Origin of the sequence: Micromonospora ureilytica, from assembly GCF_015751765.1 — a bacterium.
GTDB lineage: Bacteria > Actinomycetota > Actinomycetes > Mycobacteriales > Micromonosporaceae > Micromonospora > Micromonospora ureilytica.
The window spans coordinates 4528537-4585243 of record NZ_JADOTX010000001.1; the positions used below are offsets into that span (position 1 = coordinate 4528537).

Genomic DNA, 56707 nt, shown 5'->3' on the forward strand with positions numbered 1-56707 from the left:
CGAAGAAGTTCGGGCCCCCGGAGGGGAGCTGCAACGGCACGTAGTTGGCGATCAACGTGACCGTGTCGCGTTTGTCGGGGCTGACGAACGCGTACAGGTCGGAGCTGTCGGCGACCGGATCCTTGGCTATTTCCGGGGCCTCGCGGTGGGAAGACATGGCGGACCAACCTCACTGGGCGGGGAACAGGACGGCGGGGCAGGGCGGGGGTGCCGGGGTCAGCGCCGGGCGGCGCGCCGCAGCCGGTCCGCCAGGCCGCGGTCGCGTACCTCGATCCGCCTCTCACCGACGAAGACGTCAATCGTTCCGGAGGCGGCGTCACGCAGGTGCACGACGATCGGTTCGTCGGCTCGTCCGGCCGTACCGGGGGCGTTCTGCGCGGCCGACAGGCCCGGCACTGTGAGCGCGGCGGCGCCAAGTGTGGCGCTGGCCGCAGCGGTCAACGTCTGCCGGCGGGTCAGTCGCGGCCACTGCCGCTTCCGCTGATCACTGGTCATGCCGCGTGGTACGGCCGGCGGCGGGGAAAGGTTCGACGTCAGGGCCGGACGTGACCGTACGCGGTCGTTCGCTTGCGCGCCGGACGACCGGCGGCCTTCGCGATGGCCCGCAACTGCTCCTCGGTACGCGCCGACCCGTTGTCGGAGCCGGCCATCCGGGAGATCGTCTCCTCCATCAGCGTGCCGCCGAGGTCGTTGCAGCCGCCCTGGAGCATCGCGACAGTGCCCTCGTCACCGAGCTTCACCCAGGAGCACTGGATGTTGTCGATCCGGCCGTGCAGCAGCAACCGGGACATGGCGTGCACCACCCGGTTCTCCCGCCAGGTCGGCCCCGGTCGGGCGATACCCGCCAGATAGATCGGAGCATTGGTGTGCACGAACGGCAGCGCCACGAACTCGGTGAACCCGCCGGTGCGGTCCTGCACCCCGGCCAGCACCCGGAAGTGCGCCAGCCACTGCCCGGGGTGGTCGACGTGGCCGTACATCATTGTGGAGCTGGACCGGATGCCCAGCTCGTGGGCGGTGCTGACCACCTCGACCCAGGCGGCGGCCGGGAGTTTGCCCTTGGTCAGCACCCAGCGCACGTCGTCGTCGAGGATCTCGGCGGCGGTGCCGGGGATGGTGTCCAACCCGGCCTCGCGCAGCTGGAGCAGCCACTCGCGCACCGGCACCCCGGCCTTCGCGGCGGCGGTGACGATCTCCATGGGCGAGAACGCGTGCACGTGCATGTCGGGCACCCGGGCCTTGATCGCACGCACGATGTCGGCGTACCCGGTGACCGGCATCTTCGGGTCGATGCCGCCCTGGAGGCAGACCTCGCTGGCGCCGGCCGCCCACGCCTGCTCGGCCCGGTCCGCGACCTGGTCGACGGAGAGCCGGTACGCGTCGGCGTCCCGCTCACGCTGCGCGAAGGCACAGAACCGGCAGCCCACGTAGCAGACGTTACTGAAGTTGATGTTGCGGTTGACCACGTAGGTGACGTCGTCGCCGACCGCCGCGCGACGCACGTCGTCGGCGAGGCGGCACAACTCGTCTAGCGCCGGCCCGTCCGCGCCGAACAGCGCCAGCGCGGCATCGGTGTGCCCGGGGTCGAGCAGCGCCGCCGGGTCGTCGGCGGCGAGCTTGAGCCCAGCCGCCAGGTCACGGTCCGCGCCACTCCCGGCCGGTGCCGGGGGTACGCCCGCCCGGCGCGCGGTCGCCTCGGGGGTGACCTTGCCGGCGACCTCGGCCCAGTCGCCGTAGACGCTGTCGAAGTCACCGCGCCGGTCGTCGGTGCGGCCGGTGGTGTCGATGGTGGCGTGCAGGTCGACCCGCCCGCCGAACACCTCCTCCGGCTCCTGCCAGGGTCGTCCCTGCGGCATCGCCGACTCGACAGCCATACCGGTGCTCGGGTCGGCCAACGCGTTCACGTGCGGCAGCAGCCGTGGGTCGAGCCACGGGTCGCCCGCACGCACGTACTCCGGGTAGATCGTCAACCGCTCCCGCAGCGTGAACCCGGCCAACTCGGTGTGCCGGGCCAACTCCTCGATCTGCGGCCAGGGGCGCTCCGGGTTGACGTGGTCGGGGGTGAGCGGGGAGACGCCACCCCAGTCGTCGATGCCGGCACGCAACAGCAGGTCGTACTCGCCGGAGATGAGATTCGGCGGGGCCTGGATCCGGGCCTTCGGGCCGAGCAGCAGCCGTGCCACCGCCACCGTGGCCGCCAGGTCGTGCAGCTCCGCGTCGGGCATGCCGCGCATCGCCGTGTCCGGCTTGGCGCGGAAGTTCTGCACGATCACCTCCTGGAGGTGCCCGTACTCCCGGTGGGCGCGGCGGATCGCGAAGAGCGCGTCCACCCGCTCCGCCGGAGTCTCCCCGATGCCGATCAGGATGCCGGTGGTGAACGGCACCCCGACCCGGCCCGCGTCCTCGAGCACCCGCAACCGGACCGCCGGCTCCTTGTCCGGTGAGCCGAAGTGCGGGCCACCCGGCTCGGACCAGAGCCGCGTCGCTGTCGTCTCCAGCATCATGCCCATGCTCGGCGCGACCGGCTTGAGCCGTTGCAGCTCCGACCAGGACAGCACCCCGGGGTTGAGGTGCGGCAGCAGGCCGGTCTCCTCCAGCACCGCCACCGCACAGGCGCGCAGGTAGTCCAGGGTCGAGTCGTAACCGCGTTCGTCCAACCAGGTCCGAGCGGCCGGCCAGCGTTCCTCCGGCCGGTCACCCAGGGTGAACAGCGCCTCCTTGCAACCCTGCGCGGCACCGGCCCGGGCGATCGCGAGGACCTCGTCGCGGTCCAGGAACGGCGCCGGCAGCCGGTGCGGCACTGTCGCGAAGGTGCAGTAGTGGCAACGGTCCCGGCAGAGCCGGGTCAGCGGGATGAAGACCTTCTTGGAGTACGTGACCACGCCCGGCCGCCCGGCGTCCCGCAGCCCGGCGTCGCGGATTCCCCCGGCCAGCCGGAGCAACTCGTCGAGTGCGGCACCACGAGCGGACAGCAGCGCGGTCGCCTCGTCGACGTCCAGCGCCCGCCCGTTCGCGGCCCGGCCCAGGGCCCGCCGCACGCTCGCGTCACTAGGGCCGGAGTGGGTGCGATCAACCATCCACTAACCCTATGCGCAGCGCGAGCCTGGCCCACCGCGCCCAGCCCGCACCGTGGGAAACGGCACCCGCCGCGCCCCCACCCCACCCCTCTCCACCGCCCTCCCGGTTGATCATGAAGTTATTGTCGCGACACGCCGTGTGATCGAGCAATAACTTCATGATCGACGAGGGTCCATGGGGGTCCGACGGGGTTGGCGGACTCAGCGGGGCTGGTCGGGGTGGTCGTTGGGCTTGATGTGCTGGGTGCGGTCGGTGTCCGGGTCGGCGGGGTGGGAGATGACCTCGGTCCGGTCCGCGGGGTGGGAGATGACCTCGGTCGGATCGGCGGACTGGCGCGGGATGGCCTGGGTGGGGTCGGCCGACGGCGGCTGCCCGAACGGCGGCGCGGCCGGGGACGGGGCGGCCGAGGACGGCGTGGCCGCAGACGGCGGCGCCGACTGGGGGGTGGGGTTCGCCGGCGGCGCGGACTGCGGGGCCTGGAACGGCGGCGCGGACTGCGGCGGCGCGGACTGCGGCGGCGCGGACTGCGGCGGGGCCGGGAACGGCGGGGCCGACTGGGGGTGCGGCGGCGCGGACTGCGGGAACGGCGGGGCCGACTGCGGGGGCTGGAACTGTGGCGACGGTTGGCCGTACTGGCCAGCCTGTGGGTAGCCGCCCGGCTGGCCGGCCTGCGGGTGCCCGCCGGCCGGCTGGCCGGCCTGTGGGTAGCCGCCCGGCTGGGCGGGAGCGGGCCAACCGCCCTGCGGCTGGCCACCGGGCTGACCCGGGGCCGGCCAACCGCCCGGCTGCTGCGGCCAGCCCGCCTGCGGCTGGCCGTAGACGCCCGGCTGGGGCTTGGGCCGCGGCACGTAGTAGTGGGCGCGCCAGATGGTGTAGACCACCCAGGCGGCGATCGCGAAGATCACCATCCAGGCGAACCGGGTGAGCACACCGAGCAGCGCGTCGAGCACCTCGGCCTCGGCCAGCCGGCCCACCGTCCAGATCAGCATGGTCAGCGTGCCGAACACGGCGCTGACCGCGTACTCGATGAGAGCTGCCTGCGTGATCAGCTTCGCCTTCGCCAGGACCGGCGAGATGTGCGTGGCCAGCAGCACCGCCAGCAGTGGGAGACCCACCGCCTCCACCCCGATGAACGCGTAGAAGGCGCTGCCCGCGCGGTCGGTGAAGGAGCTGTAGTCGTTCGGGGCGATGAACCGGAGCAGGCCCACGAAGAGGAACACGGCGTTGGCACCAAGCAGCGCGAGCGCGGCTAGCTCACGTAGTGGCTTGGTCAGCTGGCGGGCCTGCGTCGCGTCGGAGGACGCGGGCTCGGCGGGGCTGGTCACGAGCTCCCCCTCGGGGCATGAACGGACAGGGCGCACGTGAGCCTAGTCTCTCGGGCCACCCACGGATCGGAGGCGTCACGTGCGCGAGGATGGTCGACATGCGCATCGTGGTTCTGGCCGGCGGCATCGGCGGCGCCCGGTTCCTGCTCGGGGTCCGGGCGTACGCCCGTGACGTCGACGCGGAGGTGACCGCCGTGGTCAACGTCGGCGACGACCTGTGGTTACACGGGTTGAAGATCTGCCCCGACCTGGACAGCGTCATGTACACGCTCGGTGGGGGCGCCGACCCGGAACGGGGTTGGGGGCGGGTCGGCGAGAGCTGGACGGTCAAGCAGGAGCTGGCCGCGTACGGGGCACAGCCGACCTGGTTCGGCCTCGGCGACAAGGACATCGCCACCCACCTGGTCCGCAGCACCATGCTCAACGGCGGTTACCCGTTGAGCGCGGTCACCGAGGCGCTGTCCAGCCGCTGGGAGCCGGGCGTACGCCTGTTGCCGGCGACGGACGACCGCCTGGAGACCCATGCCGTGGTCGAGGACGACGAGGGTCAGCGGGCGATCCACTTCCAGGAGTGGTGGGTGCGGTACCGGGCCGACATTCCCACGCACCGTTTCGTGTTCGTCGGTGCGGAGACGGCCAAGCCGGCACCCGGGGTGCTGGACGCGATCGCCTCGGCCGACCTGGTGCTGATCGCCCCGAGCAACCCGGTGGTGAGCGTCGCGCCGGTGCTGGCCGTACCGGGGCTGCGTGCGGCCGTGGCGGACGGCCCGGCGCCGGTGGTGGGCGTCTCCCCGATCATCGGCGGCGCGCCGGTCCGGGGGATGGCCGACCGGTGTCTGGCCGTGCTCGGTGTGGAGTGCAGCGCGGCGGGGGTGGGTCGGCTCTACGGCGGCCGGGCGAGCGGTGGCCTGCTCGACGGTTGGCTGGTGGCCGAGGAGGACGCGGGCGCGGTGGTGCCCGAGGTGACGGTCCGCGCGGTGCCGCTGCGGATGACCGACGAGGCGGCGACGGCGGCCATGGTTCGCGCCGCGGTGGAGTTGACGTGAGGCTGGAGATTCTGCCGGTGCTCGGCATCGGTCACGTGACCGAGGGTGACGATCTGGCCGCGGTGATCGCGACCGCCGCGCCGTGGCTGCGCAATGGCGACGTGCTGGTGGTGACCAGCAAGATCGTTTCCAAGGCGGAGGGGCGGCTTGTCGACGTGCCGGCGGACGGGCCGGAACGGCTGGCCGCACGGGACGAGGTCCTGGCCGGCGAGACCGCCCGGGTGGTCGCCAGCCGGGGGGCGACCCGGATCGTGCAGACCCATCACGGCTTCGTGATGGCCTCGGCGGGGATCGACGCGTCGAACGTGGACAAGACCCAACTGGTGCTGCTGCCGGTCGACCCGGACGCTTCGGCGCGGGCTCTGCGCGACGCGCTGCGGGAGCGCTACGACCTGGACCTGGCCGTGATCATCAGCGACACGATGGGCCGGCCCTGGCGCAACGGGCTCACCGACGTGGCGCTCGGCGTGGCCGGGATGCCGGCCATTCGGGACCACCGGGGCGAGGTCGACCCGTACGGCAACGAGTTGCAGTTGACCCAGATGGCAGTGGTGGACGAGCTGGCGGGTGCCGGTGAGCTGATCAAGGGCAAGTGCGATCAGGTCCCCGTGGCGGTGGTGCGGGGTTACCTGCCCGCCACCAGCCCGGACGACGCCGGTGGCGCGCGGGCGCTGATCCGCGACGCGGCACAGGACCTGTTCTCGCTCGGTACCGCCGAGGCGCGCGCCGCCGGGCTGGCCGACGCCGCAACCCTGGCCGATGGTCCCGGTCCGACGCCGGCCGACCTGACCGTGGTACGCCGGGCGATCGACGCGGTCGCCGGGGTGGTCGCCCCCGGCACGGTCTTCACTCTTGTCGACGAGGCCGAGGTACGCGCCGGTCTGGTCGCCGAGATGCCCGGGTGGCCGGACGGGGCCGACCTGCTGCTCGGTTCGGCCCCGACGCCCGTCGAGCCGATGGGTCTGGTCCGTTTCGGCGCCGACCTGCACCGACTGCGCGCCGCCCTGGCCGCCGAGGGCGTCGGGTCGACTCTGTTGCCGCCACCGCCCGGCAGCCCGGCGAGCGCGGCGCTCGCGCTGTAGCCGGTGCGGAACGGCCGGGTCACGCGTCCAGCATGGCCCGGCCCAGCGGGGTCAGCGTGTGCAGCACGCTGTTGCGTTCGCGGTGGCTGACCAGCAGGCCAGCGTTGCGCAGCACTGTGGCGTGCTGGCTCGCCGCCGCCGCTGAGATGTTGAGCTGGCGGGCGACCTCGCCGGTGGTGCAGCCGTCGTCGCTGGCCTGCAACACCGCCGCCCTGGTGCGGCCCAGCAGCGCGGCGAGTGAGTCGCGGGCGGCACCGGACGCGGCAGCACTGCTGGCGTCGGCCGGCACCAGCCCGCCCAGCCGGTCCACCGGGTAGACGAGGACCGGTGGCAGCGCCGGGTCGAGTAGTGCGACAGGGGTGGCCGCGCAGAAGAACGACGGCACCAGCAGCAGCCCACGGCCGTCCAGGTGCAGCTCCCGGCTGTGCGGGTAGCTGCGGACCTCCAGGACCCCGCTCTCCCAGCGCATCGCCGGCCGGAGACTGGTGAGCAGGCCCTCGACACCACCGTCGAGCAGGGCCCGCGCCCGCCGCGCGCGGTCCGCCGCCACAGCGGCCTGGATCCGGCTCCAGTACGGGCTGATCGCCAGCGACCGGTACTGCTCCATCGACTCGGCCAGGTGGTGCAGCGCCGACACCTCCCCCCGGGCCAACGCGGACGCCGAGGAGGGCAGCTGATTCTCGGAGGCCAGCACGCTCAGGTCCCGGTGCAGCAGCTCGGCGGGGGTGCGGCGGAGCGCGTCCAGCCCGGCCTCGAAGCCTTCGACGCTGGCGTACGGGGTGAGGAAGTCGGGGAAGTAGCCACGCGGCGGGTTCAACGCGAAGAGCAGACGGAGCTGCTCGGAGGCTGAGTCCTGGCGCAGGTCCCGGGCCACGCTGCGCCGCCAGTTGGCCGTCAGCGGATCGCGGGTGCGGCCGCGCAGCACGTGCAGGCTGAGGACCAGCTCCCAGACCGGGTCCGCCGCCGGCGCCACCCGGGTTCGGAGGATGTCCTCCCCAGAAAAGTGGATCTTCAGCATGGAGCACTCCCGTGTCGCCAGCAGGGGGATGCCGGTTGACCGTTCGACTCTACCTGGACGGCACTAATCTCCATCTTTAAGCCTGGACTGAAAAACCTCGACGCCCCCGGGGCCGGTTCGGCATGCTTCCCATGCCCGAACACGGCGCCGCGCGTCCTCGACGCCCGTGCTGCCGGGGCACCGGGACCGGGGAGGCCCCGGTGATCGGACGGCACCACGAGGGTCTGCGGCCCTTGCTCCGCGGAGGTGCCGTCCGGTCATCCCACCCCGCGCCGGCTCAGCCGACCCAGAGCGCAACCCGATGGTCCTCGTCCGTGACGTAGAACGGTCGCCCGTCCAGCTCCGCCACGCCTTCGACGTGGTGAAACGGCGCCAGGTCCGCCACTGTCTCCCCGACGAGCCGGCGTTCGTCGCCCGACTCGCCATCGGGAAGCCGGAAGCGGACGTGCCGGGAGGTGACCTCGCCCCCACCCGGATGGTCGTCGAGCAGGACCGACCCCTTGCCCAACGCGTCGATCGAGCCGATCACGGCCGCGTACCCGCCGTCCACGGTCGGGGTTATCGCGCGGAAGCCGGTCAGCTGCCCCGGCGGCGTGACAGCTGTCAACACGTACGCGCCCAACGCCCGCGGCCACGCCGGCTCGGCCGTGAACATGCCTGGCACACCGGCCACCTCGACCAGGATCGGCTCACCGGCGTCGGTGACCGGGAAACGCAGCCCGAGCAGCACCGTCCCGGCCGGGGTGAAGGCCGCCGCCTCCACGTTCAGCGGCAGGTCGTCCGGGGCCAACCGGCTCACCCAGCTCTTCTCCCGGACGGTCCCCCGCGCCAGCGTCTCCACGATGAACCTTTCCCGCACCCGCTCCCCCGCCGGCAGGACTGTCAACGGCGACGCGGCGAGAGCGTCGTTCACCGCCCGATGGAGTCGGAACGAGTTGCGCACCACGTGCACCGGCACCGGCCCCGCCGCCGCGTCGTCCTCGCGGAACCGGGCCACGAAGGCGCGCCGAGGTCGCAGCGGGCCCGCCTTCGAGCCGAAGTGGGAGCCGAAGACGTACACCCAGCCGTCGTGGTGGGCGAGCGCCTCACCGTCCTCGGTCCGGCCGTTCTCCACACCGGCGTCCGCCCGCACGTGCCGGGCTGTCCACTCGCCGCCATCCCGCTCCAGCAGCAGCGCGAGGCAACGCTCCACCGGCCCCTCGTCCAGCACCGTCCAGAAGCCCCGCCGGGCACCGTACGCGCGCAGCAGCGCCGCCGACCGCACCGGCAACAGATCGCTGGCCTCGTTACCGGCCACCACGAATTCGACGAGTCGCAAGGTCACCGAGCCAGCGTACGGAGCACACGCTCGTACAGTGGCGGGGTGCCTGACACCGTGATCACCGGCCCGACCGCCCCCACGATCGACCCCGAGGGGTATGCGGCGCTGCACGCCGACGCCACCGCATTGCTGGAGGGCTGGCAGCCCACCAGTCCGGAGGCGGCCAGCGCGCGGGACCGGACCCTCGCCCTGCTCGCCGCCGGCCCGATCGCGATGAGCCGGCAGCACCGGCCGGGGCACATCACCGCGAGCGCGTTGGTGCTGGACTCCACCGGCTCCCGGGTGCTGCTCTGCCTGCACGTCAAGTTCGGCCGGTGGGTGCAGCTCGGTGGGCACTGCGAGCCGATCGACCAGACCCTGGTCGGCGCCGCGCTCCGCGAGGCCACCGAGGAGTCCGGGATCGCCGGCCTGCGCATCGACCCGGTGCCGATCGACGTGGACGTGCACCAGGTGCAGTGCCAGGGCGGCTCGGCGCACTACGACGTCCGGTTCGCGGTGCTCGCCCCGCCCTCGGCGGTGGAGCAGGTCAGCGACGAGGCCGAGGAGCTGGGCTGGTTCCCACCGGACCAGCTGCCCGAGCCGCTGGCCGGCGGGACCGTCCAACTGATCGCACCGGCCCTCGCCGCCCTCAGACGTAGCCCTCTTCGCCTCGCTCCTTGAGCTCGTCGACCAGGGCCTTGACGTCCTGCGCCCGGTCGCGCGGGCAGACCAGCACCGCGTCCGGGGTGTCCACCACGATCAGGTCGCGCAGACCGAGGACGGCCACCAGCCGACCCGACTGCGGCACGACCACGAGGTTGCTGCTGTCCCGTAGCAGCACGCCCGGCTTGGCCTCCGTGCCGAGCACCACGTTGCCGGCCTCGTCGGCCGGCAGCACGTCGCCCAGGGTGTGGAAGTCACCGACGTCGTTCCAGCCGAAGTCGCCCGGCACCGTCGCGACGCGACCCGCCGTGGCCGCGCCCTCCATCACCGCGTAGTCGACGGAGATCTTCGGCAGGGTCGGCCAGATCGCGCCCAGGACCTCGTCCTGCTCAGGGGTGCCCCAGGCGGCGGCGATCGCTGTGACGCCGGCGTGCAGCCCCGGCTGCTGGCGGGCCAGCTCGGCGAGGAAGACGTCCACCCGCCACACGAACATGCTCGCGTTCCACAGGTGCCGGCCCGAACGGACGTACGCCTCGGCGACCTCGGCGGCCGGCTTCTCCTTGAACTCGGCCACCGGCCGCCACGGCACACCCTCGGTCGGGTCGCCGGTCTCCAGGTAGCCGTAGCCGGTCTCCGCGCGGGTCGGGGTGATGCCGACGGTCATCAGCATGCCCTGCTCGGCGCCGCGTACCGCCTGCTGGACCGTGCCGACCCAGCTGTCCGGGTCACGGATCAGGTGGTCGGCCGCGAAGCTGCCCATCACCGCGTTCGGGTCGCGCGTCGCGATCACCGCGGCGGCCAACGCGATCGCCGCGCAGGAATCCCGGGGGGAGGGCTCGACCAGGATGTTGTCCTCCGGCAGCACGGTCAGCTGCCGTGCCACCGCCGCAACGTGCGCGGCACCGGTGACCACGAGGGTCCGGTCCGGTGTGGTCAGCGGCGCGAGCCGTTCAACTGTCGCCTGGAGCAGCGAGGCGCTGGTGCCGGTCAGCGGGTGGAGGAACTTGGGATGGCCAGCACGGGACAACGGCCACAACCTCGTGCCACTGCCACCTGCCGGAATGACCGCATAGAGCATCCGCACATCATGCCCGACGTTCCTGCCCAAAGTGGCACGGGTCACCGGCAGCGGCGCGGAGGGTCAGGAGCGGGCGCGACTCCACGCGGCGATGTGCACCTCGGCGCTGGACTCCCAGGTGAACTCCTTGGCCCGGTCGAACCCCGCCTTCGCCAGCGACAACCGCCGCTGCTCGTCGTCGAGCAGGGCGGCCAGGTCGGTGGCGATCTGCTCCGGGTCCTCGGAGGTGTACGCGACGGCGTCGCCGCCCACCTCGGGCAGTGAGAGCCGGGGCGTGGTCAGCACCGGGGCTGCGCACGCCATCGCCTCCAGGATCGGCAGCCCGAAGCCCTCGCCGTAGGACGGGTACGCGGCGACCAGGGCGCCACCGAGGAAACCCGGAAGGTCGGCGTAACGCAGGTAGCCGGGACGCAGCAGACGCAGGTGCGACGGAACCTCGGCCACCGCCCGGTCGATGTCTTCGTCGTGCCCCTGCCCACCGGCGATCACCAGGGCCGGCGGGTCGACCCGATCGGCCACCGCCCGCGCCCACCCACGGATCAGGTTGGGCACGTTCTTCCGGGGCTCCTTGGCGCCGAGGAAGGCGACGTAGCTGCTGTTGCCGAGCCCCAGACGGGCGCGTACGCGGGCCTTCTCCTCCTCGGTGGGAGCGTGGAAGGCAGCCTGGTCGACGCCGTGGTAGGCCACGTCGATGCGGGTCGGGTCGGCGTCGAGCAGCCGGATCAGCTCGTCGCGGGTGGCCTTGCTGGGCACGATCACCCGGTTGGCGCGGCGCATCGAGGTCTTGATGGCGCTGCGGAAGAACGTGCGGCGGGACTTGTCGTAATGCTCCGGCTCGGTGAAGAACGTCGCGTCGTGCACGGTGACCGTGACCGGACACCCGGCCCGCAGCGGGCAGGTGTAGAAGGGCGAGTGCAGCACCTCTGCGCCCACCTGTTGGGCGAGCAGCGGCAGGCCGGTCTGCTCCCAGGCGAGCCGGGCCGGGCGGTGCGCCACGGCGGCGGGGGCGGGGATGATTTCCGCGCCGGGCAGCATACGGGTGTAGCGCTCCAGATCGGTGCGGAGACTGACCACCGCCAGCTCCACCCCCGACCCGCACACCTTGCCGAGGGCACCGAGTAGACCGTCGACGTATCGACCGACACCACCACGGTCGGTGGGGACACTCGTGGCGTCGATGAGCACGCGGGGCGGGCGACCGGCGGTCACGGGGCGACTCCTTGTAATGGCGGGTCTGTGGGGAACAACACTCCGGGGCCCAAGCCTACGCCGGAGCGCGGGGCCGACGCTGACTGCGACCCGACGGTACGCCGACTTGTCATCGTCATCGAGTACGGCCCTCACTGGCGTATCGTTCGCGCCGATGGCCGACAACATTGCCCGGGTGTTCGCCGACGCGATCGCGACCGACCCGACCCGACCGCTGCTCACCTGGTACGACGACGCCACCGGCGACCGCACCGAACTCTCCGGCGCCACCCTGGCGAACTGGGTGGCGAAGACCGCCAACCTTCTCGTCGACGAGGTCGGCCTCGCGCCGGGCACCCCGGCCGGCGTGCTGCTACCGCCACACTGGCAGACCGCGGCGGTGCTGCTGGGCTGCTGGTCGGCCAAGCTGAGCGTCGTGGACACCCCGGGCGACGTGGGGGTGCTCTTCGCCGCCGTCGACCAGTTCGACGAGGCGCAGTCCTGGTCCGCCGACGAGCGGTACGCCCTCGGGCTGGCCCCGCTCGCCGCCCCACTACGGCAGGTGCCGCCCGGGTTCGCGGACTACGTCGTCGAGGTACGCGGACACGGTGACCACTTCACGGCACAATCCGGTCCGGGCCCCACCGACGCGCACCTGCTGAGCCGCGCCGAGACCCGCGCCACCGAGTTGGGCATCGAGCCCGGCGCGCGGATCCTCGTGGACGCCACCCGCTACCCCGACGCGGTCGACTGGCTGTTGGCCCCGCTGACCCGGGGCGCCACCGTGGTCCTCTGCGCCAACCAGGACCCGACTCGCCTGCCAGCCCGCCTGACCGCAGAAAAAGTCACCCACCCCCTGCCCTAACGCACCCCACCCCGTCGATCTTGCAGTTTCGGTTGTCGGGATGTGTGGAATGCCCCTTAGGTCGGGACAGAAAGTGCAAGATCGCGGGGGACGGGGGTCAGGCTGGGGTTCGGGACTTCGCCAGGGCGGCAAAGGCCGTCAGGGACTCGGGGTTGGCCAGGGCCCCCTTGGCCGCGGCCTGGTCGACCGGAGTGCCGGTGAGGATCTTCTTGACCGGCACCTCCAGCTTCTTCGCCGAGAGGGTACGCGGCACCGAACGCACCTGATGGATCTCGTCGGGCACGTGCCGGGGTGAGAGCGCCGAGCGCAGTTCACGACAGATCTTCGTGCGCATCGGGTCGTCCAACTCCAGACCCTCGGCCAGCACCACGAAGAGCAGCAGCTCCCCGGCACCACCCTCGTCGTCCTCCAGGTGCACGACCACCGAGTCGACCACCTCGTCGAGCCCTTCGACGACCGAGTAGAACTCGGCGGTGCCGAGCCGTACCCCACCGCGGTTGAGGGTGGCGTCGGAGCGTCCGGTGATCACGCAGCCACCCCGCTCGTTGATGGTGATCCAGTCACCGTGCCGCCAGACACCCGGGTAGACGTCGAAGTACGCCTCGAAGTAGCGGGTGCCGTCCCTGTCGTTCCAGAAGCCCACCGGCATGCTCGGCATCGGTTCGGTGATCACCAGCTCGCCCAGCTCGCCGATGACCGGCGTGCCGTCGGCGGAACGGGCCTCCACCTTCGCGCCCAGCGCCCGGCAGGCAATCTCACCGGCGTACACCGGCAGCAGCGGCACCCCGCCGACGAAGCCGGTGCACACGTCGGTGCCGCCGGAGAGCGACTGGAGTTGGAGGTGCTCGCCGACGGTCTCGTACACCCAGCGGAAGCCCTCGGCGGGCAGCGGCGCACCTGTGGAACCCACGCCGCGCAACGCCGACAGGTCGGCGACGTCCCGGGGGACCAGCCCGGCCTTGCGGCAGGCCAGCAGGTACGGCGCGGAGGTGCCGAAGTACGTGGTGCCGGTCTCCGCCGCCAGCCGCCACAGCCCGCCGAGGTCCGGCTCGGCCGGATGGCCGGGCTCCGCCCGGACCCCTGGGTTGCCGTCGAAGAGGACGATGGCCGCACCCACCGCCGGGCCGGAGACCAGGAAGTTCCACATCATCCAACCGGTGGTGGTGAACCAGAAGAACCTGTCGGTCGGGCCCAGGTCGTGGTGCAGGGCGAGCATCTTCAGGTGCTCCAGCAGGATGCCGCCGTGGCCGTGCACGATCGGCTTCGGCAGCCCGGTGGTGCCCGAGGAGTAGAGCACGTAGAGCGGGTGGTCGAACGGCACCGGCGTGAACGTCAACGGTTCGTCGGTGGGCGCGGCCAGCTCGGCCCAGCCCAGCGCGCCCTCGGGCGCGGGACTCGTCGGGTCGAGGTAGCCGATGCTGACGGTGTGGCGCACCGACGGCAGGGCGGCCCGGATCGCGGCGACCTCGGCACGCCGGTCCACCGGCTTGTCGCCGTACCGGTAGCCGTCCACGGCGACCAGCACTGTCGGTTCGATCTGCTGCCAGCGGTCGGTGACACTGCGGGTGCCGAACTCGGGCGCGCAGGATGAGAAGATCGCGCCCAGGCTGGCGGTGGCCAGCAGCAGGACGTACGTCTCAGCGATGTTCGGGGCGTACGCCGCCACCCGGTCACCGGCGGTGACGCCGAGCCGGCGCAGCCCGGCCGACACCCGGCGGACCTGTTCGCGCAGCTCACCGGCGGTCAGCGTGACCGGCGGGCGGGTCTGCCCGTGGGAGATCACCACCGGGTCGTCGTCGGCCCGCCCCGGCATCCGCAGCACGTTCTCCGCGTAGTTCAGCGTGGCGTCGGGGAACCACCGGGCGCCCGGCATTGCCCGCTGGGCCAGGGTGGCGGTCGGCGGGGTGTGCGCGATCACCTCGAAGTGATCCCAGATCGAGCGCCAGAACCCGTCCAGGTCGGTGGTGGACCAGCGCCACAGCGCGTCGTAGTCGGCGAAGTCCAACCCGCGGTGCTCCCGCAGCCAGCGCAGGTAGGCGCCGATCCGGGACCGCTCGCGTACGTCCGCCGGCGGCGCCCACAGCATGTCACCCACTGCTCCACCCTCCCCCTGGCCCGACACGACACTGTGACTGGGCCGTGGCGCCATCTTGCCCTACCTCGAAGCGCCATTCTGCGCACCGGGTGGGCCGACCGACGCGTGCCCGCCCCACACTCCAACCCGGCATCTCATGTGGGGTCAGCCAGCTCGGTGGGCCTGGATGGCGCGACGGCGGGCGAGACGGTGCGCACGGCGGATCTCCGCCTCCTTGTACCGGCGCTCGTCCTCCGCCGTCTCCGGCAGCACCGGGCGGACCGTCCGCGGCGCCCCGCCCACGTCCACGCCGACGAACACCAGGTACGCGGTGGCCACCCGGACCGGCGCGTCCTCGGCCGAGTCCCACCGCTCGGCGACCACCCGCACACCCACCTCCATCGAGGTCTGGCCGGTCCAGTTGACCTGGGCGTGCGCGTGCACCAGATCACCGACCCGGACCGCCTCCGAGAAGACGATCTCGTCGATCGCCGCGGTCACGGCGGTCCCGCCGCTGTGTCGCGCGGCAGCGGCCCCGGCCACATCGTCGACGAACTTCATCAGAACCCCGCCGTGCACGGTGCCGTAGAGGTTCACGTCCACCGCGGTCATGATCTTGCTGAGAGTGACGCGCGAGTACGACGTCGGCTTGCCGGTCGGAGCGGCGGAGAGGTGCTCAGTCATGTCGAAAACGGTACGGTGCGCGGATGCGACATCTCTGGAGCTTCCTCGCCGGGCTGGTGGTGGCGCCCATCACCTGGGTGCTGGTCACACTGGGGCAGGACGGGTCGAGCCGGACGGTCGACCGCTGGGTGGAGACCGGCACGTTCAACACCGCGAACCTGATCGAGCCGGCCGTTTATCTCGGCGTCGGCGGTGTCCTGCTGGGCCTGCTCGGCACGCTGCGCTTCTCGCCGCTGGGCCCGTTGGTGGCCGGGGCGCTGCTGGTCACCCCGTACATCGGGATGTTCGTGGCGCCCTTCTCGGTGCGGGACACGATCCCGCACGAGTGGAAGGTGTTCGGCGACCCGTTGCCGCTGCGACTGCCCGTGGAGAACGGCACGCTCTTCCTGATCGGCCTGCTGCTGATGGTGGCGACCTTCAGCCAACAGCGTTGGCGGCAGTGGCCGAGCCCGGCGACCGATCCGGCCACGGCACCCACCCCCGCGTCGGACGGAGGCCCCGGCAACGACAACTTCACGTTGACCGACTGGCCGACCCCCACGCCCGCCGAGCGGGACACCGCGCCCCTCACTCTGGGTTACCCAGCCGACTCGACACCTACCGAACCGCTGCCCCGCCGAGTGGGCGGCGAATCACCCTGGTCCGCCCCACCGCGCGGCCAGCCGCGCCCCGAGGACACCACCGAGATCCGCTGATCGTCGGGGCGGGCCGGTCGTCCGGCCCGCCCCTTTCGTCCCTTCCGCCCTAGTGCAGCGCGACCGCCAGGTCCCTGTCGACAGTGCCGAGGCTGGCGCGGGGAACGACGAAGAGCATGACGATCAGCGCGGCGGCCATGCCGCCCGCGATGACGATCGCCATCGGTACGCTCCCGGTGCCGAACAGACCGGCCAGTGGCGCCGACACCGCACCGATGCCGAACTGCACCGCGCCGAGCATCGCCGCGGCGGTGCCAGCGGCCTCGCTGTGCCGGCTCATGGCCAGTGCGGGCGCGTTCGGCAGGGCGAGGCCGGCGGCGGCCAGGACCAGCCACAGTGACGCGAGCAGGGTGCCCAGGCCACCGACGCCGGTCGCCGCGAACATGACCAGCAGCAGGCCAGCCGCCGTTCCGCCGATCAGGGCGCTGACCAGGATCTGCTGCGAGGTGTAGCGGCGCAGCAACCGCACGTTGAACTGGGTGGCCCCGATCAGGCCCACCGCGCCGGCCCCGAAGGCGATGCCGAACTGCTGCTCGTCGAGGCCGTACTCCTGCTGGAGCACGAACGACGAACCGGAGACGTACGCGAACAGAGCCGCCATCGCCAGCCCGGCGACCAGCACCAGGCCGACGAACGCCCGGTCGTTGACCAACCCCCGGTAGTCGCGCAGGGCGGCGCGCACCCCGCCGTGCCGCCGACGTGTCACCGGAAGGGTCTCCGGGAGCCGGAACGCGGCCACGATGATCAGCAGCGCGCCCAGCACCGCCAGCGCCGCGAAGACGCCCCGCCAGTCGGTCCAGCCCAGCAGGCCACTGCCCAGCGTCGGCGCGAGGATGGGCGCCAGGCCCATGACGAGCATCAGCCGGGAGAAGATCCGGGCGAAGGAGGCACCGCTGAACAGGTCGCGGACCACGGCCGTCGCGACCACCGTGGCGGCGGCGACGCCGAGCCCCTGGAGTACGCGCAGCCCGCCGAGCACCTCGATGTTGGGTGCGAAGACGCACAGCACGGAGGCCACGATGTGCGCGGCCAACCCGGTCAGCAGCGGCACCCGCCGCCCGACCACGTCGGAGAGCGGCCCGATCAACAACTGACCCAACGCGAGACCGATGAGCGTGCCGGTCAGCGTCAACTGCACGGCGGTCTCGGTGGTCTGCAGGCCCGCCGTGATGGCGGGCAGCGCGGGCAGGTACATGTCGATGGTCAACGGCCCGATCGCGATCAACGCGCCCAGCACGAGGACGAGCTGCGCCCGCTGCCGGTTGGTCATGAGGTCGCCGGGCAGCACCTCTTGCGCGACGGCGGAATCGCGTCCGGTCTTGTCCACCAACTGCTTCATCATCTCGATCTCTCTGCGGAAGCTGGTGCGTCGTCACGAGCGGCGGCGCTGGGCGGCACCGGGACCGCGCGGACGCGGCGGACGGTGTGGGGTGCCCGGCGGTGGGCGGCGTGGACGTGACGAGGCAGGGTCGTGGCGGGGGTGGCCAGGTGGGCGATGATCCGAGGGTGATTCCCTCGGTCGGCAACACCTCGGCGGCGGACGACGTTCCCGGTGTGTGGGGAGTCACGCTGCTCCGTCCGGCCGCACAAGCTGTGACCGGGGTCACAAGAGAATCGAAACCAGGGCCGGGGTACGCGTCGTCTTGCCTGTTGTGAGACGAAGTCTGGACGGGCTCGACGAGGGTGAGCTCCTGCGCCGCGTCGCTCGGGGCGACCGGCGCGCGTTCGACGCGCTGTACCGGCGTACCTCCCCGTGGTTGACCGCGCGACTGCGTCGGCGCTGCGCCGACGAGGACGTGGTGGCCGAGGTGCTGCAGGAGACGTACCTGGCGGTCTGGCGGTCGGCCGGCAGCCAGGCGCAGTCGTCCGCCTCCGGCAGCGCGCTGGGTTGGCTGTGGACGATCGCCGCGCACCGGCTGATCGACGCGTTCCGCCACCGGGCCCGACGGGAACGCGTCCCGGCGGTGCAGACCTTCGAGACCGTGGCCCCCGCGGCCGAGGACGAGGCGCTGGCCGGCGGGCTGGACGCCAACCTGGAGCGTGCCCTGCACGCGCTGCCGGCGGAACTCCGTCAGGTGCTGCGCTCGATGGTCCTCGACGGGTTGACCGCGCGGGAGACCGCCCTGCTGCTCGGCATGCCGGAGGGGACCGTGAAGACCCGTGCCCGCCGGGCCCGAATCGCCCTCCGGGAGGCGCTGTCATGACCACTCACCCGACACCCACCCTCATCTCCCAGTACGCCTCCGGTGGCGCCGACGTCGACGACACCACCATCTGGGCGGTCGAGGCGCACCTGGAGGGCTGTGCCGCCTGCCGCGCGGTGCTGACCGACGCCGCCGACCCCGGAACGCGGGACCTGCTGGACCGGGTGGCGGACGGCATCGCCAGCGGAATCGCCACCGGCCCGGGTCCGATACGCCGTCGCCGGCTGCTGCGCACCGGGGTCGCCGCACGGGTCCTGCCCTGGCTGGTCACCGCCACCGGGCTGATGCTGGCCGCGGCCCTGTTCGAATGGACGTTCGACAGCCTGCCGTCGCTGGTGCTGCTGATCGCGCCGGTGGCGCCGCTGCTGCCGGTGGCCGCGGTCTGGAGCCGGCGCCTCGACCCGGCCTGGGAACTGACGGCCACCATGCCCCGCACCGGTTTGCCGCTGCTGATGCGCCGCACGTTGGGGGTGCTGTCGGCGGTCATACCGGTGCTGGCAGTGGCTGGCTGGTTCACCGGGCACTCCCCCGGGCTCTGGTTGCTGCCCGTCCTGGGGTTCACCGCCGGCGCGTTGGCGCTGGGCACGGTCGTGGGGGTCGACCGCGCGGCACTCGCGCTGGCCGTCGCCTGGTCCGCCGGTGTGGTCGTGCCGAGCCTCGCCGACGGGCACCTCCCGGCGATCCTCACCGGCGGCAGCCTGCCCGGGTGGGCGCTCACCACCGTGGCGTTGACGGCCGTCGTGCTCGTCCAGGCGCGCCGACGGCCGCACGATCCGCACCAGAGCCTTCTGCACCGATGACGACGTCGAGCCACTGCCGAATGGAGAGATCATGATGCGTACGGTCAGCGTGGCGGAGACCGCGCCGTCCACCTATGCGTGGGCGGTGCACGCCGAGAAGTTGCAGGTCCGGGCCGGCCGACACCTCGCGGTCAACGAGCTCGACCTGAGGTTGGGCACCGGTGTGCACGGGCTGCTCGGCCCCAACGGCGCCGGCAAGACGACGTTGATGCGAGCCCTGGCCACGGTGTTGAAACCGGCCGGTGGGCGGCTGACCCTGCTCGGCGGCGAGGTCACCGGCAACGCCGACCTCCGCCAGGTACGCCGCGGCCTGGGCTACCTGCCGCAGCACTTCGGCTTCTACCCGCGCTTCACGGTCCGGGAGTTCGTCGAGTACGTCGCCTGGCTCAAGGAGATGCCGAAGGCGGTCATCCCGGGCGCCGTGCAGCGGGCCGTCGAACGGGTGGGTCTGGCGGACCGCGCCGACTCGCGAATGAAGACGCTGTCCGGCGGGATGCTGCGCCGCGCCGGCATCGCCCAGGCGATCGTCAACGACCCGGCGGTGCTGCTGCTCGACGAGCCGACCGTCGGCCTCGACCCGGAGCAGCGCCTCGACTTCCGCGAGCTGCTGCGGGAGATCGGCCTGGACAGCTGCGTACTCGTCTCCACCCACCTGGTCGAGGACGTCGCGGTGGCCTGCTCCGACGTGGTGCTCATCAGTGAGGGCCGGTTGGTGTGGCAGGGCACCACCGGGCAGCTCACCGAGCAGGGCGGGGCCGGCGACGCCGGCGACAGCGCCACCGAACGTGGCTACTCGTCGCTGCTGCGCGCCTACCGTGGGCGGGTGTCGGCATGACGGGACGCATTCTCCGCATCGAGCTGCGCCGCTCGGCGGCGCTGGGCATCGGCCTGTTGTTGCTGGTGACCGGCGCGGCGTTGCTGCTGTCGTCCACCGAGTTCTTCGCGGGGCGGTGGATGCAGCTGGCGGTGCTCGCCCGGTCGATGCTGATGGTGCTGCTGCCACTCGCGCTGGCCGGTGGGGCGTGGATGGGCCGGCGCGACGCGCGCCACCGGGTCAACGAGTTGTTCGCCAGCACCGTCCGGCCGCGGTGGCAGCGCGTCGTTCCGACCGCCAGCGCCCTCGCGGTCACGGTGGTGACCGCGTACATCCTGGTCTTTGTGATCGCGGCCGGATGGGTGGTGCCGACGTCGGCATACTTCCCGACCGCGACGATCGTCGTCACAGCGGTCGGCGTTCCGGCGCTGATCGCGGCGGGTTGGCTGGGGATGGCCGCCGGCCGGGCCGTGCCCCGGGTGATCACCGCGCCGATCCTCGCCGTGGTCGGGTTCGTCCTGGTGGGGTTGGTGCCGGAGTTGGCCACGGCACGCGACACGTCGGGTGCGGGGATCGCGCAGTTCCGGCCGGAACCGGCAGGGGTGCTGCTCCTACCGACCTTCACCGGCCTGGACGACTTCCAGACGATCGCGACGCGGGTCAGCCTGCTCCAGGCGCTGTGGCTGGTGTCCCTCGCCGCTACCGGCCTGCTGCTGCTCGGCGCGGTCCGTCGCCGCGCCATCGCGTTCGCCGTGCTCCCGGCGGTGCTCGGCGTCGCGGTCGCGCTACCGCTGCTGCCCGTCGGCGGAGCCCGCGGTGCGGCGGTCGTCGACCCGGTCGCCATCGAACTGGTCTGCGACAACGACGGCCCGCAGGTCTGCGTGACGCGGGCGCACGCCGGGCTGCTGCCCGCCGTCGTCGGCCCCGCCCGCCAGGCGCTCGCCACGATCGCGGCGAAGCTCCCCAACGCACCGGTCCGGGCGGTGGAGACCCAACAGGTCAGCTACTGGGCGCGGCTGGACCCGGACCAGGCACCGCCCCGGCACTCCGCCGACACGATCGTGTTCGACACCCCCACGATCGACCGGGGCGGGCGGGCCGACCTGTCCGGCGACTACTTCCTGCCGTCCCTGCTGAAGGCGACCTGGCAGCAGGAGTGCGGCGACCAGGCGGTTCGGGGCGACGTGTACCGGGCCCGGATGGTCGCCGCCGCCTGGCTGACCGGTCGACCACCGGCTCCGCAACAGGGGTGGGCACCCGAGGAGACGGCGGGGCTGGAGAGCGCGTACCAGGCGCTGGTGAGCCTGCCGGAGGTCGAGCAACGACGTCGGATGGCAGCGGCACGCGAGGGCGTACTGGCCTGCCGGGACGACGAGCTGGTGGCGATCCTGCCGGCGGACCAGCAGTGAGGTGGCTCCAGCTGCACCTGCGCTCCCGTCGGGTCCCCCTCGCCCTGGCCACCGTGACCGCCCTGATCGCGCTGGCGTGGGCGCTATCGCTGGCTTATACGGACTCGGTGACCATCAGCGCCCGGACGGCCAGCCTCGCCATCATGCTGGCGGCGGTCGCGGTCGGCACCACCCTCAACGGCGCCGACGACGCCCTCGACCACACCATGGCGGTCAACTGGCCGGTACGACGCGCCGGGCACCTGCTGCTCGCCGCCGCCGCGATCACCGCGCTGCTGTCCCTCAGCATGATCACCGACACGCGCTACGAGCCGTTCGCCCTCATACTGCGCAACACCGCGGGGCTACTCGGGCTCACCGCGCTCGGCGCCACAGTGCTGGGCGCCGCCCTGGCCTGGATCGCCCCGCTGACCTGGACCCTCATCGCGGTCCTACCGATGATGGGGCCCAGTCGCGACCTGAAGATGCAGGTCGCCGGCTGGCTGATCCAACCCGCCGGCACCACCGCCGCCACCGCCTGCGCCGTCATCCTGGCGGTGACCGGACTGCTCGCGTACGCCCTGCGGGGTTGCCCCGTGCGGCCGGTGAGCGAGACCGCCCCCGACCAGTGACGGACGCTCCGGTGCTCCGGACTCCCGGAGCACCGGACGTGCGGTCCAGCGACCTATGCCGGGTCCGTGGCCCGCAGTCGTGGCCACCGCTGCTCGGTCCAGGCCCGCAACAGCCACTCCATCGGCCCGTACCGGAAGCGGGCCATCCACGCTGCGCTCGCGGCGAGCTGCGCACAGTAGATCGCGACCGCGATGAGGACGACGACCGGGGGCGCGACGGCACCGGCGAGGCCCAGCCCGACGCCTGTGAAGACCAGCACGCAGAGCAGCGACTGACCCAGGTAGTTCGACAGGGACATCCGGCCGGCCGGCGCGAGTACGGCGACGACCCGCCGCCCCCGGTCGGTCTGGAAGAACTGGAGCAGTGTGGCGGCGTACGCGGCCGCGAGCAGCGGCGCGGTGAGCACGCCCGCCGTCAGCCCGGTCAGGTTGGCGGTGCCCCCGCCCGAGGCGAAGACCACCGCGCCGGCCAGGCCGATCGGATAGCCCAGCTGCTGCACCCGGCGCAGGAGCTGCCGGTTCCCGGCGACGTCGGTGAGCAGCCGGCGCCGCCCGGCCGCGTAACCGAAGAGGAAGGCCGAGAGGGCGAGCGGCCCCTGCACGAGGAGCGTGCCGAACATCGCCGGCAGCTGGCGTACGTGCTCGGTGATCAGTGTGCCGATCCCACCCTGTAGTGCCTCGGTGGACCGCTGTCCCGCCGCCAGCGCCGACGCCGGATCGGTGACCAGCTGGGTTCCGCTCGTGGCGGCGAGCGCGAGGACGAAGCCGATCACGCCGGTCAGCAGCACGGCGACGCGCAGCGCGGTCCCGACGCGGACTTTCCGCATGGCGAGCAGGACCAGACCGAGCAACGCGTACGTGGCCAGGATGTCGCCCTGGAACAGCAGCACCGCGTGCAGGATGCCGAGCACGAAGAGCCCGGCCAGCCGTCGCCGGAACCGTGGGGCGATGTCGACGCCGCGCCGCGCGGCGGAATCAAGCTGGAGCGTGAAGCTGTAGCCGAACAGGAAGGAGAAGAGCAGGTACGCCTTCATCGTGAAGAGCAGCTCGACCAGCCACAGGACCGCCTGGTCGCCCCACGAGTCGTGTGCGGGATCCGGAACCAGTTGGAAGGGATAGCCGGAGGCGAAGAAGGCGATGTTGACGACCAGGATGAAGAGCAGCGCCACGGCGCGTAACGCGTCGACGTCGACGATCCGGGACAGCGTCCCGGACGACGCTGGGCTCTCGACGGGCGGGTCCTTGATGGAATGGCTCACGGGACAACCTCCGGAACGGACAGGAAACCTGTTCGGTGACTGTCCTGTGACCCTATGAAGTTGCCTGCCCTGGCCGACAGCCGGTGAGCGGGAAGATGGCAGGTGGGGTATGCCCTACCCGCACCTGCCATGAGCTGCCAACGGACCCGGATCAGCCCTTCAGGAGCTCCCGCGCCATCACGATCCGCTGCACCTGGTTCGTGCCCTCGTAGATCTGGGTGATCTTGGCGTCCCGCATCATCCGCTCGACGGGGTAGTCCCGCGTGTAGCCGTAGCCACCGAGCAGCTGCACCGCGTCGGTGGTGATCTCCATGGCGGCGTCGGAGGCGAAGCACTTCGCCGCCGCGCCGAAGTAGGTGAGATCCGCGTCGCCGCGCTCCGACTTGCCGGCAGCCGCGTACGTGAGCTGCCGGGCCGCCTCGAGCTTCATGCCCATGTCGGCGAGCATGAACTGGATCCCCTGGAACTCGGCGACCGCCTTGCCGAACTGCCGACGCTCGGCCACGTACCCCTTCGCGTAGTCGAGCGCGCCCTGCGCGATCCCGACGGCCTGCGCGGCGATGGTGACCCGGGTGTGGTCCAGGGTCTTCATCGCGGTCGCGAAGCCGGTGCCCTCCGCGCCGATCATGCGGTCGGCGGGGATCCGCACGTTGTCGAGGTAGACCTCACGGGTGGGCGAGCCCTTGATGCCGAGCTTCTTCTCCGGGGCGCCGAAGCTCACCCCGGGATCGGACTTCTCGACGACAAAGGCCGAGATGCCCCGGGACCGGGCGGACGGTTCGGTAACGGCGAAAACTGTGTAGAACTCGGACACGCCGGCGTTCGTGATCCACCGCTTCACACCGTTGAGCACCCAGTGATCCCCGTCACGTACCGCCCTGGTGGTCATCGACGCCGCGTCGCTGCCAGCCTCCGGCTCGGAGAGACAGTACGAGAACATCGCGTCACCGGCCGCGACCGGCGTCAGGTACCGACTCTTGAGGTCGGCCGAACCGGACAACAACAGTGGCATCGTGCCAAGTTTGTTCACCGCCGGGATCAGCGAGGAGGATGCGCAGGCACGGGCCACCTCCTCGATCACGATGGCGGTGGCCAGCGCGTCCGCGCCCGCGCCGCCGTACTCCTCGGGGATGTGCGGGGCGTGGAAGTCGGCCGCCCGCAGCGCGTCGTAGGACGCCTTGGGGAACTCCCCGGTCTCGTCGGCCTCCGCGGCGTGCGGAGCCACCTTCGCGGCGCAGACCTCACGCACCGCTTCCCGGATCGCCTGGTGCTCATCAGGCAACCGGTAGACGTCGAACGACTCCCCTGCGGCCATCTCGGCCCTCCCCTTCACCGCTATCATGCGCAGTCTGTGACGACTCCTGACCGCCGACCGCGCAGACTGAAGAGTAGCGACTGCAGTTCAGGTGATGTTACCGGCGCGTAGGCATGGGCAAGATGGTGCACCTGACGCGCTCGACGATGATGAAGACCGAGACAGTGAGCGACCCTCCGGTGCCCCGCCCAGGTGCCGCAGCAGAATGCGACGCGACGACGCGACGCCAGCGCGAGCGGAGAAGACAGGCGTGACGATCCCCTACCCCACCATCCAGCCGACCCCCGTCATCGCCGCGGTGACTCCGCCCTCGGGCGCACCCCGGCCGCGGGTGACGTTCCTAGGGACTGGTTACCTCGGTGCGACGTACGCCATCTGCTACGCGGAGCTGGGGTACGAGGTCCTCGGGTTCGACGTCGACGCCGACAAGATCGCGATGCTGAACGCGGGCCAGGTGCCGATCCACGAGCCCGGCCTGGACGAGCTGCTCCGGCGCAACCTCGCCGCCGGCCGGCTCCGGTTCAGCACCGACATCGCCGAGACCGCCGAGTTCGGTGACGTGCACTTCATCTGCGTCGGCACCCCTCAGCGGGCCGGCGGCATGGGCGCCGACCTGTCGTACGTCGAGGCGTCGGTCACCAGCCTCGCCCAGCACCTGACCCGCAAGGCGCTGATCGTCGGCAAGTCCACCGTGCCGGTCGGCACCGCCGAGTGGGTCGAGCAGCTCGTCGGCAAGCACACCCCCCACGACCTGGACGTCGAGGTGGCGTGGAGCCCCGAGTTCCTCCAGGAGGGCTTCGCCGTCGACGACGTCCTGCGGCCCAACCGGATCGTGGTCGGCGTCAAGAGCGAGTGGGCCAACGGCATGCTCTACGCCGCGCACAAGGGTGTGTTCGACCTGGCCGCCACCGAGGACCGCGAGGTGCCCCTGGTGGTCACCGACTTCGCCACCGCCGAGCTGGTCAAGGTCGCCGCGAACGCCTTCCTCGCCACCAAGATCTCTTTCATCAACGCGATGGCCGAGGTCTGCGAGGCCTCCGGTGGCGACGTCACCCAACTGGCCCGCGCCATCGGCTACGACCCGCGGATCGGCAACCGGTTCCTCCAGGCCGGCCTCGGCTTCGGAGGCGCCTGCCTGCCCAAGGACATCCGGGCCTTCCAGGCCCGCGCCCAGGAGTTGGGCGCCGGCGAGGCGCTGCGCTTCCTGCACGAGGTCGACCTGATCAACCTGCGCCGGCGCACCCGGGTGCTCCAGCTCGCCGCGGACCTGCTCGGCCGCCGCTCCGGCCCGGCCGGCCCGGACTTCTCCGGTACCCGGATCGCCGTGCTCGGTGCCACCTTCAAGCCCAACACCGACGACGTCCGCGACGCCCCGGCGCTCGCCGTCGCCGCGCTGCTGCAGAAGGCCGGCGCCGACGTCCACGTGTACGACCCGCAGGGCACCGAGAACGCCCGCCGCGCGGTTCCCGAGTTGACGTACGAGACCAGCATCAACGAGGCGGTCAGCGACGCCGACCTGGTCTGCGTCCTCACCGAGTGGGCCGACTTCCGCAACGCCGATCCGGTCGCCCTCGGCGAGTTGGTCAAGGGCCGCAAGGTCGTCGACGGCCGCAACTGCCTCGACCCGGCACTGTGGACGCAGGCGGGCTGGGAGTACCGGGGCATGGGTCGCCCCTGACGAAACCGACGCCACCGGCCGGTCATCGAGCGTCTCGATGGCCGGCCGGTGTCGTTGTTTGCCCGGGACCCGCCGACAAGAGTCGAAATCCGCGCCAGCTTTGGGCATGCTGCGACAGTGGGAGTCCACAGTGCGGGTGGAGGGGTGTCGTGGCGACCTTTCAATGCTCCTCGTGCGGCCGGGAGATCAAGCCGGCCGTCCGATGCCCGCACTGTGGGGCAGATCAACCACAGTGGGTCGAGCACCTGGCCGATATTGAGCGTTCGATCGCGGAGATGAAGGCGCGCGACGCCGCCATCGCGCGCGAGCAGCGGCAGATCGCCGCCAAGATGCAGGCCGCGCTCTTCCAGCGGGATATCCTCGCCCACGCGGGCGAGGAGCGGATCAAGCAGGCCACCCGGCCACGCCGGGTGCTCCGCCGCCGCCCCGGCCGGCGGCCACCGACCGCCACCATGGGGGCGCCACCGCGGGTGCCCCGCCAGGGCACTTCGCCCGCCCCGGAGGATCCGCCGCCGCCCCCGCCCCGGGGCACCTGGTTGGACGTGGACGACCCGGAGCACCCACCGGAGGCATCCTCCCGCGAGGTGCAGAACATCCCCCTCGGGCTGGGCGCGCTGCTGCTCGGAGTGGCCGCGGTGGTCTTCGCCGCGGTGGCCACCAGTTCGATGGACGCGCTGGCCCGGCTGGGCATCCTGCTCCTGGCCACCGTGCTGATGCTGCTCGCCCCACCGGCACTGGCCCGACGCGGGCTCACCTCGACCGCCGAGACCATCGCCGCCGTCGGCCTGCTACTGGTGCCGCTCGCCGGCAACGCCCTCTGGGCGGTGGACCGGATCGGCGCCGGCGGCGGCTCCGCCACGGTCTTCGCCGGGGTGATCTTCGCGGTCACCGCAGCCGTCGCATTCGGGTACGCCGGTTGGACGGGTCTGCGCGCGCCCCGCTTCGCCACAGTGCTCGCCGCGCAGCCGGTGCTGCCTCTGCTGGCGTACGACCAGATCACCGGGCCGGGCGGCTGGGCGCTGGTGCTGGCCCTGGTCGCCCTCGTCAACCTCGGCCTGGCCCGCTCCGGCGTGACCGTCGAGCGCCCCGCCCGGCAGGACCTGCCGTCGCCGGGCACGCCGTCGGCGCCTCGCCAACGCGACGCCGAGAGTCGCCCCGAGGGCGACCAGGAGGAGGCCGCCGAGCTGATCGACGCCAGCGCGGGCTCCGCCGACCCGCTGCCGACCCGTCCGGTGCCCGGTCTGCGTGAGCTGACCTGGTTGCTGCACGCGCTGGCGGTCGCCGTCTCGCTGGCGTACGGGGTCACCGCCCTGCTGCGGGCCGAGACCGTGCCGACCGCGACGGGCGCCGGGGTGGTGCTGGTGTTGGCCGCCATGATCGGGCTGGCCGGCGCGCTGGTGCTGCGTCGCCCGCCGCTGCCCGACGTCGCGGCCGGCATCGTCACCCTGGCCGTGATCGGCGCGCTCAGCCGAATCGCCTCGGTGGCACTCCCCGGCCGGGCGCTACTGCTGATCGCGGCGGTCATCACGGTGACCGGGCTGGCGGTCCGCGCGGTCCCGGAGGCCGCCCGACGTGGCCCACAGATCGCCTCCGCGGTGGCGCTGACCGTCAGTGGTCTGGTGGTCGCCGGCGGCGCGCTACGCGCCGGGGTGGCACCGGTCCGGGCGGCACTGCCCGCCTGGGACCCCGACCTCAGCCGGTACCCGGGCGAGTTGGCCGCCGCGGTCGGGCCCACCACCTGGCAACTCGCGGGTGCCGCATTCCTGCTCACCATCGCGGCGGTGCTGGCCCTGCCCGCCGAGATCCGCCGGGAGTTCGCGGTCGCCGGCGCGGCGCTGACCGCGCTCGCCGTCCCGGCCTCGTTCGGTCTCGGCTGGACGACGGCACCCTGGCCGATGGTCGTCACCGCGATCGGCATCGGGGTGATCGGGCTCTCCGCCCGCACCGACCGAGCCGCGGTGGCGCACGCCATCGGGGCGGCCGTGGTCGGCCTGTTCGGAGCAGGTGCCAGCCTGTCCAGCCCCACCCTCACGGCCGCGGTCCTGATCACCCTGTTCGTGGCCGGCACGCTTGTCGCGCTGGCACCCCGGATCCGGATCGCCTCGGCCGCCTCCGACACGGTCACCGCCTGGGCCTCCGGTGGCGCCGCGTTCGCGCTGCCCGGGGCGGTGGCCGCGTTCGTGGCAGCCACCATGCCGAGTGACCCGACCCTCACCCCGGCGAGCCTCCGCGAGGTGACCGTCCCGGTCCTGGCGGCCAGCTTCCTGGCGGTCTGCGTGACCCTCGGCTACGCCGCCGTCGTGCAGGTCTCCCAGCGCCACATCCCCGCGCCGCTGTCGGTCGGCACCGGGCTGGGCGCGCTGCTGGTCACCGCCGCCGCGTTCGGAGCGCCCGGCGCGACAGTCGCCGACGCCTGGGTCGGCGCGCTCCTGCTGGTCGCGGCGGTGCTGCTCTTCCTGGCCCCGTCCATCGACGCCGGCCGTCGAGCCGACCTCACCCTCGACGGCTCGGACCTGGCCGCCGCGGCGGTCACCACCGCCCTGATCGCCACGCTGGTACGGATCGGTGCGGTGCTCGCCCCGGGCGGGCAGCTGGCGGTGGCCGCCGCCCTGCTCCTGGTGGTCGCCGTGGGCGCCCGCAGCATGCCGGAGGAGTGGCGACGCGGGCCGATCCTCGGCCTCACCGTCGGCGGTGTCCTGATCGGCGTACTCGCCGGCTGGTCGGCGGTGCGCGGTGGCGTCGGCGTACTGGCCACCCCCGGCCCGATCTGGAGGGGCGACCTGAGCGACTGGCCGGCCGCCCCCGTCGGCGGTGCCACCTGGCAGGCGCCGGTCGCGCTGGCGCTGTTGGCCCTCGCCGCCGGCATCCTGCTCCCGCCGCCCTGGCGCTGGGACGTGTCCGGCGTGGCGGTGGTGCTCGCCACGATCGGCGCTCCAGCCGCGTTCGACCTGGCCTGGTGGTCGCCGGTTCTGGTCGGCGGGATGGTCGCCACCGTGTTCGGCATGGCCGCGGCGGCCACGGAGGAGGCGCGCGCCGGGCTGTCCCGGGCCACAGTGGCCGGGGTCGTCGCGCTGCACGCCGCCGGAGCCGGACTGGTCCGCCCGTGGACCACGGCCCTGGCGCTCGGCAGCATCGCTCTGATCGGCGTGGTGGTGGCCACGCTGGCCCGTGTCCTCGCCGGCCCACAGGTCGCCGACATCGACACCGAGGGGTTGCCGCCACACCTGGCGCAGATCGGCGGCGCGGCGATCGGTGCCGCCCTGCTGGCCCTCCCCGGTGCGGTAGCGGCACTGGCCGCCGAGTTCGAACACTCTGCGCAGGTGGTGCTGACCGCCGCGCTCGCCGCGACCAGCCTCGGCCTGGCCGCCGTGGCCGCGGTCCGCCGGCAGGTCCCGCAATATCTGCCCTGGGTCAGCGTGGCGGTGGTCGGCGGGGCCACCATCAGCGCCCTCGCCGCCATCCCCACCGGCCTCGCCGCCGGCGTCTACGCGGCCGCCGCCGCCCTGCTCGGCGTGCTGGCCGAGCTGATCCGCGCGGCCACCGTGCCGCCCACCGGCGCCGCCCAGCCGGTCCGACGCTGGGCGGTACGACTCGACGGCGCCCTCCGGCGGCTGCCGGACGACCCGGAGCGACGACGGTGGCGGGTCAACCCCGCGGCGGGCGCGTTGGCCGCGGCGGCCCTTCCGACCGCCCTGGCACTCGCCTCGATCGCACCCGCGCTGGTCGCCGCCCTGGTCGAGCCGCACCGCACACTGACCCGGATCTGGCAGGGCCCGCCGCCGGAACTGCTCACCCCACCGCCGGACGTGGTCAACCCGACCCACGTGCTGACGGCGCTGCTGCTCACCGCGACCGCCGCGCTGGCCGCCACCGGGTTCAGCGGCGGCCGCCGGTCCCGGGCCGTGCCGGTGGTGCTGCCCGGGGCAGCCGTCACGCTGCTGATCGCACCCATCGCGCTGGGCCAGGGCTGGCCCGCCAGCACCTTCGCCGCGCTCGCCGTCTTCACCATCGCGATGCTCGGTCTCGCACTGACGCCACCGCCGCCGCTGGTCGAGCGGGCCCGCTCGCTGCGGCTGGCCCGGGTGCTGGTGTTCGCCATCGGTCTGGCCGGCGGCAGCGCCGGGCTCGCCGGCAGCCTGGCCGACCGGCAGATGACCCTGCTCACCCTCGGCAGCGCGGTCGGGGTGGGCGCGGTGGCGGCGCTGTTCGGCACCACCCAGCGGGCGCGCATCCTCGGCTGGCTCTTCGCCTCACTCATGGCGCAGCTCTTCGTACTCACCGCCGGCCTGGTCGCCGGCCTGGCCGCGGTCTGGTCCGCGTTCGGAGTGCTGGCCGTCGGCGCGGTCCTACAGGTGCTCGCCGCGACCCTGCCCCGGCTGCGCCGCCCCGAGGCGCAGCGGGAAGCCTCCACTGTCGAGTGGACCGGGTACGCTGCCGCGCTTATCGCGTTGGCCCTCGCCTTCGACTCGCCCCGACACATCGCCGCCCTGCTGGCCGCCTGGGGCGCTGTCCTCGGAGTGGCGGCAACCCGGCCCGGCCGCCGGCCGGTGGAACGCCGGATCCTGTTCTGGGCTGTGGTGGTCTGTGAGATCACCGCGTGGTGGATCCTGATGCGAGTCGCCGACGTGGCGCTGCCCGAGGCGTACACGCTGCCGTTCGCCGCGCTGGCCCTCCTCGTCGGAGTCCTGGAGCTGCGTCACCGACCGGACATGAGCAGTTGGGTGGCGTACGGGCCGGCGCTGGTCGCGGCCTTCGTGCCGACGCTGGCCATCGTGGTGGCCACCGAGTCCAGCACGATGCGGCAGATGCTGCTGCTGCTCGGCGCGGTCGCGGTGCTGATCTTCGGCTCGTCCAGTCGACAGCAGGCACCGGTGATCGTCGGCGCGTCGGTCACCGCGATCACCGCGATCCACGCCCTGTTCAGTCTCGGCCCGTGGCTGGCGCTGATCCCGGTGGGCATCCTGTTGCTGGTGCTCGGCGCGAGCAACGAGCGCCGCCGCCGCGCCCAGGAACGCCTACAGACCGCGCTCCGCGGCATGAGATAAACCGGAGGGTCCCTGCGGCGTGCCTAAGTGGGGACGGTGAGTGGGCGCGGTTAATGGGCCGGGTTCGCGGGCCGGCCCGCGTTGCCTTGCGCGATCTTGCACTTTCTGTCGCGACATAGGGGGCGAAAGCCACGAAGCGGCGACCGAAAGTGCAAGATCGCGGGTGGGGTGGGGTGGGGTTAGCGCAGGGTTGCCTGGAGGGCGGCTTCCTTTTCCGCCACCAGCTTTTCCAGGTCCTGCTGGTAGGTCGTCATCTTGGCGCGCAGGCCCTCGTCGCCGGCACCGAGGATCCGTACGGCGAGCAGGCCGGCGTTGCGGGCGTTGCCGATCGACACGGTGGCGACCGGGATCCCGGCCGGCATCTGCACGATGGACAGCAGCGAGTCCATGCCGTCGAGGTGCTTCAGCGGCACCGGCACACCGATCACCGGCAGCGGCGTCACCGAGGCGACCATGCCGGGCAGCGCGGCGGCACCCCCAGCCCCCGCGATGATCACCTTGAGGCCCCGGTCGGCGGCGTCGCGCCCGTACTCGATCATCGCGACCGGAGTCCGGTGCGCCGAGATCACCCGCACCTCGTACGCCACGCCGAAGTCGTCCAACACCTCGGCGGCGGCCCGCATGGTCGGCCAGTCCGAGTCGCTACCCATGATCAAGCCAACCGTGCTCACTGCGGCCCTCTCGTCGTTCCCGAAACCGTGGCTCACTCGTGGCCCTCGCGCAGCCACCGCGCGGCCCGTGCGGCCCGTGCGCGCAGGTCGTCCAGGTCGTCCCCGAGCACCGTGACGTGCCCGATCTTGCGGCCAGGTCGCACCTGCTTGCCGTACAGGTGCACCTTGGCACCGGGCTCGGCCGCGAAGAGGTGGTGCAACCGCTCGTCGATCGACATTCCGCCCGGCTCACCGCCGAGCACGTTCGCCGACACCACCACCGGGGCGGTCAACGCGGTGTCACCCATCGGGTAGTCCAGCACGGCCCGCAGGTGCTGCTCGAACTGCGAAGTCCGGGCGCCCTCGATGGTCCAGTGCCCGGAGTTGTGCGGGCGCATCGCCAGCTCGTTGACCACGATCGCCGGCCGGCCGGCGTCGTCGCGCACCTCGAACAGCTCCACTGCCAGCAGGCCGATCACCCCGAGCGCGGTGGCCAGATTGATGGCGAGCTGCTGAGCGGAGACCGCCAACTCCTCGTCCAGGCCGGGCGCCGGGGCGAGCACCTCCACGTTGATGCCGTCGCGCTGCACCGTCTCGACCACCGGGTACGCGGCCACCTGACCGAACGGCGAACGGGCCACCTGCACGGCCAACTCCCGTCGCAGCGGCACCCGTTCCTCGACGATCAGCCGGGTGCCGCCAGCGAGCAGCGTGACTGCCAGCTCGGTGGCCTGGGCCGCGTCGTCGACCATCCAGACGCCCCGGCCGTCGTAGCCACCCCGGGCCGCCTTGAGCACCACCGGCCAGCCGACCTGCTCGCCGAAGCCGACGAGGTCAGCGGGCTCCGCGACCGGCGACCAGGCCGGGTTGGGGGCACCCAGCTCGGTCAGGCGTTCCCGCATGACCTGCTTGTCCTGCGCGTGCAGCAGCGCGTCCGCCGGCGGGTACAGGGGCACCCCTTCCGCCGCCAACGTGCGGATGTGCTCGGAGGGCACCTGCTCATGGTCGAAGGTGACGACGTCGCAGCCCTTGGCGAAGGTGCGCAGGGCGGCCAGGTCGGTGTGGTCGCCGTACTGGACGTCGGTGGCGACCAGCGCCGCGCCGTCGTCGGGGGCGGTCGCGAGCACACGCAGTGACTGGCCGAGGGCGATCGCGGCCTGGTGGGTCATGCGGGCCAACTGGCCGCCACCCACCATGCCGACAACTGGCAGACCGGTACGGGAATCCATAGCGCGGCCAGCCTATCCGGGCCGCCGACGGGCCCACCGTGAGGGCCGGCGACCCGCCTCGGAAGAGCTGGCGGGACCACCCGACGGGCGGCGCGGGCGACTACCCGGCGTGTCCGTCCGGTTCAGCCCAGCTCGGCTACCAGGTCCTCGACCGAGGTGACCGGCCGCTGGCAGACGAAACCCCGGCAGACGTACGCGGCGGACCGTCCCTGGACCAGCGGACGGTCGGCGAGCAGCGGCACACCGGGCTGGTCCGGACGCCCGGCGACGACCACCGCTCCGGGCGGGGCGTGCCGGTGAGCGGCCGCCACCAGGGGGTCGCCGGCCGGGTCGTCGGTGGCCACTGCGATCTCGTACGGCCCGGAGAGCAACGCCTCGCCGACCATGGCCGCGTACCCGGTGAAGCGGGGGTGCTTCCCGACGATCGGCGCGACGGTGCCGAGGGCCGCCTCGGCGGCCTCCCGGTAGCGCGTCTCGCCGCTCAGCGCCGAGTACGCCACCAGCCCGGCGATCAACGCGGACCGGCCGGACGGGGTGGCGTTGTCGGTCGGGTCGGCCGGCCGGGCGACGAGCCGCTCCGCGTCGTCGGCGGTGTCGTAGAAGGCGCCACCGGGCGCTGCGAAGTGCGCCAGGGCGGTGTCCAGCAGCTCGCCGGCCAGGGCGAGCCAGCGGCCCTCGCCGGTGAGCTGGTGCAGCGCGCAGAATGCCTCGGCCACGCAGCCGTAGTCCTCCAGGACACCGGCCGGCTCGCCGACCTTGCCATTCCGGGAGACCCGGCGCAGCCGGCCGTCGACCAGGTGCACGGTGGCCAGGTGCTCGGCGGCCTGGCGCATCGCCCCGTCGGCGACGATGGTGACGCCGTCCATCAGGTTGGCGTCCTCGTCCTGCGGGGACGCGTAAACGGCGGCGACCTGCTGGAACTCGGCGAGGGCGGTGATCGCCAGGCCGTTCCAGGCGGCCACCACCTTGTCGTCGAGGGCCGGCTGCGGGCGGGTGTCCCGGGCGGCGAGCAGTCGTCCGACCACCTGCTGCCAGCGGGCGCGCACCTCGGGTGCGGCGTCGTCCACGTCCCGGGCCAGCCGCAGCACGCTCATGCCGTGTTCAAAGGTCCCCTCGTCGGTGACGGTGAACAGGTCGGCGGCGAACCGGCCGTCCTCCTCGCCCAACGCCTCGACGAGCTGGGCGGGCGTCCAGGCGTAGGTGAGCCCCTCGACGCCGTCGGTGTCGGCGTCCAGTGCGGACGCGAACCCCTGCCCCGGCCGGTGCAGCTCGTCGGAGAGGAACCGGGCGGTGTCCCGGGCCACCCGGCGGGCCAGCGGGTCGCCGGTGAGCCGCCACAGCTGGGTGTAGACCCGCAGCAGCAGCGCGTTGTCGTAGAGCATCTTCTCGAAGTGCGGCACCGTCCAGTGCGCGTCCACCGAGTACCTGGCGAAGCCGCCCGCGAGCTGGTCGTAGATGCCGCCCCGGGCCATCGCCTCGGCGGTGTGCCGGGTGATCTCCAGGCTGCCCGGGTCGCCGGTGCGCTGGTGGTGGCGCAGCAGGAAGAGCAGGTTCATGTGCGGCGGGAACTTCGGGGCGCCACCGAACCCGCCGTTCGTCGCGTCGTACTCGCTGGCCAGCTTGGCGGCCGCCGCGTCGAGCAGCGGGGCGTCCAGCGGGGCGGTGGGGCCGCCCACGGCCTGCGCGCCGCCGATCGCCTCGACCACGGCGGCGCCCTGGCCCAGGACCGCCTCGCGCTGCTCCCGCCAGGCGGTGGCGACCGACTGGAGCAACTGGACGAAGTTGGTTCGCGGGAAGTAGGTGCCGCAGAAGAACGGGGTGCCGTCCGGGGTGGCGAAGACGGTCATCGGCCAACCGCCCTGGCCGGTCATCGCCTGGGTGGCGGTCATGTAGACCGCGTCCACGTCGGGACGCTCCTCACGATCCACCTTGATCGACACGAAGTTGTCGTTCATCAGGGCGCCGACCTGCGCGTTCTCGAACGACTCGTGCGCCATCACGTGGCACCAGTGGCAGGCCGCGTAGCCGACCGAGATGAGCACCGGAACGTCCCGTCGCTTCGCCTCGGCGAACGCCTCGTCCGACCAGGGCCACCAGTCGACCGGGTTGTCGGCGTGCTGGAGCAGGTACGGGCTGGTGGCGTCGACGAGTCGGTTCACCTGACGACCATAGCCAGCCCCGGCGCGGACCGCGCGGGGTCCACCCGGACGGTCAGGACGCGCCGTCGGCGCGGAGCCGGAACACGTTCGACTCCGCCGAGTCGCGCAGGGACCCCAGCACCGCCCCGATCTTGTCCGCTGGCATCGGCTTGAAGAAGTGGTAGCCCTGCGCGGAGGTGCAACCCAGCTCGGCCAGGGCCATCCGCTGCTCGGCGGTTTCCACCCCTTCGGCGACCACCCGCAGCCCCAGCTCGTGAGCGAGGCCCACGGTCGTCCGGACGATCGCGGCGGCCTCCGGCGAGTCGGCCATCCGGATGACGAAGGACCGGTCCACCTTCAGCTCGTCCACCGCGATCCGGGTGAGGAAGGTCAGCGACGAGAAGCCGGTGCCGAAGTCGTCGACCGCGAGTTGCACGCCCATCGACCGGAGCGTCGCCAGCACCTCGTCGATGACCTCCAGCTCGCTCATCACCACCGTCTCGGTGATCTCCAGGACGAGCCGGTGCGGCGGCACCTGGTGGCGGCGCAACGCGTCGGCGATCTCCACAGGTAGCCGAGGGTCGAGCAGGCTGCGCGCCGAGAGGTTGACCGAGATCGGGACGTCCAACCCCTCCCGGGCCCAGCTGGCGGCCACGCCGAGCGCCTTGTCCAGCACGTAGCGGGTGAAGGTGCCGAGTTGCTCGCTGTTCTCCACCGGCCGGATGAAGTCGGCCGGGTTCAGCCACCCACGCCGGGGGTGCTGCCAGCGGATCAGCGCCTCCACCCCGGTGGGCGCTCCCGTGGCCAGGTCGACCGCCGGCTGCAGCGCCAGCACCAGTTGATCGTCGACCTTCAACGCCTCACGCAGCTCGGCCAGCAGGGCGAGTTGGTCGGTGCTGGCCGCGTCGCGGGCGGCGTCGTACGCGGCGACGTTGCCACCGCCCTCCTTGGCCTGGTACATCGCGATGTCGGCCCGGCGCAGCAGCTCGGTCAGGTCCGCGGTGCCGGCGGCGGCCACCACCACGCCGACCGAGACCTCGATGGACATCCGTACGCCGGCCACCTCGGTCGGCGCGGCCAGCCGCTCGGCGATCTCGCGGGCCTGGCGCAACGCGTGGGCCATCGGGGCGGCCCGGTCGCCGAGCACCGGGACCGCCGTGAGCAGCAGGGCGAACTCGTCGCCACCGAGTCGGCCGAGCAGGTCGCCGGCGCGGACCAGCGCGTTGAGTCGGTTCGCGGTCAGCCGCAGCAGCTGGTCGCCCGCCGCGTGGCCGAGGGTGTCGTTGACTTCCTTGAACTGGTTGATGTCCAGCAGCAGCAGCGCCACCGGGTGATCGTGGCTGAGCTGTCGCAGCGACTGGTCGCCCTTGCTCAGCATCGCCGCCCGGTTGGCCAGCCCGGTGAGCGGGTCGTGCACCGCCTCGTACGACGAACGGGCGGTCACCAACCGCAGCTCGTGGTGGGTCGCGGCGTCGTGCAGCGCGGCGGCGAGCGCGTCGCCGAACGCGGCCACAGCGTCGCGTTCCCGGGCCGAGGGCGGGGCCGAGCGGGGGAACCGCACCCGCAACCGACCGACCGGCGCGGCACCGACCGACAGCGCCCGGCTCAGCTCGTGCTCGTCCAGCTCCGACTGGTCCGGTGGGCCGGTCTCCCGGTCGACCAGCTGACCGCTGGCGTCGCCCCGGTAGCGGTGCCAGCGCCCGTCGGCCCGGGCCACGTCGACGTCCACCAGTTCGGCGTTGAACAGCGTCAGCGCCCCGGTGACCGCCGCGCTGGCCACACCCCGCTCGTCGAGCTGGTTGAGGGCCGCGGTGGCCTCGGCGAAGGCACGCCAGGCGCGGCGCTCCTGATCGGAGCGCAGCCGGTACCGGTAGGTCTGCTGCAGTAGCCACAGCAGCGGCGGCAGCAACAGCAACCAACGCGGGTCGATTTCCAGGAGCGCGACCACCACGAGGCCGACCGCCACGTTGCCGACGAACATCAGCAGTTTGCCGCGCAGCGCGGCGAGCAGCGGTGGCCCGATCGGCAGCCCGTGCCGCAGACCCAGCGTCACCCCGCCCAGCCAGGCGGTCACCAGGAGGTACGTCACCGAACCGGCGATCACGGCCAGCGCCAGCATCGGGGTGGGCGGAGAGAGCAGCGGCCGACCGAGCGCGGTCGTCACGGAGACGGCCAGCGCGGACGCGGCGGCCAGCGACGCGGCGATCCGGACGATCTCGAGGGCCGGACGGCGGTCGTTGTGCAGTGACAGCATCGTCCAGGCCAGCCCGGTGCCGAGCAGCGTGGCGGACGGGAGCCAACCGGCTGGAGTGAGGTAGAGGCAGACGATCAGGGCCGCCTCGCCCCAGGTGATGCTGACCATGCCGGCGGCCGAGCGGAACCTCAGGCGGGCGAGCTGAGCGAGGGTCAGGACGGCGACGGCGATGCCGAAGCGGGCCGGACCGCCGAGGGGGTCGTCGTCCGGCAGCCGGACCGGAAGGGTCAACCCGACCGCGGCGGCGGCCAAGGCGGTCAGCGTGACAGCGGCGGTGAGCACCAGCAGCGGGCCCGGTGTGCCACGCACCCCGAGCCGATCGAACGGGTCGTCGGCCGGACCGGAGGTCATCGACCTCCCCCGTCAGCCGACCGACCGACGTCGCGGCGGGCGGCCGGTGCTGTGCTGGTCATCGGCGCCCCCTCCCGCACACGGCTCGGAGACTTTTGGTCCCCCCGGCGGAAGGCTAAGCCAAACCGGGTGGCCGCAACAGGGGGCGACCAACCGGTTCGGCGTGATTCATGCGCGGACTACCCGTTCAGGTGCTGCTGGTGCCCGTTGGGAGCGGGCGTGGATGAATCACGCCCCGCGGTCCCGTCTGTCGGATCGACGACTGCCGCATCGGCCCTGGTCGGGTCGGTCGACCCGGACTGCTGGGGGAAGCGGTCCGGCAGACGGCGCAACCGAGCGTTCATGTTGCGGATCAGCAGGATGGTCGCGGTGGCCAGCAGCAGGATGAGGAAGAGGCCCATCGGCCCGGCCAGACCACCCGTGCGGGTGTCCCCGAAGTTGTTCTCCGCGAGCACCTGGGCAGCGGTCAACATGGCGTTCCTCCGATGTGCGGTTGGTAACCAGCGTAGCCCCGCCGGGAATCAGCGTGCGTGCACCGTCTCCCGCACTCCCGCGAAGAGGTCGGACTCGGGCAGCGGGCTGTCGACCATCGAGCGGGCCAGCTCGTAATCCTCGGTCGGCCAGGCGGTTCGCTGGAGCTCCATCGGCACGTGGAACCAGAAGCCGTCCGGGTCGACCTGGGTGGCGTGGGCACGCAGCGCGTCATCACGGACCGGGAAGTATTCGGCGCACTCGACCCGGGTGGTGATCCGGGGGCCCTTGTCGGGCCGATCCTCCCACCGCTTGATCCACTCCTCGTAGGGCGACTCCAGCCCGGCGGCCAGCATCCCCTCGTGCAGCGCCATGATCTTGCCCTTGGAGAAGCCGATGTCGTAGTAGAGCTTCAGCGGCTGCCAGGGCGCGCCCAGCTCCGGGTAGCGCTCCGGGTCACCGGCGGCCTCGAACGCGGCCACGCTCACCTTGTGGCACATGATGTGGTCCGGGTGCGGATAGCCACCCTCTTCGTCGTACGTGGTCACGACGTGCGGACGGAACTCGCGCATCAACCGCACCAGCGGGCCCGCGGCGACTTCGACGTCCTGGAGGGCGAAACAGCCCTCGGGCAGCGGCGGCAGCGGGTCGCCCTCAGGCAGGCCCGAGTCGACGAAGCCCAGCCAGGCCTGGTCGACACCGAGGATCGCGCGTGCGGCGTCCATCTCGGCACGCCGGATGTCGCCGATGTTGGCCCACACGTCGGGCCGGTCGAGCTTGGGGTTGAGCACGCTCCCGCGCTCGCCGCCCGTGCACGTCACGACCAGGACGTCCACCCCCTGAGCGACATACTTCGCCGTCGTCGCCGCGCCCTTGCTCGACTCGTCGTCCGGGTGCGCGTGCACGGCCATGAGACGCAGTTGCTCTGCCAACTTCGGCGCTCCTCGTCTGTGCCGGACGGTGGACCCGACCGGGCTCGACCGGCTGACCTGCCGGGATCTTTCCTCACCGCACCCTGTCGCCGGCCACCAGCGCCGGGCATGACCTGCCATTCCTGCCGCTGGACCGGGTGGGAGGATGGGACTCTGCCATTCTTGCCGATGCCGCCGACAACAACGCCAGGAGATACCCGCCGGTGACCGAGACGCACGCCACAATTTCACCAGGTGCTCCGGTATTCCCGGCCGGGCGCTACGGCCGCCGTCGGGCACCCGGCGGAAAGCGCCGCCGTACGATGCTGGCCGCGCTGGTGCTGCTGGCACTCGTGGCGACGCTGACCGTGATCTCGGTCCGGCTCTACCGCCAGTACGGCGACCCGGTCTACGACGCCCAGGTGATCACGTACACCGACATCACGGACAACCAGGTGCTTGTCGACTTTCGGGTGACCGTCCCGCCGGGTGGATCGGCGGTCTGCGTGCTGCGTGCCCGGGACCGTTCCGGCGCCGAGGTGGCCCGCGATCAGGTCACCGTGACCGCCGATCCCGGGGATCGGCACGTCACGACCCGGCACCGCCTGGCCACCACCGCCCGGCCGTTCATCGGCGAGGTTCTGCGCTGCCGACAACCGTCCTGAGCTGCCCGAACAGCACCGGAAACGGGGCCGACCGAGCGCCTACCCGGGGTGTGGGAAACGGACACCGGCGGTGATGGCCGACACGCTGTGTCGTTCCGCACTGGTAACTTGGTAGTTCACCTGTCAGCCAGCCACGCACAACTGAGGAGAACGCCTGTGTCCACTGGCAACGAGGCGCCCGCCACCTGGCTGTCGCAGGACGCGTCCGACCGCCTCCAGGCCGAGCTCGACGAGCACATCGCCAACCGTCCGGCGATCGCAGCTGAGATCAACGCTCGGCGCGAGGAGGGCGACCTGCGGGAGAACGGCGGCTACCACGCCGCCCGCGAGGAGCAGGGCAAAGCCGAGGGTCGCATCCGCTACCTGCAGGAGCTGCTGCGCACCGCGAAGGTCGGCGAGGCCCCGACCGCCGACGCGGTGTCGCCGGGCATGGTCGTGACGATCTACTTCGACGACGACACCAAGGACACCGAGACCTTCCTGCTCGGTTCTCGGGAGATCGCGGCCACGACCGACCTGACCGTCTACAGCCCCGAGTCCGCGCTGGGCAAGGCGATCCTGGGCGGGCGTGCCGGGCAGACCTGCACCTACACGGCACCCAGCGGCGCCGACATCAAGGTGACAGTGGTCAGCTTCGAGCCGTTCTCCGGCTGACCGTCGCCGGCCGCGCCACCCGCTGCCGGCCGGGCTGACCGACCGCCGGCATCCACTGTCGAAACACCGCGCATCCGAGGCGTGGCACCCACCGGTGTCACGCCTCGGCCGCGAAGACCACCTGGTAGCCGCTGGCCCGCAGCGCGCTGATCAGCGTGTCCGAGTGCTCGACGCCCCGGGTCTCCACCGACAGCGCCACCTCCACCTCGCCGAGGCTGAGGTGCGGGTTGGCCCGCTGGTGCTCCACGTCCACCACGTTGGCCCGGTGTTCGGCGATCTGGCTGAGCAGCGACGCGAGCTGCCCCGGCCGGTCCGAACAGCGGACGGTCACCCGCAGGTAGCGACCCGCTGCGGCCAACCCGTGCTCGATGACCCGCAGCATCAGCAACGGGTCGATGTTGCCGCCGGAGAGCACCGCGACCACGGGCGTCTCCACCTCGACCACGCCGGCCATCAGCGCGGCGACACCTACCGCCCCGGCCGGCTCGACCACCTGCTTGCCGCGCTCCAGCAGCATCAGCAGGGCCCTGGAGATGTCCTCCTCGGAGACCGTGACGATCTCGTCGACCAGCTTGCGCACGTGGTTGAAGGTGATCTCGCCCGGCCGGCCGACAGCGATGCCGTCGGCGATGGTGGAGAAGATGGGCAGCCGGACCGGTTCTCCGGCCACCAGTGAGGGCGGGAACGCCGCCGCGCCGGCGGCCTGCACGCCGATGATCCGGACGTCCGGCCGCAACGCCTTCGCGGCCACCGCCATGCCCGAGATCAGACCACCGCCACCCACCCCGGTGATGATCGTCTTCACCTCCGGGCACTGTTCGAGGATCTCCAGCGCCACAGTGCCCTGCCCGGCGATCACATCCGGGTGGTCGAACGGGTGGATCAGCACCGCGCCGGTGCGCTCGGCGTACGTGTGCGCGGCGACCAGCGACTCGTCGACGGTGTTCCCGGCCAGCTCGACCTGCGCGCCGTACCCCTTTGTGGCGGCCACCTTCGGCAGCGGGGCGTTGACCGGCATGAAGACGGTGGCGTGCGTGCCGACCAGGCCGGCGGCGAGGGCCACGCCCTGCGCGTGGTTGCCCGCGCTCGCCGCGACCACGCCGCGCTCCCGCTCGGCCGCCGACAACCGGGAGATCCGCACGTACGCGCCCCGCACCTTGTACGAGCCGGCGCGCTGGACGTTCTCGCACTTGAGCCACGTCGGCCCGCCCAGCGCCGCGGTGAGCGGCCGGGAGGGCTCCAGCGGGGTGGTGCGGGTGACGCCAGCGAGCAACTCCCGTGCGGCCCGCACGTCGTCGAGACCGACCAGTTCCGTCATGCCCCGATCGTGCCACCCGACTCCGGAGCCCTCGGCGGCGACACCGGCGTGCACGACGTCGACGATCAGGCGGTGGCCGGCGACTCCGTGCCGACCCGGGGGTAGCCGGGGGCGTGGCGCGTCCACGGGGCCGCCATCTCGAACTGACCGGCCACACCGAGCAGCAGCAGCTCCGAGCCGGGCGGACCGACCAGTTGCACGGCGACCGGCAGACCGTCCGGGCGGCGGCCGACCGGCACGACGACCGCCGGCAGGCCGGCGATGTTCCAGGGTGCGGCGTACGGGGCGTACCGGATGTTGGCTGCCATGTTCGCCCGCCAGGACCGCTCCGACCAGCGGGCCGCCTCCGGTGGCGCGCTGGCCAGCGCCGGGGTGAGCAGCAGGTCGACCGAGTGGTCGGTGAAGAAGTCGACCGACCGTTGCCGCCAGGCGGCCCGGTCCGCCTCCCGCACGTAGCCGCGACGCTGCGCCCACTCGCCCAGCGCCACGTGCCGTCGGTTACGCCGCTGCAGACCGCGCCGGTCCAGGCCGGAGGCCCGGACGTCGGCGGCGGCCGCGGCGAACCAGGTGGCGATGCCCTGGAGGCCGAGCGCGGTGGGGTAGACCGGATCGGCCGGCACCGTGTCGTGCCCGGCGGTGGCGAGGAGCCGACCGGCGGCGGCGACCGCGTCCCGGTTGGGCGCGTCCGCTGCGACACCACGCACCGGGGAACGCAGCGAGACGCCCACCCGCAGGCGCTGCGGGGGGACCAGCTTCTCGGGGCGCCGGCCGGCGAGCACCGAGAAGCCGACCGCCGCGTCGGCGACAGTGCTGGTCAGCATGCCGTGCTCGGTGAGGCCGAACCAGTCGTCCGCCCCGAGCTGGCAGGGGACCACACCCCGACCGGGCTTGAGACCGACGAGTCCGCAGCAGGCCGCGGGGATCCGGATGGAGCCGAGACCGTCGTTGGCGTGCGCGATCGGCACCAGCCCGGCGGCGACCGCGGCGGCGGCACCACCCGAGGACCCACCAGGGGTACGCGTGCTGTCCCACGGGTTACGGGTCACCGTGCTGTCGTCGTCGGTGAACGCCCACAGCCCCAGCTCCGGCATCCGGGTCACGCCGAGGATCACCGCCCCGGCGCCGCGCAGCCGACGCACCACCTCGTGGTCGGCCTCCGCGACGTCGGTGCGGGCGGCGGCCGACCCGTTCCAGGTGGGCAGCCCGGCGACCGGGGTGTTCTCCTTGACCGCCACCGGAACCCCGGCCAGCGGCAGGTTGGCCAGGTCCTCCTGCTCGTCGACCTTCTCGGCCTCGGTGATCGCCTCCCCGCCGCGCACGGCGCGGAACGCGGCCAGCTCACGGTCGGCTCGGGAGATGTACTCGAGGTGGTCGGCGACGACCTGGGTCGCCGAGACGTCACCTCGGCGTACGCCTCGGGCGATCTGCTTGGCGGTCGCTCCGACCCAGGTCGCCATGATGTCCTGCACGGCCATCCTCCCCCAGCGGTCAGCCCAGCGCCTGCTCCAGATCGGCGAGTAGGTCGTCGACCGTCTCGATGCCGACAGACAGTCGCACGAGATCGCCGGGAACTTCAAGCGGCGAGCCGGCAGCACTTGCATGTGTCATCCGACCCGGGTGCTCGATCAGGGATTCCACACCGCCCAGCGACTCGGCGAGCACGAAGAGCTTGGCCCGGTTGCAGATGTCCACGGCGTGCTCCTCACCACCGGCGGCGCGGAACGAGATCATGCCGCCGAACCGGCGCATCTGCTTGGCGGCCACCTCGTGACCGGGGTGCGAGGGCAACCCCGGATAGATCACCTGGGCGACCTTGGCGTGCCCGTCGAGGTACGCGGCGAGCCGCTCGGCGTTGTCGCAGTGCCGGTCCATGCGTACCCCGAGGGTCTTGATGCCCCGCAGGGTGAGCCAGGCGTCGAACGGGCCGTTGATCGCGCCCATCGCGTTCTGGTGGTAGCGCAATTCCTCGCCGAGCCCGGCGTCGGCGACGACGAGCGCGCCACCGACGACGTCGGAGTGCCCACCGACGTACTTGGTGGTGGAGTGCACCACCACGTCCGCGCCGAAGGCGATCGGCTGCTGGAGGTACGGCGAGGCGAAGGTGTTGTCCACCACCAGCAGGGCGCCCGCGTCGTGTGCCACGGCGGCCAGGGCGGCGATGTCGGCGATGTCGAGCAGCGGGTTGGTCGGTGTCTCCACCCAGACGATCTTCGTGCGGCCGGGCTGTACGGCCGCCCGGACCGCGGCCGGGTCGGAGATCTTGGCCGGGCTGAACTCCAGGCCCCAACGCTGGGCGACCCGGGCGAAGAGCCGGTACGTGCCGCCGTACGCGTCGTCCGGGATCACCACGTGGTCGCCCGGCTGGCACACGGCCCGCAGCAGGGTGTCCTCCGCCGCCAGGCCGCTGGCGAAGGCGAGCCCCACCGGCCCGCCCTCCAGCGCCGCCAGGCACTCCTGGAGGGCGTCGCGGGTCGGGTTGCCGGAGCGGCTGTACTCGTAGCCGAGCCGGGGCGCGCCGACGGCGTCCTGGGCGTACGTGCTGGTCTGGTAGATCGGCGGGATCACCGCGCCGGTGCGGGCCTCAGGGTCCTGACCGGCATGAATGGCGAGCGTCTCGAAGCCGTGACTCATTCTGGTGAGGCTAGTGCCCCCGTCCCGAGGGCTGGAACGGAACCCGCGCTCCGGGTGGGGGCCGGACCATCCGGCCCGGCCCTCACGTGCCGGCCAGGGGGCCGGCGGGCTGGTCAGCCGGCCGGAACGGTCAGGACGTGCAGGGTGGCCTGCTCTCTCCCGCTCCAGTCGTAGGAGAGCGCGTAGAGCCGTGCGCCGTTCGGCGACCAGGCCAGCCCACCCGGGCTCAGCTCACCGCCGCCCAGCACGAAGCGGGTCAGTTCGGTGCCGTCCGGCCGGTAGACGAACAGGTACGACCTGTCCGCTGCGGCGGCGATCCTGGTGCCGTCGCGGGACGGCTCGACGGCGGCCGGGTACGCGCCGGTGGGGAAGGTCGCCGAGGGGGTGGTGATGTCGGCGAACGGGAACGCCTGCACCTCGTACGGGGCGCCGGCCGCGGTGTAGAGGGTGGTGCCGGTCGGGTCGAGGGCGATGTCCTGCAGGTTGCTGCCGATCACCGTCCAGTCGTTCGCCCGCAGCAGGGTCAGTGCTCCCCCGGCTCCGATCCCGTACGCGTAGACCGACGCCGGGCTCAACGACATCTGCCCGGCCAGCAGCACCGACCGGTTCTGGCTGGCGGCGGCCAGCAGCGGAGCGCCGTAGAAGTCCTGGGTGGTGGCCATCCCCGTGGTCACCCGGGCCGGCTGACGGCCCAGGTCGATCTGGCCGATGTTGCCGCCCCACTGGTCACAGCCGTAGCCGAACCACAGGTAGCGCCCGGTCAGCGCCAGCGACGACGGGCACTCACCCGCACCGGTGTCGTACCGGGCCGACTCGATCAACGAGCCGGTGTCGAAGGCGGCGATGGCGTTGGCGGTGGGCAGCGCCACGTAGAGCGTCCGCCGGTCGGCGCTGAGCAGCAGGTCGGTGGGGCCGGGCAGGCCCGACAGGGTGCCGACCACAGCGCCTGCCGCAGTGGTCACCACGACGTCGGTCGAGGAGCGGCCACCGCTGACGAAGACCCGGTCACCGGCCGACACCACGTCGGCGACCGTCGTCAGCGGCAGCGGGGTCGCGGTCGGCGCGGCAGCCGCCTGGGCATGACCCGGGACCGCGCCGACGAGCAGCCCGGCGGTCAGCGCCGCCAGCACCAGGGTGAAGCCTCTTCTGATCTGCACCGTTCGTCCTTTCGGAGCATCGACGCGTACGCCGACGGCCGGGGCCATCCCGCGCTCATCCATTGACGTAGATGAGTAGCACAGCCGGCGCGCGCGTGGGGGGCACCGTGTTCCGCGAGACCGCCGGCATAGCCTGGCCCGATGAGCGGTTGCGTGTTCTGCGGGATCGTGACGGGTGAGGTGCCGGCGTTCCGAGTGGCCGACACCTCGGACGGGGTGGCGTTCCTGGACACCCGGCCGGTGTTCAAGGGGCACGTGCTGGTGGTGCCTCGGGTGCACCTGGTGACCCTGGCGGAGTTGCCTGCCGACCTGCTGCCCGGCTACTTCGCCATGGTCCAGCGGCTGGCGGTGGCGGTGGAGACCGCTCTCGGCGCGGGTGGGACGTTCGTGGCGATGAACAACAAGGTGTCCCAATCGGTGCCCCACCTGCACACCCACGTGGTCCCGCGAACCAAGGGCGACGGGTTGCGTGGCTTCTTCTGGCCGCGCACACGGTACGACGACGACACCGAGGCCCAGACGTACGCGGATCGCATCGCGGCAGCGCTCCCCGGCGGGGCCTGACTCATCCTCACGCGGGTAAGGAAGGTGGACCCTCCGGTGTTACACGCTGGGAGTGGTACGAGAGGAGATCCCACGTGTTTTTGCGCCGTATGAAGGCCGATATGGTCTCGCCCGACCAGGCCCTGCCGGGCCGTCAGATCGCCATGCCGGTCGCCGACCGCCACGAGGTGCTGGGCACCCCGCTGAAGGGTCCGTTCCCTGAGGGCCTGCAGGTAGCGGTCTTCGGCATGGGCTGTTTCTGGGGCGCCGAGCGGTTGTTCTGGACGCTTCCCGGCGTCTACACCACCTCCGCCGGCTACGCGGGTGGCATCACCAAGAACCCGACGTACGAGGAGACGTGCTCCGGCCGGACCGGGCACGCCGAGGTCGTCCAGGTGGTGTACGACCCCAGCAAGATCAACTATGAGGATCTGCTGAAGGTCTTCTGGGAGAACCACGACCCGACCCAGGGCATGCGCCAGGGCAACGACGTGGGCACCCAGTACCGCTCGGCCATCTACACGACCACGGACGAGCAGCGGACCATCGCGGAGTCGTCCCGGGACGCGTTCCAGCCGATCGTGACGCGGGCCGGCAAGGGTGAGATCACCACCGAGATCGCCCCGCTCGGCAGCTACTACTTCGCCGAGGACTACCACCAGCAGTACCTCGCCCCGACCAAAAACCCTAACGGATGGTGTGGTATTGGCTCGAACGGCATGACGTGCCCGGTAGGGGTCGCGCGGATGGCCGGCTGACCAGCACAAACACACCCCCGGTCGCCGCTGCGGGGAGCGGCTGACCGGGGGTCACTCTGCTACGTAGGTCCCGGAACCCGGCACGCCCACGATTAGCCCGCGCGCCTTAAGCGCGTCCAGGGCTCGCGCCACCGTGCGGCGGGCCGACCCGTACTCAGCCGCGAGCGCGTCATACGACGGGAGTCGGGTGCCGGGCGGGAACTCACGCACGCCGATGCGCCGAGCTAGGTCGGCCTCGATCTGGCGGGACGTGTGGGGAATCGGCACGGGCGTCATTCTGCGGTGTACCCGGCGGGGGCCGGCTCGCACTACGTAGACGGGCGGCACGGGCTGACATGGTTGCCCCGCTGGCACTGGTGACATTACCGTGACTATTTCGGCGCAGTACGTGAGCGGACGGGATGGTGACCATGGCGCGGCATAGACCACCGGTAATCCGTACGGGTCCAGTGCATCGGCGTGATTGGAGTTGGGAGGCGTGGGGGCGGCGCTGCGTGTGTGGGCTCCCGTGGAAGTGTCCAGACGCGGGCACCGTGCCGCCCCCGGCCGAGCCGTCCGGGCGGGTGGTGGGCCGGTACCCGGTTGCCGGGCCGACCGGGCGGGCCGGGCGGACGGTGGCGGGCGCGGTGGGCGCAGACAACGAGCGGCCGAGGCTGCTCACGCTTGCGGGCGAATGGCGCGGCAACGGGGGGCGGTGGCCTGCGGGCGGATGCCAGGTGCCCAACGCCCGGCGGCGGGCGTGATGGTGGGCGAGGAAGACGCACCCGCCCGCGTGCCGGTCGATGCGGGCGCGTGGCGGTGGCCGGTGCGGGCGGATCGGATCGAATGCGGGGAATGCTCGGAGCGGATGCCTGTTGCGCCGTTGACCGCGCTCACCGAGATTGCCGACGCGTTGGCCGAACACACGCGCGTCTGTCGCGCCTTCTCCTGACCCAGAAACGACGAAACCCCCGGACCCAAGTGGGTACGGGGGTTTCGCTGTGTGGGGATCAGGCAGTGGGGGCCAGAGTCACGCCGCTGACGCTGCCGGACAGGGTGGCGGCGGTGGCGGTGTCGGGAACCGTAACGGTGATCTTCACGTCGGCGGGGGTGCTGGTGCTGATGGTGCTCCCGATCTTCGCGGGCGAGTCGGAGGCGAAAGCGGCCGTGAGCTGCGTACCGAATTCAACCCCGGTGATCTTCGCGGACGGGGCGTCAGCCGGGGCGGCAATGCGAGCGGTGAACGTCAACGTTGCGCCGGGGTAAGCCGAACCGACGTTGAGCGCCAGCGACGAACCGGAGGCGGTCACGGACGGATCAACCATGCCGTCCGACGCAACAACGGTGACGTTCGCCCACGTGTAGGTCGGCGTCGATTTGATCTGTCCACTGATGTTGGCCTTGGCGAAGAACAGCACGGCGGCCAGAGCGATCGACGGGACGAGCAGGAACACGGCCGGCACGGCGATGAACAGCGGCACGCCTAGTACCTTGCGACGCCAGCGGGAACGCGGGGCGGCGGCGTGGGCGGGGGTGGTGCTCATGATCTGGTCTCCTCGGAACGGGGTGGGACGGGTGGAGCGGTGCCGGCCGGCATACGGCAGGCGGGCGGTCATCGGGCGGGCCAGAGGTCGCGGCCATCGATGACGGTGATGTCGGCACCGGTGGCGACCACGCTGCGGCGGATACCGCCGGACCAGCAGGGCAAGCAAACGACACCCATGGATCGGCCGTTCATCTCGACGGCGACGGCGCGGGGCGCGTCGAGCAGGGTGCCGCAACGGCAGGTGATGGCGCGGGACACGTCGAAACGCAGGGAAGCGCGGGCGGCGTAGAGATCCTGTGCGCCACGGCGGGCGATTGCCTCGGCTTGGGCCACGGTGACGCCGGTCAGAACGTCTGTAGGGTTGTTCACGGTCGGTCTCCTGTTCACGCAGGGTGCCGGCAAGTCCCGGCGGCCCGTTGGCGCGGGCCGTCCGGGGCGTCTCAGTTAGGCTCGTTTACTGAGGTGCGAGCAGCTTGCGCCCGGCCGGTGGGCGTGTCTAGCCGGACATAAAAGCCCAGGTCAGGGCAGCGGTGACGGGCGGTCGGAGAAAACCGCGACCGGCGTCGATTCAGTCGGGATAGCGACAGACGCTTGACGCGGCCGGGCCGGCACGCTACCCGCAAAACCGCCCCGACCAGCGGCCCAGCGGTGGGCGGCGGTCGGGGCGGCGGGGAGCGTCAGAAGGGGAATTCGTCGTCGTCCATGTCGGCGGCCGGGGCGGCAAGCTTGGCCGGCGGGCGCAGGGTGCGGGCGGCGGCGGCCAGCTCGGGCGGCGGGGTGCCGGCGTGGCGCTCGGGCACGTCGTAGCAGTCCCACGTGATGCGTACGCCGTCCACGGTGGCGCTGTGGACACAGCGCACGAAGCGGCGGCGGATCTCGTACGGGTCGCCGGTCACGCGGGACAGCCACAGGTCGGCCCCGTTCGCCCAGGCGGTGCCGGGCGGTGCCGCCTCCTGCCCGTAAGCGCGGCGGCTCATGCGGCACGCCCCCGGCGGGCCATGTTCCGTACGACAGTGGCGCGGATCTTGCTACGGACGCGGCAGCAGGGGCGGCAGTACCGGCGGCGGCCGTCGCTCGTTCGGGCGTCGCGGCTGAACAATTCTATTGGGCGCTCTAAATTGCATTCCGCGCAAATCTTCATCGCATTCTCCGGCGCAATTCGTACGGCACGTAAAAGCTATTTGCCTCCTGCCAGGCGGCGTCCCATGTGCGGCCAGCGTCGAGCAATTCGCGCATCGCGCGGCGCACGTATGCGGCGCGGGACTCGCCGGGGCGGGCGTCGAGGCGGCTCATTATGGACTCCTTACGGCTTTGGTAAATGGTCGAAAATACAATTTTTGGTATTTACTGTTTTTTGGTAAATTGCTGGGATACCGGGCTCACTTGAAACTGCCATGCCTACCGGGAGGGCGTCTGGCGGGGGGCGGGGAGGCAGCCCCCACCCCCTGCACTGACCTGCGAACGACGCAGCAAACGCACGCGCACAATTCCACAAAGGAACGTCGTAATGCGTTCGCTCGCACATTCACCATTCAACTAATGCGATTCATTAAGCACAACTACAATTCATGCCAACATGCAGCGCACATTATCTCGCCTGCAAGAATTGTTCTGCGTCGACAACGTGGACATAGATGCGTCGATGTGTGCGTCTTACTCGTAGGCAGCAAGACGCACACATCAAACGCATTACTCATTCACTCATTGTCCGGCGAGAGAGGGGGGAGGCCGGCGAATTGCCGCGCCAATTCATCCGGCGTTCCAGCCCGCACCTCGGCGGCGTAGTAGTCCGCATCCGACATCTCGGCGGTGCGGGCCACGCGGGGGCGGCCCGACGTTTGTACCGCCCGGTAGAACATCGCGGCGGCGTAATTGAGATCCATGTGCGTCTACCTCCTAGGGGGTGTCAAGCGGGCGGGGCCGGGGTTGTTCACTTGCTGCCCAGCAGGGTCCGATGCGGACGGTCCCGCATCGACCCCTTGGCGTGCGGCACCACCGGGCGGGCAGCGACCCGACAGTCACCCGAGCAATAGCGCTTGCTGCCCTTCGCCGGGAACGGCTCGCCACAGTGCGCGCACGGCTTCACCGGTGCCGGCGCGGGCAGCTCGGGCAGCTCGGGCAGCTCGGGCAGTTCCTCGGCCACCAGCGTGCCAGCGGCGCGGGCACGCTCACGGATGAAGAACTCTTCATCCTTCTGACCGGCCAGCGTGGCGGCCTCCACACGGGCCAGCAGGGCAGCCGCACGGGCGCGCTTGGCACCCTTGCGGCGCTCGGCGGCGGCCCGGCCGGCAATCGGCGCACCCTCGCGGTTGGCCTTCTTGTAACCGGCGTCGTGCTTCTGCTTGCTCATCGACGGATGTCCTTGGCTAGATCGCGGATGTCGGGGCGGGCGTCGCTGTCGGCGGTGCCGTTGCGGATCTGCCGGGCCAGCGCTCGCACGTCCACAGGGGCCGGCGGCGCAACCTCGGCCGGGGGCTGCTCGCCGGACAACGCGTTGACCACGTTGCCCAGCGCGGCAGTGAGGTTGCCGTCTGCGTCGGCCAGCGCTTGCAGGGCGTCGCCGTGCGTCATGCCGGTGACCTCGGCCAGCCGCGCCACGTCGGACGTGATCGCGCGCTGACGCTTCATGTCGGCCAGGTCGTCGCCCAGCACCGGGCGGGGGCGGGCGGTGTTGCCCAGGACGGGATCGCGGTGGGTCATCGGGCACCCCCGGCGGCAATCACGCGCAGAGCGCGCAGGATGTTGTCGACGTTGCCCAGCGAAAGGAAACCATCCACAACGCCGCTGTGCGGGGCGTAGCCCGTCGAGCGATCGATCAGCACGGCCAGGCGGTCGGTCATCCTGCCGATCTCGTCCCGGTCGCGCTGGCGGGCGGCCTCGACGTGCGGGGCCGACACGTCCAGGAGCGCATCCTGAGCGGCCACGGCGACCCGCAGCGCGGCGGTGTGCGCGTCGCGGATGTCGTCCGCACGGCCCTGCCAGTAGGTGTCAGCCTTGGGCTGCACCTTGCCGGCCTTGACCTTGACGGTGTAGTCCTCGTGCTCACTGACGAGCGCGGCCATGGCGTCCACGATGGACTGCATGGCGGCGCGAGCCTGGTGCAGCTTCGCCAGCGCGTCGGCCACGGCCGGCACCTGCTCGGCAATGGCGTCCACGGCGACCGGAACATCGGCCTTGGCGGCAGCGCGTACGCCGTACGGCCGGCGACCAAAGGTCAGGACGGAAACGCAGTTGGTGATGTGGTGAAATTCGATACCCATGATTGGGCCTTTCGTTGCTCGGCCGTTACTCCACGTGCCAAGCGGGGTTGCGCGGTGTCCGACCGGCGGCGGGGTTGATCAGTTGGCGAACGGGTCGTGATCGCGGGCGGCTTCCTCGCAGACAAGGCAGCCAGGGACCGGCCACAGCGAGACGTGCGCGCGGTGGCGCTGCCATTCCTCGCGGTTGCGCGCGGCGTGCCGGACGTTGCGGGGATGGGCGGCGCGTGCGTCACGCGCGGCCATCAACGCGGCGAACTCAGCCGCGCGGCGGCGGTCACGGTTGTTCATTGGCGCGCGCCTTCCGCTCCAAATGCCGGCGCTTGTACTCCCGACCGGCCGCACGCTTGCAGGCCACATCGGCGCACACCTTGCGGGGCTGGCCGTGACCGCCGTAGGGGATCGAAGTGCCGCAAGCGGTACACGGCAACGGTTCCAACGGAGGGCGGCGGTTGCGGCCCATTACCCGACCACTCCCAACGCGGCGCGGGGCGGGGTGCCACACCGGCCGCACGCGGTGCCGATCTCGGCGGTCGGAAGGATGACCACATAGGACGCGCGGCAGCCGCATCCGTTGATCTCACAACGGAAGTCGGACGACATCAGTAGTTCGTGCCGGCGCTCGGGCGAGACATGGATAGCGGTCATCGGGCGGTCTCCATTCACAGGTAATGCACCTCCTCCGGCCCGAGGTCGTCCCACACGGAGACCAGATAGGGCCACGGGTCGTCGTCCGACTTGGCGAGGTTGCAGGCGGTGTGCGCGGGGCGCAGGTTGCTCGGTAGGTCGGAACCCTTGCTTTCGTGGTGGCGCGGATCGCGCGGGACCACGTGTTCGATGTGCCGGTTTCCGTCCGCAATGGGCAGACAGCACAGCCAGCACGTCCAGGCGTCGATGCCGTGGGCGGCCCAGAACGCCTCGGCCTTGCGGACGCGGCGGGCGTCGCGGGCGGTGGCACAGGCGGAGCAGTAGACGCCGTGGGTCGCCGGGCCGTGGCCGGCGGCCATGAAGCAGAGGCCGGCGACCTTCCATGCGTCGCGGGCGCGGCGCTTGTTGGCCGCGTCGATGCCGGACGCGACGTAGGCGGCGGTGGCCGTGCGCTGCCGCGTGCGGCACGCCGCACATCGCGTGCGGCCGGGCTCGGCTGGCCGCGCCTTGCAGCCGGTGCACTTGCCGGACGCCTTGGCTGCGGCGCGGTCGTCCTTGGACACACACGCCTTGCACTGTCCGGCGCGCTTGCCGGTCAGATGGTGCGCCGGGCGGCCACAACCGTTCACGCACGACGGACGGTCGGCGGCGGTCATCGGGGGGCCGTCCAGGGCTGCGGCGACGGGCGGCCGAGCGGCGACGGGCGACCGAGCGGCGACGGTGCCACGCAAGCGGCGGCGAGGCGGGCGAGCGTGCGGAGGATGCGGGCGGTCACAGCGTCGCCGTGGTCCACCCACGGCCGAACAAGTCGCCGTAGCCGTCACCGATCATCAGGACGGCCGACCGGTCGTCGCCCTCGCCGTCCTGAAAGGAAAAGACGTCGAACATGCCGTCACCGCTGGGCGTCTCAAGCATCACGGCCAGCGTGACGCCGTACCGGTTCGGGCGGGTCAGCGCGTCCACCAGCGCGGGCGGCAGGTGGCAGGGGTCAACGATTAGCAGGTGGCCGGAGTCGACGGGCACAGCGCCGTGGTCGCGGTCGGTGGTGGCGGGCTGGGCGGTCGCGGTCTCGGTGCTCATGGCGGTCTCCTCCACGTCGGACGGGCGGGCGGCGTTGCGGCGGGCGAGGTGCGGGCGATCCGGGCGGCGACCGAGGGCCGGGCGGCCGTCGTGCTGCGGGCGGACCGTGCGGCACGGCTCGCCGGGGGCGGCGGCGCAGTGGTCGCAGCGGACGGCCAGCGGGTCGCGGCGGCGCGGTGGGCCGAGGGTTGCCGGCGTGCCGGTCAGCTCGGACACCAGCGCGAGGAACGCGGCGGTGGATGGGTCGTGGTGGGTCACAGCGCCTCCGTCCGTCGAATGTGGATGGTGCGAGCGCGCATGGTGCGCGATGCGGTCACGGTGGCGCTAGGCAAGATCCGCTGATCGGGGTCGAGCAGCGCGCGAGACAGCGCGGGCGCGGTCGGTAGGTAGTCGGCAAGCTCGGCGCGGCCAGCCTCGGCGCACAGGGCGACGACGGCGGCGCGTAGCTCGGTGGCGGTGCCGTGCCACTCGCCGGAGTCGTCAAGGATCGACGGACCGGCGGCGGTGGGGGTGACGGCGGCGCGGAGGATGGCGCGGGCGTTTTGGTCGATGCGATACATGAGGTGGCGGCCTCTCAATAAAAAATGGCCGGTCAAGGGACCATCCGGACCGCCATCCGGATGATCTCTTGACCGGCCATTTCGGACGGACAGTGTTCGTGCTTAGCGCATAGGTCGCATGGCGGTGCGACGACGAGCGCGGGGGAGGTTGCGCTCGATCACGAGCAGCAGCAAGTCATGGTTGGCCGGGAAGCGTCGCGGCGACGGTCGGGCGTTGGGTACGTACACGGTCCCTCCACTGTGGTTCGTCGGGCGGGGGTCACTTCTGGGCGCGGGCGGCCTCAACGTCGGCCAGCCGGTAAAGCGCGGCGGTGCCGATGCGCAGGGCCACGGGCAGCGCGGTGCGGCCGGTCGAGCGGCGGTTGCGGAGGGTCTGCGGCGCGATGCCCAGCAGGCGGGCGGCCTCGGCAAGCGTGACGTACGTGGTGCCGTCTACGTCGATCATCGGGCGTCCCTCCCTTCGGGGCGTCGGCGAGAGGGCGTGTCCCTCTGTCTATTTAGTACGTCCCACAGCGGTAAAGCTCTCTACCTAGTAATTCCCCAGCGATGTAAGGGCACGGGCGCGGAGTTTTTCTCTTACACCTAGTACGTCCTACAGAGGTAAAGCTCTGTACCGGTGTTCGGGCGGGGGCAGCGGGCACACTTCTGCTTCATCGAATGTGTCCCCCCGAACAGGTAAGGCGAATGCCCACCTGGCGGCCCGGAAATCGGACGCTGTCGACCAGCGGGGGCCGAATGCCGCAGAAATTGACTTCAAACCTCCCGCATGGTGAGACAGATATGGGCGTGCGGGCACCAGCGGGCCGGCGGGGGGCGCTCGGCGGTGGGTGCAGGCGCAGCGGGGGGTGCCCGACTACCGGGGCGCGGGCACATCCGGCGGTGCCCGAATGACGGCATGACAGCAGAGTGCCGGCGCAGCGAGCGGTGCCCGAATGACGGCAGGGGTGCTGACGCATGACGGCATGACGGCAGGGAGTGCCGACGCATGACGGCATGACAGCAGAGTGCCGGCGCAGCGGGGGGTGCCCAACTCACTATCAGTGACTATAGTGGACTATAAGTATTACAAATAGTAATAAGGGAAGGGATAGAGGATAGGGAATTAGGGCAGAGTAGACAGCAAGGAAAGCGAGGGGCGAGGATCGTTGGGCGGCGATCCGGGCGGCGTTGTTTTGGTGAGCGACTGCCGTCATGCCGTCATGCCGTCATGATCTTGTTTCGGTCCGGGGGTTACCGGGGGTGCCGACCGGCGGGGGCCTCGGCGGAACCGTGCCGCAAACCCGTTCTAAGCCACGCTGCCGGGCGGCGGTGCCGTCCAGGCAGGGACGGAAGGGCGGACGCGGGCGGGGGCGCACGGGCTGTCTGACAAGCGCACTTGTTGGTGCCGACCGGCGGCGGGGGGGTCCGTTGTCAGTCGGGGTTGACGCCACCAGGGAGCACGGTTGGCCGGTCGCTGCCGGCCGGCGGGGCGGTCCGGGGCGGTGTCGACCAGCAGCCGGGGCGCACGCGCGGGAGAGCATCGGGAACGGGCTGTGCCGGTCTCTGCGGGCCGTGAGTGCTGTCCGGCGGGCATCGGACGCCGGACGCAGAGCGGCCCGCTACGGGGCGCGTAGCGGGCCACTTGTTGACGCTGGGCGGGACGGGGCCGGCGGGCTACGCGGTGCCGGCCCAATCCAGCGATACGCGGGCGTTCACGCTGCCCCACGGGTCGGCCTTCGTCGGACGGCCACCCTTCGATGCCGCGCGGCGAACCGTGATGCGGTCAACGAACAGGGTTACGAAGTCGCGACGGTCCGGCACCGTGGCGGCGTCCCACCACGTCTGTTCGTCGCCGTAGTCGCTGGACGTCCAGAGGTCCAGCGGAAGCTTGGCGGTTACCTGGTCGTCCAGCTCGGCCAGGCGGGCGGTAAGGGCATCGACGCGCGCACCGGTCACCGTGACAGCACGGGTAAGCGCGGCGGCGGCGGCACCCGAGGCGGTGCCTAGTGCCTCCGATTGCTGGTCGAGGGCGGCGGACGCGTCGGCCAGCTCGGCGGCCACGGCGGCGCGCTGCGCGGCGGTCTCCGGCTTCGCCGTCGCGGCACCATAGCGGCGCGTCGCCTCGGCCAGGATTGACGCGGTGGTGTCGTCCTCGTCGGCCGGGTCGATGGAGTTGATCAGGCGGTCAATCCGCATCCGAATCCAGCCATCGAGCGCGGTCAGGCTGATGGTGTTGCTGTGCCGGCCGGCGGGGGCGGTGCACATATAGGCGTCACGGTTGGCGAGCGCGGGCGAGGCGATGAACCGGCGGGCCTTCATCCGGTACCCGCACTCACACCACAGGATGCCCAGCGACGAGAGCAGGGCGGGCGTGTCGCCCTCATGGCGCGGCGACCGGGCGCGGGCGGTCAGGGCGGCTTGCAGACGCCAGTAATCGTCGGTGGTGATGATCGGCTGATCGGGCGCGGGGAGCACGTGCGGGTCTGAAAGGTCGTACGCGACGCGGTAGCCGATCCGGGTGCCCTTGTCGTCCAGCACGAGAACGGCAGGCAGGCCGGCTATGCGCGGGTCGCGCAGTCGGTGAGTCAGCGCCCGATCCGACCAGGCGGACGACGCGCGGGAGCGGCCCACCGTCGCGCCGCGCGTGGGGATGCGGCGGCGGTCAAAGTGGCGGGCCACGGCGTGCACGGCGTGGCC

56 protein-coding genes (2 of these 56 running past the window's edge) are annotated in these 56707 nt (G+C 71.9%); 17 read left to right on the plus strand and 39 right to left on the minus strand.

All coding sequences use genetic code 11. The features are described from left to right. From IW248_RS20415 to IW248_RS20430, 4 genes are all read right to left on the minus strand, one after another. Positions 1 to 157, minus strand: the start of a protein-coding gene (locus IW248_RS20415; RefSeq protein WP_124815310.1) for a DUF4331 domain-containing protein. 1238 nt of this gene lie to the left of the window's left edge; 157 of the gene's 1395 nt are visible here — the first part of the coding sequence; its start codon is at positions 155 to 157; the stop codon falls past the left edge of the window. A 59-nt stretch (positions 158 to 216) separates the two neighbouring features. Further along, the gene (locus IW248_RS20420; protein WP_196928273.1) at positions 217 to 495 is read right to left on the minus strand and encodes a hypothetical protein; all 279 of its coding nucleotides are present in this window, start codon (positions 493 to 495) and stop codon (positions 217 to 219) included. 38 nt (positions 496 to 533) lie between these two features. Beyond that, the gene (locus IW248_RS20425; protein WP_196928274.1) at positions 534 to 3077 is read right to left on the minus strand and encodes a bifunctional FO biosynthesis protein CofGH; all 2544 of its coding nucleotides are present in this window, start codon (positions 3075 to 3077) and stop codon (positions 534 to 536) included. Between the two features lie 201 nt (positions 3078 to 3278). Next, positions 3279 to 4403, minus strand: a complete 1125-nt coding sequence (locus tag IW248_RS20430; RefSeq protein WP_196928275.1) for a hypothetical protein — start codon at positions 4401 to 4403, stop codon at positions 3279 to 3281. 98 nt (positions 4404 to 4501) lie between these two features. On the opposite strand from IW248_RS20430, the gene cofD reads away from it, so the two are divergent. Together cofD and IW248_RS20440 are read left to right on the plus strand one after the other, a co-directional pair. Continuing rightward, positions 4502 to 5449: a 2-phospho-L-lactate transferase gene (cofD, locus tag IW248_RS20435; protein ID WP_196928276.1), complete on the plus strand. Its 948-nt coding sequence runs from the start codon at positions 4502 to 4504 to the stop codon at positions 5447 to 5449. Beyond that, positions 5446 to 6531 (plus strand): coenzyme F420-0:L-glutamate ligase, encoded by a 1086-nt coding sequence (locus tag IW248_RS20440; protein WP_196928277.1) that lies wholly within the window; start codon positions 5446 to 5448, stop codon positions 6529 to 6531. The genes cofD and IW248_RS20440 overlap by 4 nt, the downstream gene beginning before the upstream one ends. A 19-nt stretch (positions 6532 to 6550) precedes the next feature. On the opposite strand, the gene IW248_RS20445 is transcribed toward IW248_RS20440, so the two are convergent. Both IW248_RS20445 and IW248_RS20450 read right to left on the minus strand, forming a co-directional pair. After that, positions 6551 to 7549 carry an ArsR/SmtB family transcription factor gene (locus IW248_RS20445; protein ID WP_196928278.1) on the minus strand — a complete coding sequence of 333 codons (999 nt, stop codon included), beginning with the start codon at positions 7547 to 7549 and terminating at the stop codon, positions 6551 to 6553. A 277-nt stretch (positions 7550 to 7826) separates the two neighbouring features. After that, the gene (locus tag IW248_RS20450; RefSeq protein WP_196928279.1) at positions 7827 to 8873 is read right to left on the minus strand and encodes a hypothetical protein; all 1047 of its coding nucleotides are present in this window, start codon (positions 8871 to 8873) and stop codon (positions 7827 to 7829) included. A 39-nt stretch (positions 8874 to 8912) separates the two neighbouring features. Here IW248_RS20450 and IW248_RS20455 point away from each other — a divergent pair, with 39 nt between their 5' ends. Then, positions 8913 to 9530, plus strand: a complete 618-nt coding sequence (locus tag IW248_RS20455; RefSeq protein ID WP_196928280.1) for an NUDIX hydrolase — start codon at positions 8913 to 8915, stop codon at positions 9528 to 9530. On the opposite strand, the gene IW248_RS20460 is transcribed toward IW248_RS20455, so the two are convergent. Together IW248_RS20460 and IW248_RS20465 are read right to left on the minus strand one after the other, a co-directional pair. Next, entirely contained in the window at positions 9499 to 10590 is a 1092-nt protein-coding gene (locus tag IW248_RS20460; RefSeq protein ID WP_124822199.1) for a mannose-1-phosphate guanylyltransferase, read from the minus strand. The genes IW248_RS20455 and IW248_RS20460 overlap by 32 nt on opposite strands. A 63-nt stretch (positions 10591 to 10653) precedes the next feature. Further along, positions 10654 to 11799, minus strand: coding sequence for a glycosyltransferase family 4 protein (locus tag IW248_RS20465; RefSeq protein ID WP_196928281.1), 1146 nt, complete (start codon positions 11797 to 11799; stop codon positions 10654 to 10656). Positions 11800 to 11953: 154 nt separating this feature from the next. On the opposite strand from IW248_RS20465, the gene IW248_RS20470 reads away from it, so the two are divergent. Further along, complete coding sequence (locus IW248_RS20470) at positions 11954 to 12643, plus strand: TIGR03089 family protein (protein ID WP_196928282.1); 690 nt, start codon at positions 11954 to 11956, stop codon at positions 12641 to 12643. A gap of 97 nt (positions 12644 to 12740) precedes the next feature. On the opposite strand, the gene IW248_RS20475 is transcribed toward IW248_RS20470, so the two are convergent. Beyond that, positions 12741 to 14738 (minus strand): acetoacetate--CoA ligase, encoded by a 1998-nt coding sequence (locus IW248_RS20475; RefSeq protein ID WP_196928283.1) that lies wholly within the window; start codon positions 14736 to 14738, stop codon positions 12741 to 12743. Between the two features lie 144 nt (positions 14739 to 14882). Further along, a complete protein-coding gene (locus IW248_RS20480) occupies positions 14883 to 15401 on the minus strand; it encodes an acyl-CoA thioesterase (RefSeq protein ID WP_196928284.1) in 519 nt (172 codons plus the stop codon). 23 nt (positions 15402 to 15424) lie between these two features. Here IW248_RS20480 and IW248_RS20485 point away from each other — a divergent pair, with 23 nt between their 5' ends. Then, positions 15425 to 16096, plus strand: a complete 672-nt coding sequence (locus IW248_RS20485; RefSeq protein WP_196928285.1) for a hypothetical protein — start codon at positions 15425 to 15427, stop codon at positions 16094 to 16096. Between the two features lie 49 nt (positions 16097 to 16145). On the opposite strand, the gene IW248_RS20490 is transcribed toward IW248_RS20485, so the two are convergent. Continuing rightward, on the minus strand, positions 16146 to 17438 hold the full coding sequence (locus IW248_RS20490) for a multidrug effflux MFS transporter (RefSeq protein ID WP_231396373.1): 1293 nt from the start codon (positions 17436 to 17438) through the stop codon (positions 16146 to 16148). A 310-nt stretch (positions 17439 to 17748) separates the two neighbouring features. Here IW248_RS20490 and IW248_RS20495 point away from each other — a divergent pair, with 310 nt between their 5' ends. From IW248_RS20495 to IW248_RS20515, 5 genes are read left to right on the plus strand one after another with little or no spacing between them, the layout of a single operon-like run. Beyond that, on the plus strand, positions 17749 to 18300 hold the full coding sequence (locus IW248_RS20495) for an RNA polymerase sigma factor (protein ID WP_196928286.1): 552 nt from the start codon (positions 17749 to 17751) through the stop codon (positions 18298 to 18300). Then, positions 18297 to 19100 carry a cupin domain-containing protein gene (locus IW248_RS20500; RefSeq protein ID WP_196928287.1) on the plus strand — a complete coding sequence of 268 codons (804 nt, stop codon included), beginning with the start codon at positions 18297 to 18299 and terminating at the stop codon, positions 19098 to 19100. The genes IW248_RS20495 and IW248_RS20500 overlap by 4 nt, the downstream gene beginning before the upstream one ends. A 34-nt stretch (positions 19101 to 19134) precedes the next feature. Beyond that, a complete protein-coding gene (locus tag IW248_RS20505; protein WP_196930288.1) occupies positions 19135 to 19935 on the plus strand; it encodes an ABC transporter ATP-binding protein in 801 nt (266 codons plus the stop codon). Further along, complete coding sequence (locus IW248_RS20510; RefSeq protein WP_196928288.1) at positions 19932 to 21323, plus strand: hypothetical protein; 1392 nt, start codon at positions 19932 to 19934, stop codon at positions 21321 to 21323. The genes IW248_RS20505 and IW248_RS20510 overlap by 4 nt, the downstream gene beginning before the upstream one ends. After that, positions 21320 to 21934, plus strand: coding sequence for a hypothetical protein (locus IW248_RS20515; RefSeq protein WP_196928289.1), 615 nt, complete (start codon positions 21320 to 21322; stop codon positions 21932 to 21934). The genes IW248_RS20510 and IW248_RS20515 overlap by 4 nt, the downstream gene beginning before the upstream one ends. 53 nt (positions 21935 to 21987) lie before the next feature. On the opposite strand, the gene IW248_RS20520 is transcribed toward IW248_RS20515, so the two are convergent. Next, positions 21988 to 23193: a DUF418 domain-containing protein gene (locus IW248_RS20520; protein WP_196928290.1), complete on the minus strand. Its 1206-nt coding sequence runs from the start codon at positions 23191 to 23193 to the stop codon at positions 21988 to 21990. Positions 23194 to 23344: 151 nt separating this feature from the next. Beyond that, a complete protein-coding gene (locus tag IW248_RS20525; protein ID WP_124822207.1) occupies positions 23345 to 24508 on the minus strand; it encodes an acyl-CoA dehydrogenase family protein in 1164 nt (387 codons plus the stop codon). 250 nt (positions 24509 to 24758) lie between these two features. On the opposite strand from IW248_RS20525, the gene IW248_RS20530 reads away from it, so the two are divergent. Then, entirely contained in the window at positions 24759 to 26186 is a 1428-nt protein-coding gene (locus tag IW248_RS20530; RefSeq protein WP_196928291.1) for a UDP-glucose dehydrogenase family protein, read from the plus strand. 149 nt (positions 26187 to 26335) lie between these two features. Then, positions 26336 to 31231 carry an SCO7613 C-terminal domain-containing membrane protein gene (locus IW248_RS20535; protein ID WP_196928292.1) on the plus strand — a complete coding sequence of 1632 codons (4896 nt, stop codon included), beginning with the start codon at positions 26336 to 26338 and terminating at the stop codon, positions 31229 to 31231. A gap of 179 nt (positions 31232 to 31410) precedes the next feature. Here IW248_RS20535 and purE read toward each other — a convergent pair whose 3' ends face one another. From purE to mca, 6 genes are all read right to left on the minus strand, one after another. Beyond that, entirely contained in the window at positions 31411 to 31902 is a 492-nt protein-coding gene (gene purE, locus IW248_RS20540) for a 5-(carboxyamino)imidazole ribonucleotide mutase (RefSeq protein WP_196928293.1), read from the minus strand. Between the two features lie 32 nt (positions 31903 to 31934). Next, positions 31935 to 33110, minus strand: coding sequence for a 5-(carboxyamino)imidazole ribonucleotide synthase (locus IW248_RS20545; protein ID WP_196928294.1), 1176 nt, complete (start codon positions 33108 to 33110; stop codon positions 31935 to 31937). A gap of 122 nt (positions 33111 to 33232) precedes the next feature. Continuing rightward, complete coding sequence (locus IW248_RS20550) at positions 33233 to 35269, minus strand: thioredoxin domain-containing protein (RefSeq protein ID WP_196928295.1); 2037 nt, start codon at positions 35267 to 35269, stop codon at positions 33233 to 33235. 52 nt (positions 35270 to 35321) lie between these two features. Beyond that, a complete protein-coding gene (locus IW248_RS20555; protein ID WP_196928296.1) occupies positions 35322 to 37853 on the minus strand; it encodes a putative bifunctional diguanylate cyclase/phosphodiesterase in 2532 nt (843 codons plus the stop codon). 179 nt (positions 37854 to 38032) lie between these two features. Then, positions 38033 to 38326, minus strand: a complete 294-nt coding sequence (locus IW248_RS20560; RefSeq protein ID WP_124818003.1) for a hypothetical protein — start codon at positions 38324 to 38326, stop codon at positions 38033 to 38035. 48 nt (positions 38327 to 38374) lie between these two features. Beyond that, positions 38375 to 39256, minus strand: coding sequence for a mycothiol conjugate amidase Mca (mca, locus tag IW248_RS20565; protein WP_196928297.1), 882 nt, complete (start codon positions 39254 to 39256; stop codon positions 38375 to 38377). 203 nt (positions 39257 to 39459) lie between these two features. On the opposite strand from mca, the gene IW248_RS20570 reads away from it, so the two are divergent. Then, positions 39460 to 39900 (plus strand): DUF4307 domain-containing protein, encoded by a 441-nt coding sequence (locus IW248_RS20570; protein ID WP_124818007.1) that lies wholly within the window; start codon positions 39460 to 39462, stop codon positions 39898 to 39900. Positions 39901 to 40056: 156 nt separating this feature from the next. Continuing rightward, positions 40057 to 40554, plus strand: a complete 498-nt coding sequence (greA, locus tag IW248_RS20575; protein ID WP_124818009.1) for a transcription elongation factor GreA — start codon at positions 40057 to 40059, stop codon at positions 40552 to 40554. 97 nt (positions 40555 to 40651) lie between these two features. Here the strand turns inward: greA and ilvA are convergent, their stop codons facing one another. The 4 genes from ilvA to IW248_RS20595 form a co-directional block, all read right to left on the minus strand. Continuing rightward, positions 40652 to 41872, minus strand: a complete 1221-nt coding sequence (ilvA, locus tag IW248_RS20580) for a threonine ammonia-lyase (RefSeq protein WP_196928298.1) — start codon at positions 41870 to 41872, stop codon at positions 40652 to 40654. A 65-nt stretch (positions 41873 to 41937) separates the two neighbouring features. After that, positions 41938 to 43347 (minus strand): amidase, encoded by a 1410-nt coding sequence (locus IW248_RS20585; RefSeq protein ID WP_124818013.1) that lies wholly within the window; start codon positions 43345 to 43347, stop codon positions 41938 to 41940. 13 nt (positions 43348 to 43360) lie between these two features. Then, on the minus strand, positions 43361 to 44503 hold the full coding sequence (locus IW248_RS20590) for a cystathionine gamma-synthase (protein ID WP_124818015.1): 1143 nt from the start codon (positions 44501 to 44503) through the stop codon (positions 43361 to 43363). A gap of 113 nt (positions 44504 to 44616) precedes the next feature. After that, positions 44617 to 45660, minus strand: a complete 1044-nt coding sequence (locus IW248_RS20595) for a YncE family protein (RefSeq protein ID WP_196928299.1) — start codon at positions 45658 to 45660, stop codon at positions 44617 to 44619. 141 nt (positions 45661 to 45801) lie between these two features. On the opposite strand from IW248_RS20595, the gene IW248_RS20600 reads away from it, so the two are divergent. Further along, positions 45802 to 46224 carry an HIT family protein gene (locus tag IW248_RS20600; RefSeq protein ID WP_196928300.1) on the plus strand — a complete coding sequence of 141 codons (423 nt, stop codon included), beginning with the start codon at positions 45802 to 45804 and terminating at the stop codon, positions 46222 to 46224. A 74-nt stretch (positions 46225 to 46298) separates the two neighbouring features. Then, positions 46299 to 46961 carry a peptide-methionine (S)-S-oxide reductase MsrA gene (gene msrA / locus IW248_RS20605; protein WP_196928301.1) on the plus strand — a complete coding sequence of 221 codons (663 nt, stop codon included), beginning with the start codon at positions 46299 to 46301 and terminating at the stop codon, positions 46959 to 46961. A gap of 51 nt (positions 46962 to 47012) precedes the next feature. Here the strand turns inward: msrA and IW248_RS20610 are convergent, their stop codons facing one another. Further along, positions 47013 to 47324, minus strand: a complete 312-nt coding sequence (locus IW248_RS20610) for a winged helix-turn-helix domain-containing protein (RefSeq protein ID WP_307788105.1) — start codon at positions 47322 to 47324, stop codon at positions 47013 to 47015. Positions 47325 to 47703: 379 nt separating this feature from the next. Between IW248_RS20610 and IW248_RS20615 the strand changes: the two genes are divergently transcribed. Continuing rightward, complete coding sequence (locus IW248_RS20615; protein WP_196928303.1) at positions 47704 to 47892, plus strand: hypothetical protein; 189 nt, start codon at positions 47704 to 47706, stop codon at positions 47890 to 47892. Positions 47893 to 47950: 58 nt separating this feature from the next. Here the strand turns inward: IW248_RS20615 and IW248_RS20620 are convergent, their stop codons facing one another. From IW248_RS20620 to IW248_RS20690, 15 genes are all read right to left on the minus strand, one after another. Further along, positions 47951 to 48484, minus strand: a complete 534-nt coding sequence (locus tag IW248_RS20620) for a hypothetical protein (RefSeq protein WP_196928304.1) — start codon at positions 48482 to 48484, stop codon at positions 47951 to 47953. Between the two features lie 68 nt (positions 48485 to 48552). Further along, positions 48553 to 48855: a hypothetical protein gene (locus IW248_RS20625; RefSeq protein ID WP_196928305.1), complete on the minus strand. Its 303-nt coding sequence runs from the start codon at positions 48853 to 48855 to the stop codon at positions 48553 to 48555. Between the two features lie 308 nt (positions 48856 to 49163). Continuing rightward, positions 49164 to 49463: a hypothetical protein gene (locus IW248_RS20630; RefSeq protein WP_196928306.1), complete on the minus strand. Its 300-nt coding sequence runs from the start codon at positions 49461 to 49463 to the stop codon at positions 49164 to 49166. A 160-nt stretch (positions 49464 to 49623) separates the two neighbouring features. Continuing rightward, positions 49624 to 49779, minus strand: a complete 156-nt coding sequence (locus IW248_RS20635; protein ID WP_196928307.1) for a hypothetical protein — start codon at positions 49777 to 49779, stop codon at positions 49624 to 49626. 404 nt (positions 49780 to 50183) lie between these two features. Continuing rightward, positions 50184 to 50369 carry a hypothetical protein gene (locus tag IW248_RS20640; protein WP_196928308.1) on the minus strand — a complete coding sequence of 62 codons (186 nt, stop codon included), beginning with the start codon at positions 50367 to 50369 and terminating at the stop codon, positions 50184 to 50186. Between the two features lie 47 nt (positions 50370 to 50416). Further along, positions 50417 to 50836, minus strand: coding sequence for a hypothetical protein (locus tag IW248_RS20645; protein WP_196928309.1), 420 nt, complete (start codon positions 50834 to 50836; stop codon positions 50417 to 50419). Continuing rightward, entirely contained in the window at positions 50833 to 51186 is a 354-nt protein-coding gene (locus IW248_RS20650) for a hypothetical protein (protein WP_196928310.1), read from the minus strand. Before IW248_RS20650 ends, IW248_RS20645 begins: the two co-directional genes overlap by 4 nt. Further along, the gene (locus IW248_RS20655) at positions 51183 to 51746 is read right to left on the minus strand and encodes a hypothetical protein (RefSeq protein ID WP_196928311.1); all 564 of its coding nucleotides are present in this window, start codon (positions 51744 to 51746) and stop codon (positions 51183 to 51185) included. The genes IW248_RS20650 and IW248_RS20655 overlap by 4 nt, the downstream gene beginning before the upstream one ends. Positions 51747 to 51824: 78 nt before the next feature. Further along, positions 51825 to 52034 (minus strand): hypothetical protein, encoded by a 210-nt coding sequence (locus tag IW248_RS20660; RefSeq protein WP_196928312.1) that lies wholly within the window; start codon positions 52032 to 52034, stop codon positions 51825 to 51827. A gap of 171 nt (positions 52035 to 52205) precedes the next feature. Continuing rightward, positions 52206 to 52391, minus strand: coding sequence for a hypothetical protein (locus IW248_RS20665; protein WP_196928313.1), 186 nt, complete (start codon positions 52389 to 52391; stop codon positions 52206 to 52208). A gap of 14 nt (positions 52392 to 52405) precedes the next feature. After that, a complete protein-coding gene (locus tag IW248_RS20670; protein ID WP_196928314.1) occupies positions 52406 to 53047 on the minus strand; it encodes an HNH endonuclease in 642 nt (213 codons plus the stop codon). 115 nt (positions 53048 to 53162) lie between these two features. After that, positions 53163 to 53729 (minus strand): zinc finger domain-containing protein, encoded by a 567-nt coding sequence (locus IW248_RS20675; RefSeq protein WP_196928315.1) that lies wholly within the window; start codon positions 53727 to 53729, stop codon positions 53163 to 53165. Next, on the minus strand, positions 53726 to 54031 hold the full coding sequence (locus IW248_RS20680) for a hypothetical protein (protein ID WP_196928316.1): 306 nt from the start codon (positions 54029 to 54031) through the stop codon (positions 53726 to 53728). The genes IW248_RS20675 and IW248_RS20680 overlap by 4 nt, the downstream gene beginning before the upstream one ends. Before the next feature lie 259 nt (positions 54032 to 54290). Then, a complete protein-coding gene (locus tag IW248_RS20685) occupies positions 54291 to 54476 on the minus strand; it encodes a helix-turn-helix domain-containing protein (protein ID WP_196928317.1) in 186 nt (61 codons plus the stop codon). 1208 nt (positions 54477 to 55684) lie between these two features. Next, positions 55685 to 56707, minus strand: partial view of a recombinase family protein gene (locus IW248_RS20690; RefSeq protein WP_196928318.1) — the 3' portion only. It continues 618 nt past the right edge of the window; the window shows 1023 of its 1641 coding nt (coding positions 619-1641); its start codon lies beyond the right edge, outside the window; the stop codon is at positions 55685 to 55687.

Coding starts and splice junctions, on each gene's coding strand:
- IW248_RS20420 (WP_196928273.1), bottom strand. CDS start 495: ATGACCAGTGATCAGCGGAAGCGGCAGTGGCCGCGACTGACCCGCCGG.
- IW248_RS20425 (WP_196928274.1), bottom strand. CDS start 3,077: ATGGTTGATCGCACCCACTCCGGCCCTAGTGACGCGAGCGTGCGGCGG.
- cofD (WP_196928276.1), top strand. CDS start 4,502: ATGCGCATCGTGGTTCTGGCCGGCGGCATCGGCGGCGCCCGGTTCCTG.
- IW248_RS20445 (WP_196928278.1), bottom strand. CDS start 7,549: ATGCTGAAGATCCACTTTTCTGGGGAGGACATCCTCCGAACCCGGGTG.
- IW248_RS20460 (WP_124822199.1), bottom strand. CDS start 10,590: ATGCTCTATGCGGTCATTCCGGCAGGTGGCAGTGGCACGAGGTTGTGG.
- IW248_RS20470 (WP_196928282.1), top strand. CDS start 11,954: ATGGCCGACAACATTGCCCGGGTGTTCGCCGACGCGATCGCGACCGAC.
- IW248_RS20480 (WP_196928284.1), bottom strand. CDS start 15,401: ATGACTGAGCACCTCTCCGCCGCTCCGACCGGCAAGCCGACGTCGTAC.
- IW248_RS20485 (WP_196928285.1), top strand. CDS start 15,425: ATGCGACATCTCTGGAGCTTCCTCGCCGGGCTGGTGGTGGCGCCCATC.
- IW248_RS20490 (WP_231396373.1), bottom strand. CDS start 17,438: ATGATGAAGCAGTTGGTGGACAAGACCGGACGCGATTCCGCCGTCGCG.
- IW248_RS20500 (WP_196928287.1), top strand. CDS start 18,297: ATGACCACTCACCCGACACCCACCCTCATCTCCCAGTACGCCTCCGGT.
- IW248_RS20505 (WP_196930288.1), top strand. CDS start 19,135: ATGCGTACGGTCAGCGTGGCGGAGACCGCGCCGTCCACCTATGCGTGG.
- IW248_RS20510 (WP_196928288.1), top strand. CDS start 19,932: ATGACGGGACGCATTCTCCGCATCGAGCTGCGCCGCTCGGCGGCGCTG.
- IW248_RS20525 (WP_124822207.1), bottom strand. CDS start 24,508: ATGGCCGCAGGGGAGTCGTTCGACGTCTACCGGTTGCCTGATGAGCAC.
- IW248_RS20545 (WP_196928294.1), bottom strand. CDS start 33,110: ATGGATTCCCGTACCGGTCTGCCAGTTGTCGGCATGGTGGGTGGCGGC.
- IW248_RS20555 (WP_196928296.1), bottom strand. CDS start 37,853: ATGACCTCCGGTCCGGCCGACGACCCGTTCGATCGGCTCGGGGTGCGT.
- IW248_RS20560 (WP_124818003.1), bottom strand. CDS start 38,326: ATGTTGACCGCTGCCCAGGTGCTCGCGGAGAACAACTTCGGGGACACC.
- ilvA (WP_196928298.1), bottom strand. CDS start 41,872: ATGACGGAACTGGTCGGTCTCGACGACGTGCGGGCCGCACGGGAGTTG.
- IW248_RS20585 (WP_124818013.1), bottom strand. CDS start 43,347: ATGGCCGTGCAGGACATCATGGCGACCTGGGTCGGAGCGACCGCCAAG.
- IW248_RS20590 (WP_124818015.1), bottom strand. CDS start 44,503: ATGAGTCACGGCTTCGAGACGCTCGCCATTCATGCCGGTCAGGACCCT.
- IW248_RS20600 (WP_196928300.1), top strand. CDS start 45,802: ATGAGCGGTTGCGTGTTCTGCGGGATCGTGACGGGTGAGGTGCCGGCG.
- IW248_RS20610 (WP_307788105.1), bottom strand. CDS start 47,324: ATGTCACCAGTGCCAGCGGGGCAACCATGTCAGCCCGTGCCGCCCGTC.
- IW248_RS20615 (WP_196928303.1), top strand. CDS start 47,704: ATGGTGGGCGAGGAAGACGCACCCGCCCGCGTGCCGGTCGATGCGGGC.
- IW248_RS20620 (WP_196928304.1), bottom strand. CDS start 48,484: ATGAGCACCACCCCCGCCCACGCCGCCGCCCCGCGTTCCCGCTGGCGT.
- IW248_RS20630 (WP_196928306.1), bottom strand. CDS start 49,463: ATGAGCCGCCGCGCTTACGGGCAGGAGGCGGCACCGCCCGGCACCGCC.
- IW248_RS20635 (WP_196928307.1), bottom strand. CDS start 49,779: ATGAGCCGCCTCGACGCCCGCCCCGGCGAGTCCCGCGCCGCATACGTG.
- IW248_RS20640 (WP_196928308.1), bottom strand. CDS start 50,369: ATGGATCTCAATTACGCCGCCGCGATGTTCTACCGGGCGGTACAAACG.
- IW248_RS20645 (WP_196928309.1), bottom strand. CDS start 50,836: ATGAGCAAGCAGAAGCACGACGCCGGTTACAAGAAGGCCAACCGCGAG.
- IW248_RS20650 (WP_196928310.1), bottom strand. CDS start 51,186: ATGACCCACCGCGATCCCGTCCTGGGCAACACCGCCCGCCCCCGCCCG.
- IW248_RS20655 (WP_196928311.1), bottom strand. CDS start 51,746: ATGGGTATCGAATTTCACCACATCACCAACTGCGTTTCCGTCCTGACC.
- IW248_RS20660 (WP_196928312.1), bottom strand. CDS start 52,034: ATGAACAACCGTGACCGCCGCCGCGCGGCTGAGTTCGCCGCGTTGATG.
- IW248_RS20665 (WP_196928313.1), bottom strand. CDS start 52,391: ATGACCGCTATCCATGTCTCGCCCGAGCGCCGGCACGAACTACTGATG.
- IW248_RS20670 (WP_196928314.1), bottom strand. CDS start 53,047: ATGACCGCCGCCGACCGTCCGTCGTGCGTGAACGGTTGTGGCCGCCCG.
- IW248_RS20680 (WP_196928316.1), bottom strand. CDS start 54,031: ATGTATCGCATCGACCAAAACGCCCGCGCCATCCTCCGCGCCGCCGTC.
- IW248_RS20685 (WP_196928317.1), bottom strand. CDS start 54,476: ATGATCGACGTAGACGGCACCACGTACGTCACGCTTGCCGAGGCCGCC.